53 protein-coding genes are annotated in these 57,671 nt (G+C 39.9%); 30 read left to right on the forward strand and 23 right to left on the reverse strand.

Annotated elements, in window-relative coordinates:
• The first annotated feature begins 42 nt into the window (after positions 1 to 42).
• Genes CDOM15925_RS03135 through CDOM15925_RS03170 form a run of 8 tightly spaced genes read left to right on the forward strand, consistent with a single transcriptional unit; the run spans position 43 to position 7,429 of the window.
• Complete coding sequence (locus CDOM15925_RS03135) at positions 43 to 642, forward strand: CDP-alcohol phosphatidyltransferase family protein (protein WP_169941015.1); 600 nt, start codon at positions 43 to 45, stop codon at positions 640 to 642.
• 2 nt (positions 643 to 644) lie between these two features.
• The gene (locus tag CDOM15925_RS03140; protein WP_211436658.1) at positions 645 to 1,277 is read left to right on the forward strand and encodes a lysophospholipid acyltransferase family protein; all 633 of its coding nucleotides are present in this window, start codon (positions 645 to 647) and stop codon (positions 1,275 to 1,277) included.
• A complete protein-coding gene (locus CDOM15925_RS03145) occupies positions 1,274 to 2,215 on the forward strand; it encodes a phosphatidate cytidylyltransferase (protein ID WP_169941017.1) in 942 nt (313 codons plus the stop codon). The genes CDOM15925_RS03140 and CDOM15925_RS03145 overlap by 4 nt, the downstream gene beginning before the upstream one ends.
• A 14-nt stretch (positions 2,216 to 2,229) precedes the next feature.
• Entirely contained in the window at positions 2,230 to 2,799 is a 570-nt protein-coding gene (locus CDOM15925_RS03150) for a DUF1287 domain-containing protein (protein ID WP_169941019.1), read from the forward strand.
• Between the two features lie 10 nt (positions 2,800 to 2,809).
• Positions 2,810 to 4,585, forward strand: a complete 1,776-nt coding sequence (locus tag CDOM15925_RS03155; RefSeq protein WP_169941021.1) for a bifunctional alpha/beta hydrolase/class I SAM-dependent methyltransferase — start codon at positions 2,810 to 2,812, stop codon at positions 4,583 to 4,585.
• 25 nt (positions 4,586 to 4,610) lie between these two features.
• Complete coding sequence (locus CDOM15925_RS03160; RefSeq protein ID WP_169941023.1) at positions 4,611 to 5,900, forward strand: phosphatase PAP2/dual specificity phosphatase family protein; 1,290 nt, start codon at positions 4,611 to 4,613, stop codon at positions 5,898 to 5,900.
• The gene (locus CDOM15925_RS03165) at positions 5,897 to 6,307 is read left to right on the forward strand and encodes a hypothetical protein (RefSeq protein ID WP_169941025.1); all 411 of its coding nucleotides are present in this window, start codon (positions 5,897 to 5,899) and stop codon (positions 6,305 to 6,307) included. Before CDOM15925_RS03160 ends, CDOM15925_RS03165 begins: the two co-directional genes overlap by 4 nt.
• A 24-nt stretch (positions 6,308 to 6,331) precedes the next feature.
• Positions 6,332 to 7,429, forward strand: a complete 1,098-nt coding sequence (locus CDOM15925_RS03170) for a nicotinate phosphoribosyltransferase (RefSeq protein ID WP_169941027.1) — start codon at positions 6,332 to 6,334, stop codon at positions 7,427 to 7,429.
• Positions 7,430 to 7,553: 124 nt separating this feature from the next.
• Here CDOM15925_RS03170 and CDOM15925_RS03175 read toward each other — a convergent pair whose 3' ends face one another.
• The 5 genes from CDOM15925_RS03175 to CDOM15925_RS03195 form a co-directional block, all read right to left on the reverse strand.
• Positions 7,554 to 8,600: an isoaspartyl peptidase/L-asparaginase family protein gene (locus CDOM15925_RS03175; protein ID WP_169941029.1), complete on the reverse strand. Its 1,047-nt coding sequence runs from the start codon at positions 8,598 to 8,600 to the stop codon at positions 7,554 to 7,556.
• A 289-nt stretch (positions 8,601 to 8,889) separates the two neighbouring features.
• Entirely contained in the window at positions 8,890 to 9,954 is a 1,065-nt protein-coding gene (locus CDOM15925_RS09975; RefSeq protein ID WP_211436659.1) for a tetratricopeptide repeat protein, read from the reverse strand.
• Positions 9,955 to 10,012: 58 nt separating this feature from the next.
• Positions 10,013 to 10,786 (reverse strand): UDP-N-acetylmuramate dehydrogenase, encoded by a 774-nt coding sequence (locus CDOM15925_RS03185; protein ID WP_169941031.1) that lies wholly within the window; start codon positions 10,784 to 10,786, stop codon positions 10,013 to 10,015.
• Positions 10,783 to 11,049 (reverse strand): flagellar biosynthesis protein FliQ, encoded by a 267-nt coding sequence (gene fliQ / locus CDOM15925_RS03190; protein WP_169941033.1) that lies wholly within the window; start codon positions 11,047 to 11,049, stop codon positions 10,783 to 10,785. Before fliQ ends, CDOM15925_RS03185 begins: the two co-directional genes overlap by 4 nt.
• On the reverse strand, positions 11,050 to 11,922 hold the full coding sequence (locus tag CDOM15925_RS03195) for a menaquinone biosynthesis family protein (protein ID WP_169941035.1): 873 nt from the start codon (positions 11,920 to 11,922) through the stop codon (positions 11,050 to 11,052).
• Between the two features lie 148 nt (positions 11,923 to 12,070).
• Between CDOM15925_RS03195 and CDOM15925_RS03200 the strand changes: the two genes are divergently transcribed.
• The 11 genes from CDOM15925_RS03200 (at position 12,071) to CDOM15925_RS03250 (ending at position 26,310) form a co-directional block, all read left to right on the forward strand.
• The gene (locus CDOM15925_RS03200) at positions 12,071 to 12,472 is read left to right on the forward strand and encodes a hypothetical protein (RefSeq protein WP_169941037.1); all 402 of its coding nucleotides are present in this window, start codon (positions 12,071 to 12,073) and stop codon (positions 12,470 to 12,472) included.
• Between the two features lie 13 nt (positions 12,473 to 12,485).
• Entirely contained in the window at positions 12,486 to 13,100 is a 615-nt protein-coding gene (locus tag CDOM15925_RS03205; RefSeq protein WP_169941039.1) for a tetratricopeptide repeat protein, read from the forward strand.
• Positions 13,101 to 13,339: 239 nt separating this feature from the next.
• Positions 13,340 to 14,434, forward strand: coding sequence for a recombinase RecA (gene recA / locus CDOM15925_RS03210; protein WP_169941041.1), 1,095 nt, complete (start codon positions 13,340 to 13,342; stop codon positions 14,432 to 14,434).
• Complete coding sequence (gene eno / locus CDOM15925_RS03215; protein WP_169941330.1) at positions 14,434 to 15,684, forward strand: phosphopyruvate hydratase; 1,251 nt, start codon at positions 14,434 to 14,436, stop codon at positions 15,682 to 15,684. Before recA ends, eno begins: the two co-directional genes overlap by 1 nt.
• On the forward strand, positions 15,681 to 15,959 hold the full coding sequence (locus CDOM15925_RS03220; RefSeq protein ID WP_169941043.1) for a septum formation initiator: 279 nt from the start codon (positions 15,681 to 15,683) through the stop codon (positions 15,957 to 15,959). The genes eno and CDOM15925_RS03220 overlap by 4 nt, the downstream gene beginning before the upstream one ends.
• Before the next feature lie 11 nt (positions 15,960 to 15,970).
• The gene (locus CDOM15925_RS03225; RefSeq protein ID WP_169941045.1) at positions 15,971 to 16,747 is read left to right on the forward strand and encodes an AMIN domain-containing protein; all 777 of its coding nucleotides are present in this window, start codon (positions 15,971 to 15,973) and stop codon (positions 16,745 to 16,747) included.
• A 1,138-nt stretch (positions 16,748 to 17,885) separates the two neighbouring features.
• A complete protein-coding gene (locus tag CDOM15925_RS03230) occupies positions 17,886 to 19,832 on the forward strand; it encodes a multiheme c-type cytochrome (protein WP_407063368.1) in 1,947 nt (648 codons plus the stop codon).
• A 75-nt stretch (positions 19,833 to 19,907) separates the two neighbouring features.
• Entirely contained in the window at positions 19,908 to 21,917 is a 2,010-nt protein-coding gene (locus CDOM15925_RS03235; protein WP_169941049.1) for a rhodanese-like domain-containing protein, read from the forward strand.
• 100 nt (positions 21,918 to 22,017) lie between these two features.
• A complete protein-coding gene (locus tag CDOM15925_RS03240) occupies positions 22,018 to 23,289 on the forward strand; it encodes a DUF2254 domain-containing protein (protein WP_169941051.1) in 1,272 nt (423 codons plus the stop codon).
• Positions 23,290 to 23,706: 417 nt separating this feature from the next.
• Positions 23,707 to 25,077: a GntP family permease gene (locus tag CDOM15925_RS03245; RefSeq protein ID WP_169941053.1), complete on the forward strand. Its 1,371-nt coding sequence runs from the start codon at positions 23,707 to 23,709 to the stop codon at positions 25,075 to 25,077.
• Between the two features lie 111 nt (positions 25,078 to 25,188).
• Complete coding sequence (locus CDOM15925_RS03250; RefSeq protein WP_169941055.1) at positions 25,189 to 26,310, forward strand: glycerate kinase family protein; 1,122 nt, start codon at positions 25,189 to 25,191, stop codon at positions 26,308 to 26,310.
• A gap of 154 nt (positions 26,311 to 26,464) precedes the next feature.
• On the opposite strand, the gene CDOM15925_RS03255 is transcribed toward CDOM15925_RS03250, so the two are convergent.
• From CDOM15925_RS03255 to leuC, 4 genes are all read right to left on the reverse strand, one after another.
• Entirely contained in the window at positions 26,465 to 27,034 is a 570-nt protein-coding gene (locus tag CDOM15925_RS03255) for a YceI family protein (RefSeq protein WP_169941057.1), read from the reverse strand.
• Between the two features lie 19 nt (positions 27,035 to 27,053).
• Entirely contained in the window at positions 27,054 to 28,055 is a 1,002-nt protein-coding gene (locus tag CDOM15925_RS03260; RefSeq protein WP_169941059.1) for a phospholipase A, read from the reverse strand.
• Positions 28,052 to 28,612 (reverse strand): molybdenum cofactor guanylyltransferase, encoded by a 561-nt coding sequence (gene mobA / locus CDOM15925_RS03265; RefSeq protein WP_169941061.1) that lies wholly within the window; start codon positions 28,610 to 28,612, stop codon positions 28,052 to 28,054. The genes CDOM15925_RS03260 and mobA overlap by 4 nt, the downstream gene beginning before the upstream one ends.
• A 410-nt stretch (positions 28,613 to 29,022) precedes the next feature.
• Complete coding sequence (leuC, locus tag CDOM15925_RS03270) at positions 29,023 to 30,288, reverse strand: 3-isopropylmalate dehydratase large subunit (RefSeq protein ID WP_169941063.1); 1,266 nt, start codon at positions 30,286 to 30,288, stop codon at positions 29,023 to 29,025.
• Positions 30,289 to 30,412: 124 nt separating this feature from the next.
• Here leuC and CDOM15925_RS03275 point away from each other — a divergent pair, with 124 nt between their 5' ends.
• Genes CDOM15925_RS03275 through tsaD form a run of 6 tightly spaced genes read left to right on the forward strand, consistent with a single transcriptional unit; the run spans position 30,413 to position 36,218 of the window.
• Positions 30,413 to 31,741, forward strand: a complete 1,329-nt coding sequence (locus tag CDOM15925_RS03275) for an NFACT RNA binding domain-containing protein (RefSeq protein WP_169941065.1) — start codon at positions 30,413 to 30,415, stop codon at positions 31,739 to 31,741.
• Position 31,742: 1 nt separating this feature from the next.
• Complete coding sequence (locus tag CDOM15925_RS09980) at positions 31,743 to 32,075, forward strand: hypothetical protein (protein ID WP_211436660.1); 333 nt, start codon at positions 31,743 to 31,745, stop codon at positions 32,073 to 32,075.
• Positions 32,076 to 32,116: 41 nt separating this feature from the next.
• A complete protein-coding gene (locus CDOM15925_RS03285; RefSeq protein WP_169941067.1) occupies positions 32,117 to 32,848 on the forward strand; it encodes a phosphatidate cytidylyltransferase in 732 nt (243 codons plus the stop codon).
• Positions 32,842 to 33,966, forward strand: a complete 1,125-nt coding sequence (gene dxr, locus CDOM15925_RS03290; protein WP_169941069.1) for a 1-deoxy-D-xylulose-5-phosphate reductoisomerase — start codon at positions 32,842 to 32,844, stop codon at positions 33,964 to 33,966. The genes CDOM15925_RS03285 and dxr overlap by 7 nt, the downstream gene beginning before the upstream one ends.
• The gene (locus CDOM15925_RS03295; protein WP_169941071.1) at positions 33,967 to 35,208 is read left to right on the forward strand and encodes a uracil-xanthine permease family protein; all 1,242 of its coding nucleotides are present in this window, start codon (positions 33,967 to 33,969) and stop codon (positions 35,206 to 35,208) included.
• Between the two features lie 2 nt (positions 35,209 to 35,210).
• A complete protein-coding gene (gene tsaD / locus CDOM15925_RS03300) occupies positions 35,211 to 36,218 on the forward strand; it encodes a tRNA (adenosine(37)-N6)-threonylcarbamoyltransferase complex transferase subunit TsaD (RefSeq protein ID WP_169941073.1) in 1,008 nt (335 codons plus the stop codon).
• A gap of 126 nt (positions 36,219 to 36,344) precedes the next feature.
• Here the strand turns inward: tsaD and CDOM15925_RS03305 are convergent, their stop codons facing one another.
• From CDOM15925_RS03305 to topA, 5 genes are all read right to left on the reverse strand, one after another.
• A complete protein-coding gene (locus CDOM15925_RS03305; protein WP_169941076.1) occupies positions 36,345 to 37,283 on the reverse strand; it encodes a 3'(2'),5'-bisphosphate nucleotidase CysQ family protein in 939 nt (312 codons plus the stop codon).
• Between the two features lie 174 nt (positions 37,284 to 37,457).
• A complete protein-coding gene (locus CDOM15925_RS03310; protein ID WP_169941078.1) occupies positions 37,458 to 38,732 on the reverse strand; it encodes a citrate synthase in 1,275 nt (424 codons plus the stop codon).
• 2 nt (positions 38,733 to 38,734) lie between these two features.
• Positions 38,735 to 39,919 carry a cation:proton antiporter gene (locus tag CDOM15925_RS03315; RefSeq protein WP_169941080.1) on the reverse strand — a complete coding sequence of 395 codons (1,185 nt, stop codon included), beginning with the start codon at positions 39,917 to 39,919 and terminating at the stop codon, positions 38,735 to 38,737.
• Positions 39,900 to 40,739, reverse strand: a complete 840-nt coding sequence (locus CDOM15925_RS03320; RefSeq protein WP_169941082.1) for a biotin synthase — start codon at positions 40,737 to 40,739, stop codon at positions 39,900 to 39,902. The genes CDOM15925_RS03315 and CDOM15925_RS03320 overlap by 20 nt, the downstream gene beginning before the upstream one ends.
• Before the next feature lie 343 nt (positions 40,740 to 41,082).
• Positions 41,083 to 43,185 carry a type I DNA topoisomerase gene (gene topA, locus CDOM15925_RS03325; protein ID WP_502707278.1) on the reverse strand — a complete coding sequence of 701 codons (2,103 nt, stop codon included), beginning with the start codon at positions 43,183 to 43,185 and terminating at the stop codon, positions 41,083 to 41,085.
• A gap of 158 nt (positions 43,186 to 43,343) precedes the next feature.
• Between topA and CDOM15925_RS03330 the strand changes: the two genes are divergently transcribed.
• Positions 43,344 to 44,885 carry a flagellin B gene (locus CDOM15925_RS03330; protein WP_169941086.1) on the forward strand — a complete coding sequence of 514 codons (1,542 nt, stop codon included), beginning with the start codon at positions 43,344 to 43,346 and terminating at the stop codon, positions 44,883 to 44,885.
• Between the two features lie 242 nt (positions 44,886 to 45,127).
• Here the strand turns inward: CDOM15925_RS03330 and CDOM15925_RS03335 are convergent, their stop codons facing one another.
• The 8 genes from CDOM15925_RS03335 to dcd all read right to left on the reverse strand — a co-directional run bounded on the left by CDOM15925_RS03335 (position 45,128) and on the right by dcd (position 52,991).
• Positions 45,128 to 47,167, reverse strand: coding sequence for a motility associated factor glycosyltransferase family protein (locus tag CDOM15925_RS03335; RefSeq protein ID WP_169941088.1), 2,040 nt, complete (start codon positions 47,165 to 47,167; stop codon positions 45,128 to 45,130).
• A gap of 11 nt (positions 47,168 to 47,178) precedes the next feature.
• Positions 47,179 to 48,198, reverse strand: coding sequence for a pseudaminic acid synthase (gene pseI, locus CDOM15925_RS03340; protein ID WP_169941090.1), 1,020 nt, complete (start codon positions 48,196 to 48,198; stop codon positions 47,179 to 47,181).
• Complete coding sequence (pseH, locus tag CDOM15925_RS03345; protein WP_169941092.1) at positions 48,195 to 48,668, reverse strand: UDP-4-amino-4,6-dideoxy-N-acetyl-beta-L-altrosamine N-acetyltransferase; 474 nt, start codon at positions 48,666 to 48,668, stop codon at positions 48,195 to 48,197. The genes pseI and pseH overlap by 4 nt, the downstream gene beginning before the upstream one ends.
• The gene (gene pseG / locus CDOM15925_RS03350) at positions 48,665 to 49,522 is read right to left on the reverse strand and encodes a UDP-2,4-diacetamido-2,4,6-trideoxy-beta-L-altropyranose hydrolase (RefSeq protein WP_169941332.1); all 858 of its coding nucleotides are present in this window, start codon (positions 49,520 to 49,522) and stop codon (positions 48,665 to 48,667) included. The genes pseH and pseG overlap by 4 nt, the downstream gene beginning before the upstream one ends.
• The gene (gene pseF, locus CDOM15925_RS03355) at positions 49,512 to 50,192 is read right to left on the reverse strand and encodes a pseudaminic acid cytidylyltransferase (protein ID WP_169941094.1); all 681 of its coding nucleotides are present in this window, start codon (positions 50,190 to 50,192) and stop codon (positions 49,512 to 49,514) included. Before pseF ends, pseG begins: the two co-directional genes overlap by 11 nt.
• Positions 50,189 to 51,316: a UDP-4-amino-4,6-dideoxy-N-acetyl-beta-L-altrosamine transaminase gene (pseC, locus tag CDOM15925_RS03360; RefSeq protein ID WP_169941096.1), complete on the reverse strand. Its 1,128-nt coding sequence runs from the start codon at positions 51,314 to 51,316 to the stop codon at positions 50,189 to 50,191. The genes pseF and pseC overlap by 4 nt, the downstream gene beginning before the upstream one ends.
• Complete coding sequence (pseB, locus tag CDOM15925_RS03365; RefSeq protein ID WP_169941098.1) at positions 51,303 to 52,298, reverse strand: UDP-N-acetylglucosamine 4,6-dehydratase (inverting); 996 nt, start codon at positions 52,296 to 52,298, stop codon at positions 51,303 to 51,305. The genes pseC and pseB overlap by 14 nt, the downstream gene beginning before the upstream one ends.
• A 132-nt stretch (positions 52,299 to 52,430) precedes the next feature.
• Positions 52,431 to 52,991 (reverse strand): dCTP deaminase, encoded by a 561-nt coding sequence (gene dcd, locus CDOM15925_RS03370; RefSeq protein WP_169941100.1) that lies wholly within the window; start codon positions 52,989 to 52,991, stop codon positions 52,431 to 52,433.
• A gap of 169 nt (positions 52,992 to 53,160) precedes the next feature.
• On the opposite strand from dcd, the gene modA reads away from it, so the two are divergent.
• Together modA and CDOM15925_RS03380 are read left to right on the forward strand one after the other, a co-directional pair.
• The gene (modA, locus tag CDOM15925_RS03375; RefSeq protein WP_169941102.1) at positions 53,161 to 53,862 is read left to right on the forward strand and encodes a molybdate ABC transporter substrate-binding protein; all 702 of its coding nucleotides are present in this window, start codon (positions 53,161 to 53,163) and stop codon (positions 53,860 to 53,862) included.
• Positions 53,863 to 54,105: 243 nt separating this feature from the next.
• Positions 54,106 to 54,771, forward strand: a complete 666-nt coding sequence (locus tag CDOM15925_RS03380; protein WP_169941104.1) for a molybdate ABC transporter permease subunit — start codon at positions 54,106 to 54,108, stop codon at positions 54,769 to 54,771.
• Positions 54,772 to 54,782: 11 nt separating this feature from the next.
• On the opposite strand, the gene CDOM15925_RS03385 is transcribed toward CDOM15925_RS03380, so the two are convergent.
• Complete coding sequence (locus CDOM15925_RS03385) at positions 54,783 to 55,631, reverse strand: TIGR01777 family oxidoreductase (RefSeq protein WP_169941106.1); 849 nt, start codon at positions 55,629 to 55,631, stop codon at positions 54,783 to 54,785.
• A gap of 235 nt (positions 55,632 to 55,866) precedes the next feature.
• On the opposite strand from CDOM15925_RS03385, the gene accB reads away from it, so the two are divergent.
• Together accB and CDOM15925_RS03395 are read left to right on the forward strand one after the other, a co-directional pair.
• Positions 55,867 to 56,319 carry an acetyl-CoA carboxylase biotin carboxyl carrier protein gene (gene accB / locus CDOM15925_RS03390; RefSeq protein ID WP_169941109.1) on the forward strand — a complete coding sequence of 151 codons (453 nt, stop codon included), beginning with the start codon at positions 55,867 to 55,869 and terminating at the stop codon, positions 56,317 to 56,319.
• A complete protein-coding gene (locus CDOM15925_RS03395) occupies positions 56,319 to 57,650 on the forward strand; it encodes an acetyl-CoA carboxylase biotin carboxylase subunit (protein ID WP_169941111.1) in 1,332 nt (443 codons plus the stop codon). The genes accB and CDOM15925_RS03395 overlap by 1 nt, the downstream gene beginning before the upstream one ends.
• Positions 57,651 to 57,671 lie beyond the last annotated feature (21 nt).

Consider the following 57,671-nt stretch of genomic DNA (forward strand, 5'->3'; position numbering starts at 1 on the left):
TTTATACAATAATACTATCTATTAATATTTTTTGGAGCTTTTATGACTATTTATGAGCTAAAGCCAAAATTCCAAAATCTCCTGCGTCCACTTACAACTAAGCTTTTTAATCTCGGTATCACGGCAAATCAAGTTACCATTTTTGCCTGCATTGTATCGGTATTCATAGGATTTTTGCTGGTTAAATTCTCTCATGTTTCAGCGCTGTTTTTTATCTTGCCTATTTGGCTTTTTGTTAGAATGGCGCTTAATGCCATTGACGGAATGCTTGCTCGCGAATTTAACCAAAAATCAGCCCTCGGAGGCTATCTAAATGAAGCTACGGACGTGATCTCAGATAGCGCTCTTTATCTGTCTTTTGCCTTTATCGCACCGTTTGATTGGGGCACTATTATGCTTATAATTTTTTTATCGCAACTTAGTGAATTTCTAGGCGTTTTGGGGCAGGTTTTAGGCAGGAGCCGTAGATATGACGGCCCTATGGGTAAAAGTGACAGAGCCTTTGCTTTTGGGCTTTTTGGGATGCTATACGCTTGTTTCGGCGAGCTTTGGCAGTGGGTTTATTATCTTGGCGTTTTGATAATAGTATTGCTTGTGATAACCTGCATAAATCGCGTCAAGTCAGGACTTAAGGAGGCGTAATTATGATAAAAGATATGGCGGCTAGAGTGGTTGATTTTACATTGTGTAAAATAGCGGTTTTTATCACGGGTATTCGCCCTAGCGAGCAGCTAAAGCAGATGAGTGATCTTACGCCTAAAATTTACTACGCCAACCACACTAGCCACGGCGATTTTTTGCTGATTTTCGTATCGATGCCCTATAAGTTGCGCAAGCAAATTCGTCCCGTAGCGGGGGCTGATTATTGGACTAAGGGCAAAATTCGCCCGTTTTTAGCAAAACACGTTTTTAATATGTTTTTGATAGATCGCAAGTCTAAAAATCCCCTTGAATTTATAGAAAAGATGAGCGAGGCGCTAAAGACTCATTCTCTTATCATCTTTCCCGAGGGCACGCGCAAGGTCGATGATGACATTGAAATCGGAAATTTCAAAAGCGGAATTTACCGCCTGGCCAAAGCTAATCCAAATGTAAATTTAGTCCCTCTTTGGATAAGTAATATCCAAAACGTTCTTCCCAAGGGTTTTTGCCTGCCGATTCCGCTTATTTGCGATATTTGCGTAGGAGATGAATTTAGATACGAAAACGAAGACAAATTTGAGTTTCTAGCAAAAGCCAAAGAGGCTTTATTAAGCCTAAAAAAGGATGAGAAATGAGTAGCGGCGAGGCGATTTTAAAGCTATTTTTGGGGCTTTTAATTATGCTGGCGCTATCTTCAACCATAGCTTTTATACTTAAAAAATTTGTCGCTAAAGACGTGCCAAACGCTACGATCGATAACCTAACCGCGCGCATAAACGCTTGGTGGGTGATGATTTTAGTCATATTTGGCTTTGTTTATGTAGGCACAAAGGCGCTTATATTTTTGTTTTTTGTTATATCCTTTGCCGCTTTGCGAGAATTTCTATCCCTCATTTACATAAGGCGCGGCGATCACATCGCTCTTGTGGCTTGCTTTTATGTCATCTTGCCGCTTCAGTATCTCTTTATCCTTATGGATTGGTACTCTATGGCGATGATATTTATCCCTGTTTATGCGTTTTTGTTTTTGCCGATTTTGTCCGCCCTTCTTGGCGATCCTGCGCACTTTTTGGAGCGCTCAACCACCATTCAATGGGCGATTATGATAAGTGTTTTTTGTATCTCTCACATCCCTGCGCTTCTTATTCTTGATGTGCATGAATTTGAAGGCAAATCGGTTCTTTTAATGCTCTTTTTGATCCTTGTAACGCAAGCTAGCGACGTGCTTCAGTATATCTGGGGCAAGCTATTTGGCAAGACAAAGATAGCTCCAAATATCTCTCCTTCCAAAACTGTCGTAGGCTTTACGGGTGGAGTGATGAGCGCCAGCTTGCTTGGGGCGTTTTTGCACTGCCTAACGCCTTTTAGCTTTATTCAGGCGTTTTTTATCAGCCTTGTTATTTGCCTTATGGGCTTTTTGGGCGGACTTGTGATGTCTGCCATTAAACGGGATTTGCGCGTGAAGGATTGGGGCAATATTATAAGCGGGCACGGCGGAATGCTTGATAGGATGGATTCGCTATGCTTTTCTGCGCCGATATTTTTTCATATAGTGCGCTATTTTTGGGCGTAAATTTAAGGAGTAAGATGAGAAATTTTAAAAATTTAGTCAAATTTGCTTTGCTCTTGGCGGGTTTAAATTTATTAGCCTTTTCGCCAAGCGACCTTGTAAAGGACGCAAGAAGCCAGATCGGCGTAACGATTTATTATGATGCGAGCTACGAAAGGCTTGCCTATCCGATGGGCGATGTGGATATCTCAAAGGGGGTTTGTACCGATGTCGTCGTGCGTGCTTTAAGAGAGCAAAATATCGACTTGCAAGAGCTAATCCATAAAGATATGAGCGCAAATTTTAGCTCCTATCCTAAAAATTGGGGCTTAAAAAACACCGATAAAAACATAGACCACAGAAGAGTGCCAAATATCGCTACATATCTTAAGCGCAAAGGCTACAGCGTAAGCGATAAAATTTATAAACCGGGCGATATAGTTACTTGGACGCTTGATAACGGCAGACCGCATATCGGCATAGTATCCGATAAGAAATCCCTCTTTGGCAACACTCCGCTTATTATTCACAATATCGGGCTTGGCGTGCAGGAAGAAGACGTGCTAAATGATTTTAAGATAACCGGGCATTTTAGGATTACGAATTAAAGGAATTAATATGCAAGAAAAAACTTTTCTCACAAGCGACGGAATCGAGCTTTTTTATCGCCACAAGCCGCCAAGCGATCAGGGGCAAAATGGAAATTTAAACAGCGCGCAAAGCTCAAATTTAAGCCCCCAAAAAGCTATCGTGCTTTTTCACAGAGGTCATGAGCACTCCGGGCGCATGATGTTTATGAGCGAGGAGTTAAATTTAGGCGATTTTCATTTCTTTGCGTGGGATGCGCGCGGACACGGCAAGAGCCCCGGAGAACGCGGAGATGCGCCTAGTATCGCTAGGCTTGTGGCCGATGTGGACGAATTTATAGAACATATAAGCAAGCAGTACGATATAACCAAGGAAAATATTGCCGTAATCGCTCAAAGCGTGGGTGCGGTGCTGGTTGCTACTTGGCTGCATGATTATGCGCCTAAAATTCGCTGCGCGGTGCTTGCAAGTCCGGCGTTTGACGTGAAGCTTTACGTGCCTTTTGCCAAAGAGGGCTTAGCGCTACTTTATAAATTAAAAGGAAATTTTTTCGTAAACAGCTACGTCAAGGCGCACTACCTCACGCACAACAAGGAGCGCATAAACTCTTATAATGAAGATAGCCTCATAGCGCGCGCCATATCGGTTAGGATTTTGCTTGGGCTTTATGAGGCAAGCAAGCGGGTTGTGGGCGATGCCGCGGCTATTACTACGCCTTTGCAGCTGCTTATTTCAGGCGATGACTGGGTGGTAAATCACGCGCCTCAACATGAATTTTATAACTCGCTTGGCTCGCATATCAAAGAGCGCCACGTCATGCAGGGCTTTTATCATGATACGCTTGGCGAGCAGGATAGACATCTGGCTTTTAAGAAGATTGAGAACTTTATAAACGAGCGATTTAGCGAGCCTTTAAACGAGGTTGATTGCACGCAAGCGGATAAATTCGGCTTTAGTAGAGAAGAGGCTGATAGGCTTGCTACTCCGCTTTGTAAATTTCATCCTAAAAACATCTGCTTTAGTGTGCAAAGATTTGGCATGAAGTTGCTTTCGCCTTGGGTTAAAGGGCTTAAAATTGGCGAAGATAGGGGTTATGATAGCGGAAGTACGCTTGATTACGTCTATCAAAACCAGCCGCAAGGCTCAAACGCTTTTGTAAAGTGGGTTGATAAAATTTATCTAAATTCAATCGGTTGGAGAGGCATAAGAAAGCGCAAAGAAAATATCGCCCATGCGTTAAATTTCGTGATGAGCGAGCTAAAGCAAAAAGGCGAGCGTATAGAAATTCTCGATATCGCTTCAGGGCACGGCAGATATATACTTGACGCGTTAAGCGGTGAAATTCGCCCCGAAAAGATACTTTTAAGAGATTACGACAAAGTAAACGTAAAAGCGGGGCAGGAACTCATAAGAGAGCGAAATTTAGAAGATATCGCGACATTTGAAGAGGCAAACGCCTTTCATAAAGCAAGCTATGAAAATTTAGAAAATTTCGCAAGTGTCGGTGTGGTTTCGGGGCTTTTTGAGCTATTTAGCGATAATGCGCTTATAAGAGTAGCGCTTGAAGGCTTTGGGCGTAGCGTGCGCAAGGGCGGATATCTCATCTATACGAATCAGCCGTATCATCCGCAGCTTGAGATGATCGCAAGGGCGCTTTCAAGTCATAGAGACGGCGAAGCGTGGATTATGCGCAGACGAAGCGTAGTCGAGATGGATCAGCTTGTTAGTAGAGCGGGATTTAAAAAGATCCGCCAATGGATAGACGAGGACGGGATATTTACCGTTAGCGTTGCGGTAAAGGAGTGAAATTTGTCCCATTTAAAGATGAGAAGTGAAATTTAGCCCTAAGCTTAGCCGGTTTTTAACCAGACTTGGTTATCTGCTTTGTGTAGCTAGCGCATTTTACGCAAGCTACGGCTTTGCAAACTACTTTGCCTCAAAGCAAAGCTTCGTGCCCGAAATCATCTTTGAATGGGAGTATGATATCCCCTTTATCTCTTGGACGATACTGCCTTATTGGTCGTTAAATTTGCTTTACGGGCTTGGATTTTTGCTGTGTAAAAATTCTCGCGAGCTAAATCGCTACACGGCTCAGCTGCTTCTTTCTCAGCTTATCGCGGTGATATTTTTTATACTTTTTCCTCTTCAAATTTCTTGGAGTAAGCCTGAGAGTTTTGGGTTGTCCAAATTTCTCTTTGATAGCCTTGCGACCTTTGATATGCCGTTTAATCAAGCTCCATCGCTTCACATCATCTTGTGCGTGGTCGTGGGTTCGCTTTATATCTCAAAAACGAGCAAAATTTGGCTTAAGGCTATCGTTTTGGCGTGGTTTGCCCTGATAGCTCTTAGCGTGCTTACTACTTATCAGCACCATTTTATCGATATACCTACAGGGTTTTTAGTGGGCTTTTTAGTGCTTGTTATAGTGCCGATTGAGGGCAAAATTTTAAAATTTAACCCTGCTCATACGACATCTCATATTAAATGGGCGAGCTTTTACGCTCTGCTTGCCACTATCTTTGCAGTTTTGGCTTTTTATGCGGGTGGAGCCTTTCTTTGGTTGTTTTATTTTAGCGTTAGCTTTGCTCTTGTCGGTTTTGGTTACGCTTTGTTCGGCGTGCAAATTTTTCGCAAAGAGCAAAACGGCAAAATTTCATCGTTTTGGCTGCTCTTGCCATATCTTATAATAGCTCGGTTAAACATCATCTACTGGCTAAATTTCAAGCGTGCTCCTAGAAGCAGTGAAATTTTGCCAAATCTCCATCTTGGCTCGATCACCGAGGCGCATAAATTTGAAGCCGTTTTTGACCTTACGGCGGAGTGCGAATTTCATCCCAAAGTAGAGCAAATTTACTTAAATTTCGCCATGCTTGACATGGTAAAGCCAAAATTTGATGAGCTCAAAGCCGCCGTAAAGGCAATGGATAGTATAATTAACAAAAATAAAAGAACACTCGTTTGTTGCGCGCTAGGATACGGCAGAAGCGCTCTTGTGCTGCTTGGTTGGCTGGTTTGGTGCAATAAAATGAACGTAGATGATGCGATTTTACTGATTAAAAATTCGCGCCCCAAAGTTGTCATAGATGATAGCGTGAGAAAATTTTTTATGGAGTTTGGATGAGCAAATCATCGCTGGCACTTACTACTTCGCAGCTCATAAACACCCATAAGATAATATTGCTTGTAAATTTGATTCACGCCTTTATATTTTGGCAGTATCCGCACAAAATTTGGCAGGAATTTATCTTCGCCGCGCTTTATATTTTTATATTTTATCTTCATATCAGGCTTTATTTTGACGCGAAAATTTTTAAGGAATTTGCTGACGGCATGCTTAGTCTTGAGAGGTTTGACGAGAGCCTTAGGACGCTTGGGCTTGTTAAGCAGATATCTTTTAAAGATAAAAAATCCTTCATCCAAAGAGATATGACCTCAAGGTGCAAAGGCGCTATGAAGCTTTGGTTTATGCTGATTGGCGTTAGCTTTGCAGCTGTTATTTATACGCTTTGCCTTAAGTGGATAGCGTGAAGCAAATTTATATAAAGAGGTGTGATGAGTAACGAGATAGAGCTAAAAAAACAAGGTGTTATCAAGCGTCTTACGAACAAGACTTTTAAATTTGACCCAAGGATAGCCGAGGGATTTTATACCGCAAGATATTTTTTAAAGATAAATCAGGTCATAAAGCAAAATTTACCCGATCAGCACGTAACTATGCAGTTTTTTCAAAGGGCGGATAACATCACTTTATGCGGTATCGATGAAGCCATAGCGATCGTGCATACCTTTGCTAAAGAGCCTGAAGAGCTTGAAATTTATGCGTTAAATGACGGTGATATCATAAATGCAAACGAGCCTGTTTTAAAGATAAGCGGCAAGTATGAAAATTTCGGCTTTTTAGAAAATATCATAGATGCCACGCTAGCTCGCAGAAGCTCCGTAGCTACGAATGTCGCTAGAGCCTTAAAGGCTGCAAACGGCAAGGTAGTCTTTTCTATGGCGGATAGGCAAGATGACATCTCAACGCAGATAGGCGACGGATACGCCACTTATATTGCGGGCATAGATCGCGTTTCAACCGACGCTCAGGGCTTTTGGTGGGGCGGCAAGGGTATGGGGACTATGCCGCACGCGCTTGTTCAGATGTGTAAGGGAGATATAGTAAAGGCGTGTGAAATTTACGCTAAAACCTTTCCCGGTGAGCTTGTAACGGCACTTGTTGATTACAATAACGACGTGATCACCGACGCACTTTTAGCCGCAAATGCGCTAAAATCAAGGCTTGGTGCCGTTAGGGTCGATACATCTCAAAGCCTCATAGACAAGTATTTTGAGGACAAAGACACAAGCGGATTTGATCCGCATGGAGTTTGTAAAGAGCTTATCTTTGCACTTCGTAAAGCTCTTGATGAAAATGGCTTTAATCACGTTAAGATAGTCGTTAGCTCGGGCTTTACTCCTGAAAAAATTGCCGAATTTGAAGCGCACGATACGCCTGTTGATATTTATGGTGTAGGAAGCTTTACCGTTAGAAACGATACTTGCGGATTTACGGGCGATCTTGTGGAGCTAAACGGCAAAGCAGAAGCCAAAGTTGGACGCCGAAATTTCATCTCCGAGAGATTGCAAAAAGTAGAATTTGAAAGATAAATTTAGGCGCAAACGAGCTAAATTTGCGCCTTTGATTTTAAATTTGCAAACGTTTTTACGCTACAAATTCTAATCCAATGCAGGCAAGCAGACAAATTTGCCGCCTGCATCGATCTTGTATGAATTATTTGCCGACAGGCCAATGCACGATAGGTTCAGACCCTACTTTTGCTTCACCGTGATACATTCCTAGCTTATGTTTTGTCCAAGCAAAGCCGATTTTGCCATTTTTGTCAATTGAGATTATGCCACCGCTTCCGCCTAGAGCATCTACTTGTTTTATAGCATTTTCGGCAGCTTTTTGCACATCGCCACCAGCGTATTTGTAGTGAGCTGAAACTTCGTGAGCCGCATTTACTCGCATATAGATATCTCCGGTACCTGTGCATGAAACTGCTACAGAATCGTTATCCGCATAAGTTCCTGAGCCTATGATAGGGCTATCTCCGATACGTCCTGTCATCTTGTTCGTCATGCCTCCTGTGCTTGTTGCTGCGGCAAGGTTGCCATTTTTATCAAGTGCGATCGCTCCTACCGTGCCAAGATAAGGCTCGGCTTTATCTTTTAACGCTGCGAGTTTATCGCTCTTATCGTCATCTTTCATAAGCATGAGTTGTTGTTTTTCTTTGGCTTTTTTGAGCTGATCGTATCTTTTTTGCGTGAAATAATACTCTTGCTCGACCATTTCAAGCCCGTTTGCTTTGGCTAGCTTGTCCGCTCCTTCGCCCGCTATAAGCGTGTGCCAAGTCTTTTCCATCACAAGGCGCGCGCCTAAAATAGGGTTTTTGATATGTCTTGACATAGCCACTCCGCCCGCTTTTTTAGTTGCACCGTCCATGATAGAAGCGTCAAGTTCGTTAAATCCATCTGAAGTAAAAACCGCTCCTTTGCCCGCATTTAAATTCGGATCATCTTCCAAGATGATTATAGCGGCCGTTACTGCATCCATCGCTGTTCCGCCTTTTTCAAGGACTGCTTGGCCTGCTTTAAGAGCCTTTTTCATCGGTTCTGCACGAAGCATAAATTCATCTTGGGATAGATCAAGTTTGCTTGTGCCCCCGTGAATTACAATTAGTGGAGTAAATTTTTCACCGGCATTAAGGCTTAAAAAGCTTAATGCAACAATACTAGCTGCAACCATTGCAGTTTTAGTTAAACTAAAAAATTTCATGCACTCTCCTTTGTAAGTAAATTTAAATAGTTATTGTAATTTTATTACTTAATATCAAATTTATAATTAATAAATTATATTTGAGGCTTTTAGTATCGGACAGGTTCTCAAATTGAGCTTATTCTTTTGGAGTGTAGTAAATTATCCTACTTAGTAATTTGCCTCCAAGAGTTAAATAACAAAGCAGAAGCCAAAGCAGGACGCCGAAATTTTATCTCCGAAAGATTGCAAAAAGTAGAGTTTGAAAGATAAATTTAGGCGCAAAAGAGCTAAATTTGCGCCTGTAATTTTATTTTATAGATTCAAGAGCGCTGCAACATTGAGCTGAGCCTATATCGCAGCCTTTTTTGAAGTAAGTCTTAGCCTTTTCAAGATCTTTTGCGACCCCGCTTTCAGCAGGCGGCATTTGGTATGTGTAGCCCGCAAAGAGGCATGATTCGACTAAGCCGTGTTCGCAGCCCTTGTTAAAATACTCCACCGCTTTGGTAAATTGCTTTTCTTGATAATATGCAGAGCCTGCGTATTCACATCCAATGGCGATCTTGGCTTCGCAAGCTTTTGCTGCGTTATCTTTATCTTTTACGTATTTTCCCGAAGCTTCATGATATTTTTTTGTAAAGGCTAAAAGATAATACTCAAACGCCTTTATCTCGTCTTTTTTGCCGTATTTGTCATCTTGGTAGATTTCACCAAGCTTTGCGCATCCGTCAAATCTATCGCCCCCGCAAATTTGGCTTAGAATTTCGATCGCTTTGTCTATGTTTTTCTCGACACCTTTGCCGTCTCTATAACCCATCGCTACAAATTTGCAACCGTCATCGTAGCCGCCGTTGCAAAGTTTTGAAAATATCTCAAAGCCTTTTTTAGGATCGTGCTGCGCGCCGTTTTTACCTTCGGTGTATGAGTATCCAGTCCATAAACATCCTAAATTTGAGCCCAAATCGCAAGCTTTTTGGTAGTATTTGACGTCTTGTTTTTCATAAGCGTAGTCTATACAAGCGGATGCATCGCCGTTTTCACAACCTTTTTCAGGGCTTACAGCTGTTTTGTCTTTGATTTTATTGCAGCAATCGGACCTTTTACCAAATGATATCTCGCAGCACTTTTCATAAGCCTGCTTTGCAAGCCCAGAATCTTTTTTGACATCAGAGCCCTTTCCGAACTCATAAAGCTGCCCAAGCTCTTTGCAAGAAGAATCAACCTTTTCTTTATAGCAACCTAGCTTGAAGTAGTGCTCCGCGTCTTTCCACTGACCTTTGGATTTTGCCGCTAGCCCGTTGTTGTGATTTGGTCCGGCTTGTGCTACCGACAAGCAACTAAATACTAAAAACAGGGTTAAAGCTAACTTTTTCATAGACTCCTCCTTGCGAGTAAATCTGTAAGAATTATAACCTTTTTAATATATTTTTAATCTAAATTATAACAACTTCCGTTTTTAGTTCTACGCCGAATTTTTCCAGCACTAGCTTTTGGGCTAAATTTATGAGATTTATTGCATCATCAAAGCTTGCATTATCAAAATTTATTAAGAAATTTGCGTGTTTTTCGCTAAATTTTGCTCCGCCGATAACGTGTCCTTTTAGCCCTACTGCTTCGATAAGTCTGCCTGCGTAATCGCCCGTTGGATTCACAAAACAGCTTCCAAAGCTGGCTCCCTTCGGTTGGTTTGAGCGTTTAAGCGCAAATTCGCTTGCAAGTGTGGCGTTAAAGCCTTTTGTCGCTTTAAATTTGGCTGCAAAAACAATTTCGTTTAGCTCGCAATATCTATAAGCAAATTTTATCTGGTCTTTTTTAACCCAGCCTCGTTTTAAAAGCACCTCAAACAGATTGTCACTCATGGAAATTCCACAAAGCCCCGCATTCATCTTAACCATACCGCCAAGAGTGCCCGGGATATTTTGCAAAAACTCAAAGCCCGCTAGATCGTGCTTTTTGGCAAAATTATAAATTTTACCGCTCTTTGTAGCAGCACCTATCTCTAAAATTTCGCCTTCAAGCTTTATATAGTCAAATTTATCGCTTAAAATCGCCATCGGTGCAGGGTTTGGCGAAACTAAAAGGTTATTTCCTCCGCCTATTATCACGCGACCTTGCGTATCATCTTGCGGACTATCTATGAGCAAAACCTCGTGCACGCCGCCGATTTTAACGGAAGTAAATTTAGAAAAGTCAATAAGCCTAGTCATTGCACGAAATGCGGGATAAACTCAATCATACGGATAGTAAAATCAACCATCATGCTTACCATCCAAGGCATGAGAAATATGATAACGACGACTACGAGGATGATTTTTGGCACGAAGCTTAGCGTCATCTCGTTTATCTGCGTGGTCGCTTGAAAGATGCTGATGATAAGACCCGCGCTAAGACCTGCTAAAAGCATAGGAAAGCTAAGATAAAGTGCGGTTTTAAAGGTCTCTATGCCCAGTTCGATTAGGGTTGATTGCATTTAGCTAAACCTTACGTCGTTGTATTCGGTTGGCACCAGATAGTCGCGCGCATCGATTAATTCATCGTAAAAGCCGTGCTTGTAACCTATCTCAAACAGCTTATTTACGGCGTTTAGTTGCGTTTCATTCATCGATACGGAGCTATCGTTTGCATATAAATTCAGATAAATTTTAAGCTTTTCTTTATCGACTCGGATCAAATTTCGCTCCATGAGCATATGAGATAAAAACGGCTTATGCTCGGTTGCGATTTTAACGGCTTTGGTAAGCACTCGCTCGCACTCTATCGCGTCAGTTATCGGCAGGCTTCTGCGAACTGCCATGCCGCCAAGCGGAAGAGGTAGATCCTCGCCTGAAAACTCCTGCCAGATATCCCAAATTTCACGCTCTACGCAAAGCTCTTCACTAAAAGTTAAGATGCTTTCGTGAATTAGCACCCCTGCATCAACTTCGCCGCTTAAAACGGCATTTTCTATATCTAAGAAATTTTTATAAACTATGCGCGCCTCAGGATATGCCACGCGAAACAAAAGCGCGTTTGTGGTGTGTTTGCCTGAGAGTGCGACCTTGAAATTTCGTTTTAGAATTTTATCTTTTTTCTTTACCAGTTTTGGTCCGTATCCCTCTCCAAAACTAACCGCACACCGAAGCAAAGCGTAGTTATCCCTTATAAGCGGATATAATCCAAAACTAATCGCAGTAGCGTCGTAAGTGCCTTTAAGTGCCTCAACGTTAAGCGTTTGGATGTCTAAAGCAAGGTTGCTAAAACGCAAATTTGCAGAATCAACCCAGCCGAATTTTATCGCCATATACATAAAAATATCGTCCGCATCGGGCGAATGCGCTACGCTAATATCTTTAAAATGTCTCAAATTTAATCCTTTTTAGGATTATAGGTTAAATTTTATGAATAGTTGATTAAATTTAAGTTTCAAACAAGCTTTTATATCTTGAATAATAAAATTTGCTCTATTATGATAAAATCCCTCAGTAAAATTAAATAAATTCATGGAGAGTTTTATGAAAAAAGGCGTTGTTTTACTATCTTTGATCATATCATTGTTTTTTAGCGGGTGTGCGAGTATTTTTGACGGCACGAGTAGTTATATAAACCCTAGTTTAAAGCAACTAAAAGGGCAGCATATATCGCTGGTGATAGATCGTATTAAGTATTTTCCTCATGTAGAGATCGGGATGCTTAGCAATAAGTATTATATATACAAAGAGTGCGAGTACAAGGGAGACAATATCACTTATAACGGATACGGAGTGATTTTAAGTCGCCAGCCGATTTACCACTGCGGAAATATGCACTTTGTTACCGATAAGGACGGCTTCATCAAAGACTACGTAGAAGAGGGCTACAGATATCATGACGACTATCAGAAGTATTTTAAAGATCTGATAATAATCAAGAGATAATTAAGGAGAGATAATGAAATTTAAAATTTTAACCGCGATACTTGCCGCTTTTGCCATTAACTGCTTTGCCGATGTTCCTCAAGATGTTGTGAATAGATATTTTGAGCTTACGAATAACGGCAAATTTAAAGAGGCGATTGATCTCATGATGCCTTATGCCGAGCAAAAGGATGATGACGCCGAGCTTAAAGTAGGCTATGCTTATGAAGCGGGGCTTAAAAACTACAAAGACGGCATGATGTGGTATAAAAGATCGGCAGATAGAGGAAATCCCGTGGCTAAGTCGAATTTGGCGAATATTTATTATCATATGTTTGATTATAAGCAGGCCTTTAAGCTATATGAACAAGCAGATAAGCAAAACTACGCACCTGCAGCTTATATGCTGGGTATTATCTACTACGACGAACAAGGCGATATAAAAATTGGAAGAGACTTGGTAAAGGCGGCGAATTATTTTAAAAAGGCGGCTGATTTAGGAGATGCGGGGGGTCAGTATATGCTTGGAATTTGTTACATGAACGCCCACGGTGTAGCTCAGGATCTAAAAGAGGCTAAAAGACTTTTTACTCTTGCGGCTAAAAATGGAAACAAGCGGGCTGAGGAGATGCTTAATAAAATTAATTGATCAAATTTGCGGCTTATATGAAATTCTTTATAAAATCGCAACTTTTATAAATTCAAATTTACAAAAGAGCTATGTTTTGGTAGCTCTTTTGGCTTTATCGTGATTATTTATTTTGGTTTTAGGGCTTTAAGCTTTTGTGCAAATCAAATATAAAATTTAAACTTCAAATTTCAAATAAACGAAAATTCATCTCAAATTTGATAAAATCAGACAATTTATTACAAATTTAAAGGCAGTAAATGGCAGCTGAAAAAGACGACAAGAAAAAGTTAACCCCGCTAGAATCAGAATCCGACAAGAAGAAGGCTCTTGATCTAGCGTTAAAGCAGATTGATAAAGCTTTTGGCAAGGGCACTATGGTGCGCCTTGGAGATAGGCAAGTAGAGCCTATAGACTCGATAGCTACGGGCTCGATCGGACTTGATCTGGCTCTTGGTATAGGCGGCGTTCCAAAGGGTAGGGTGATAGAAATTTACGGACCTGAAAGCTCGGGAAAGACGACTTTAACGCTTCATATCATCGCCGAAGCTCAAAAAGCGGGCGGAATTTGCGCATTTGTCGATGCGGAGCATGCTCTTGACGTGAAATACGCTTCAAATTTAGGCGTTGATACGGATAATCTTTACATATCTCAACCCGATTTTGGCGAGCAAGCTCTTGATATCGTAGAGACTCTTGCAAGAAGCGGAGCGATCGATCTTATCGTGGTTGATAGTGTCGCCGCACTTACGCCAAAAAGCGAGATAGAGGGCGATATGGGTGATCAGCACGTAGGACTTCAAGCAAGACTTATGAGCCAAGCCTTAAGAAAGCTAACCGGAATCGTGCATAAGATGAAAACCACCGTCATCTTCATCAACCAAATTCGCATGAAGATAGGCGCTATGGGGTATGGCACGCCTGAGACTACAACGGGTGGAAATGCGCTTAAATTTTACTCTTCCGTTCGTCTTGACGTTCGTAAAATCGCAACTCTTAAACAAAATGAAGAGCCTATCGGCAACCGAACGAAAGTAAAAGTAGTGAAAAACAAAGTTGCGCCTCCGTTTAAAACGGCCGAATTTGACATAATGTTTGGCGAAGGAATCAGCAAAGAAGGCGAGATAATCGACTACGGCGTTAAGCTTGATATAGTCGATAAAAGCGGCGCTTGGTTTAGTTATAATGCAAGCAAACTCGGTCAAGGCAGAGAAAATGCCAAGGCGTATTTAAAAGAAAATCCTGAAGTGGCCGATGAGATCGTAGCCGCGATAAAAGGATCTATGGGAATTGAGCACATCATAAGCGGCGGCGGCAAAGATGACGAAGATAGTCAAGAAACAGGAGATGAATGATGATTTTTGTAGATGATGTTACGGCGATAGAAGTTTTAGACAGTAGAGGAAATCCGACTGTACGCGCTACGGTTGCACTAAGTGACGGGACGGTTGCAAGCGCTGTCGTGCCAAGCGGAGCTAGTACCGGCAAGCGCGAGGCTTTAGAGCTTAGGGATAAGGATAGTAGATATTGCGGCAAGGGCGTGCTAAAGGCGGTTAGCAACGTAAATGAAGCTATAGCCGAAGCGATAATCGGGCTAAACGCTTACGATCAAAAATCAATCGATGATGAGATGAAGAGGCTTGACGGGACCGATAATTACTCAAATTTAGGCGCAAATGCCGTGCTTGGCGTATCTATGGCGGTTGCTAGAGCGGCTGCAAAAAGCTTAAATATATCTCTTTATCGTTATCTTGGCGGAGCGAATGCAAGCGTGCTTCCCGTGCCGATGTTTAACATCATAAACGGCGGAGCGCACGCAAACAACAGCGTGGATTTTCAAGAATTTATGATTATGCCTTTCGGGTTTGAGAAATTTAGCGATGCCCTAAGAGCCGCGGCTGAAATTTATCAGGTTTTAAAAGGAATTTTAAACGAGCTTGGCCACAGCACCGCAGTTGGCGATGAGGGCGGATTTGCACCGAATTTAAAGGATAATGAAGAGCCTCTTAAGATCATAATGCAAGCCATTGAAAAAGCGGGATATAAGCCGGGCGAGCAGATAAAACTGGCTCTTGACGTGGCTGCAAGTGAGCTTTATAAAGCGGGCTCTTACGAGCTTGAAGGCAAGAAATTTAGCTCCGAAGAGCTTATAGAGTACTACGCAAAACTTTGCGATAAGTATCCGATATTTTCTATCGAAGACGGACTTAGCGAGGATGATTGGGATGGTTGGGCGAAGCTCACGGCTAGACTTGGAAGCAAGGTTCAGCTCGTAGGAGATGATCTTTTCGTAACTAATGAGAAAATTTTAAGAGAGGGCATTAAAAAAGGTGTTGCAAACGCGATTTTAATCAAGCCAAATCAGATAGGAAGCGTAAGCGAAACGATGCAAACTATCCGCTTAGCGCAACGCAAGGGCTATCGCTGCGTCATGAGTCATAGAAGCGGCGAGAGTGAAGATAGCTTTATAGCTGATTTTGCCGTAGCGATGAATACGGGTCAGATAAAAACGGGCGCAACCTCAAGAAGCGAAAGAAACGCCAAATACAACCGCCTTCTTGAGATCGAGCTTGAGACAGATGAATTTTTAGGAAATGAAATTTGAGTGAAATTTTAAAGGAGTATGACGAGAATGAGATAAAGAGATCATACTCTTTTAAAACTATTGTTAAGATTATCGGATTGCTTCTTTGTGTGGCTCTTTTTGGCATATATGTGGGAAATATAATGTTTGGTAAGAGGTCTTTAGACGTAATGTTAGGGCTTCAGGATCAAAAAGAGCAGCTTAAAAAAGATGTGGAAATTTTAAAAAAGCGCAATGCCGAGCTTCAAAAGTCGTTTTTTGAGCTAAAAGAGCTTGAACCGCAAGATAGTAAATAATTGGAGTTGATATGGATAAAATTTGGTTTTTTGTATTGGTTTTTTTAAGTGCTAGCTTTGGCAGAGAGAATCCGTTTGTACCGACGGGCGATTTAAATACAAGCGTAACTACGACAAATTCGGTTGAAATTTTAGCTCCTTTTGAAAAGCAAAACATAAAATTCCCGAGCGATGCAAGGAATTTTATCTCTGTATCGGTTAAGTATAAGAGTGAAGACGGAAGTATCAAAGAAAAAGTTATCGATGTAAATAAGAGCATAAATTGGAATGATGAACTAACGCTAACAAAGACTCTGTCGCCTGCAGTAGTGCTAAAGCCTGATGTGTCGGTTACGATGAATGAGCCTGTGGTTGATGTTTCGGTTAAAGCCTCTTCCAAACCTATGGGCGCTGATATAAATTTAACCAGACAAGACACTATGAAACAAGAGCCGATGCAAGAAGTGGTTATCAAGCCTGCTCCTGTCGAAGAAAAAAAACAAGAGCCGCTTAAAAAAATAAGCTTTCATAAAGCGGATTTTGAATTTAGCCCTATGAGCCTTAAAATTCTCACAAAAGATATCAAAAAAAGAGATTTTGCCGTGCTTAAAGACAAAAAGATCGTAATTGACTTCAAAAATCCAAAAGGATTTCTTACTAAGACTTTTAAGCTTGACTGCGGTGCTTTTGAATCAATTACTTTTGGAGCTCACGATGGATTTTACCGAGCTTCCATAACTCTTGATAAGAGATATAAATACACAATTACTAGTGACGAGGAGGGATATTTCTTAACTTTAAAGAGATAGCCTTTGCTCTATTTGACTTTTGATATTGTTAAGATATATTGGTTTAAGCGTTTTTGTAAAATTTTTATATCTGCATGATAATAAATTTGATTGGTTAAATTTAAATCTATAGGCTATGTTTGATTAGCTTCACTGTATAGTTGCTTGATTCATATCTCTACTAAAATTTTCTTGATGTTTTCTTGATATCATATTTAAATCTTATCTTGTTTTGGTTGGTGTTAACTAAGTGTTCTTAAATATTATTCTGTTTGGAATTAGAGTAGATGCTATTAAAAAATAATCTTCTACAGCTTCTTTTTAAGATTAGTTTTAATTCTGCTTTTTATAATGTTATTATTAATGCAATTATGTTTTATTACTCTATAATACAAATTTGAACTGCTAACAACAGGAGTTTTTGAAATAAGACCTAATAACTCTTAATTTTAATTAGAAAAATTAAATTTTAAATTTTAAAGAATATTAAAAAATGTTTCAAATAGTTACATGGTGCAGGCATGGTATTTTGAATAAACGAAAAATATTATTTTATGCACAATTCTAATGTATTTTTAACAAATTATAAATTTGACAAATTATAATTTGTAACGATTTGGTTACTATTTTTATTATTTAAGGTTATGTATATCTAAATTTTATATTGAGAATTATATGTAATAGTAATATATTATCTTTTTAATATTGAATATCAAATAGTGAATTTACAATATTTATAGATATTAAATTTATAATTTATATATAAGAAGATTATGATACTAAAAAAACATCAAAAAAAACTCAAAAATAATATTTCGCTTACACTTAAATTTAGAATAGTTTAAAAAAATATGTATTAATATTTTATTTAAAATAGGATTAATACATTAGTTCTTGTATTTCTCTTGTCATGAAAGGAGGGTATAAAGACGAGAGCTAGATTTGATCTTTTCTCGGTATAAAAAGATCAGATTTAAGGTTAAATAGCCAGAACCTTAATAAATTTGGCTTTAATTTTTTAAATCTAAAGATTAAATTTTAATATTTAGATTTGTACCGATAACATAATTTTTGAAAAATGTTGTTTATAAAATTTATGAAGGAGAATGAGATGAAACGAGGTTGGTTAAAATTTATAACCTGTAGTTGTTTTCTTGCTATGTGCGCTATATCTCCTCTAAGCGCGGACGACAGATATGAGGAGCCTTTTGAGCAAGGAGAAACGTTTCAAAACGACGGCGTTGCCCCAAGAACTTTGGAAGATTATGTTGGGCATGAAAAAGAGTACTGGGAGTATTTAAAGAAAAATCACCCGGTTTTTCACTATGAAAAAGAAGGTAGGCTTGTAGGTAAATACGGCTTAAGCGATCGTGTGGAGGAATTTATTGAGATAAACCATGGTCCTGATTATGCTAAAGAGAACAATATGGAGCATACCGCAGTTACTTATCGTCTTGGTATGGAGTCATTCCTTGACTTTCCAAACAAATTCGTAGGGCATAAAAAATGCGGCGAGTGCCACCCTGCTCAATATATGCAATGGGAGCGCTCACGTCACGCTAAAACCATAAGATGGCCAGAAGAGCTTGAAGAGGTAGGTGGAGATGTTAAAAAAGGACTTCCGGGAGCTATCGAGACAACTCCTATCCTTACTACAGGTATTCAGCCTGATGATGTATACGGTATCATAGGAACCCCAAGAACAAAATACGGCTTCCTTGATAAATGGTTGGTTCGCGGAACATACCACGTTGAAGACGGAAATTTAAGCGATCTTAGCGGTAAACTAGTAGCGGGTGGTAACCAATACTCAGTTTTATGGGCTAAATTCCTAACTCCTGAAATGACTAAAAAGATAGCAGAATTCTCTCCGGGATTCCCTACTAAAATGGAAGATTTCGGCAAGAGCGGTTCTCATATGTGGGGTATGAACTCATACGGCGCATCAAATAGAAAAAATTTCAAATTCCAACCTGCAAGTGCGTATTGCGAAATTTGTCATACATTTAAATTCGACTTTAAATCTAAAGATGAATTCTACGCGGCTCTTGGCGATTCTAAGAAATTAAGAGAGCATACTATAACAAAAGGTATTAGCTGCGAGGAGTGCCACGGTGCGGGAGCTCACTTGTACGGTGCTAGAGGTGCGGGTATGCCAAGTAACTGCGAAAGATGTCACCAAAGATTTGCTTGGCATAAAGCAGACTCTGAAAAGAACCCAAGAAAACAGTTTAACGCATACTTTAAATCATCTTGTCCATCTTGCGGAACCGAAGGTGCTCAACTGTTCAACTCTGCTCACTATGATGAAGGTATGAGATGTAACACTTGCCACGATCCGCACGAAGTTACAGCTAACGACTGGAAAGACGGCTATACATTAACAGGACTTAAAAAGACTTGCGAAGACTGCCACGAAGTTCAAAAAAGCTTCTTTAAACAAGGCGGAATTCACGCTAAAGACAATTGTACAGGATGTCACATGCCAAATATGATGAGTTGTGAGAACTTCGCAGCTGTTCAAAACCCTGATAAAGGTGGATTTGACAACGTTCGTGCTTCACACATCTGGAACATCATGGTTGATAAAGATAGAAAATCAATCAACCCACCTGAAGGCAAACCAAGAGATCCTATGACTGTAAAAGGCTGGACACTTGATAGAGATGAAAATGGAAGATTCTTCGTTGACTTAATGTGGTCTTGCGGTAGAACAAGCTTTAGCGATCCTAACCTAATGGCTCCTGGAGCTAGCGGTTGCCATAGCCCTGTTCAATCAACATTGCCTGATAAGCTTAAATTTACAGATCAAGCTATGATTTATGACCTAGTTATGGAATGGCAACTTCCTGTTAAAGATGGCTACTCAAAAGTAGAAATCGCTCTTAGAAAGATTGATCGCGGTATGAGTAACAACAAAAAACTTACAACAGATCAAAAAGCTAGAGTTATATCTTATGCAAGACAAGCCGAGGATATCTTAGAAAAACTCAAAAAAGACGGTTCTTGGGGTGTTCACGGACCTAAATATTCTTTGAAACTAGTTGATGAAGCTTTGGTTTACGTTGAGCAAGCAACAAACATCTTAGAAGGTAAATCAAAATAAGCTAAACACGGCTGCGGGGCAAAATCGCCCCGCTATACCTAGTGACGGTTCATTAGGATATATGGAGGAAAGAATATGTATGGATTATGTATAAGATTGATGATATTTTTTGCTTTAACGATATCGCATAATCTTTTTGCTAGTATGGATTCGCCTTTAAATTTTGGTATTGAAGGGGCAAAATCGCTTAGTATCAATCAAGCTGAGAAGATGCTAGGTCAAAAAGATACATATTTTATAGATATGAGTTCGCCTGCGGGTCGTCTGTTCGGACATATTCCCGGAGCGATTTTAAACAATGCGGACGAGTTGAATGCATCGTTATTGCCAAAAGATAAAGAGGCTCATTTAGTATTTTACTCTGACAATAGAATGAGCTTTGACAGCAGCGTTGCAGCAAAGGCTGCTAAAGATTTGGGCTATAAAAATCTCTACATCTTAACCGATGGCGTAGAGGGATGGTCAATAGCCGGAAATAAGATAGAAAAAGTAGGTAAATCAAAAAGAAAGCTAACCGAAGAGAAGATAGAAGATTTTGAAGATATGGTTCACGGAGGAAGACTATTTGGTCAAATTCCTTCTTGTAGAGATTGCCATAGCTCGGAAAAAATTCTATTTGCTTCAAAAGAGCAACGCGAAGAGCTTTTTAAAGATAAAGATTTCGTAAACGACAACTGTGCAAGCTGTCACAAAGATGTGAAAAAAGATTTTATGGGAAGCGTTCACGATGAAGCGTCTCATAAGAATTTAGATCCGAACAAAGAGCTTCCTAACTGCTCTGATTGTCACGGTATCCACACGGCGAAAGCTAGGATGACGCTTGATCTTAAGCAACTTAGCGAGCAAAAATGTGGCTCTTGTCACGAAGAGCAACAAAAGCACTATCACGATACCTTCCACGGTAAAGCGCTCTTGCTTAACAAGCCGGGCGATGCACCAAGGGTTGCGGCGTGCTTTGATTGTCACGGAACGCACAACGTATTTAAGATCGATGATCCAAGATCAACTTTGGCTATGACGGAAAATCGTATCAAAACATGTGCGGAGTGTCACCCTGGATCAAATGAGAATTTCGTTAGCTTTGTAGCTCACGCGGATCATACCGACGGTGAGAAATTCCCTCTTTTATATACGGCGTATATATTTATGACGGGACTTGTTATAGCGGTATTTAGCTTCTTTGGCTTCCATACATTGTTGTGGTCAATTAAGCTTATTAAAACTAGACTTGAAAATCCGGTTGCTTGGAAAAAAGCAAGAGAGGCGGCTCATCACGATAGAGTTAAGGTTAGACGCTTTAGCGCATTCCATATGTGGCAGCACTTCTTTATGGCGGCTTCATTCCTTGGACTTGCGTTCTCGGGCTTACCGCAAAAATTCTATACGGCTCCTTGGGCTCAAGATATGATGAATTTAATGGGCGGACCTATCATGGCTACTCAAATTCACCATATTTCAGCGGTTATTATGTTTGCCGTGTTCTTTAGCCATATAGCCGAAATAATCGCTAAATGGGGTAAATATGAAGGCGGTGTCTTTGGCGTAAACAGCTTGATGCCAAATATGCAAGACTTAAGAGATATGAGAGACCACTTCAGATGGTTTATGGGTAAAGGCGAAAGACCTCAGTTTGACCGCTGGACATACTGGGAGAAATTCGACTACCTTGCGGTGTTCTGGGGTATGTTTATCATCGGATTTTCCGGTCTTGTGTTGTGGTTCCCTACTTGGTTTTCAAATTTCTTACCGGGTTGGGCGCTAAACCTTTCGACTCTAGTACACTCAGACGAGGCGTTGCTAGCGACAGGATTTATCTTTGCGATCCACTTCTTTAACACTCACTTTAGAGCGGACCGCTTCCCTATGGATACGGTAATCTTCTCAGGAAGCTTAACTGCCGAAGAGATGAGACAAGAAAGAAGCAAGTGGTATGACCGCTTGATGAAAAACGGAATGTTTGATAAATTAGTCGAGAAAGAAGATAACTTCAAATCATACAGCTTCCTAGCTAAATTCGCAGGATATGCGATGCTAGTAACCGGTATGGTGTTCTTATTTATGATGATCTACGCGTTTATAGCGTAACACTTATCCCTGCCGGCTTTTGGCGGGGATTTTTCTTTTTATCCTTTTTAAATTTCATAATCCCGCCCTTAAAATTGTATAATCTCTCAAAGGATTAAATTTGTGGTATAAAATTTTCATCTGGCTAAAAAAGCCAAGTAATACTCTTTGGGTTATGCCTGCTCTTGGCGCGGTCATCGCTATAGTATTTGCCTTTATGGCGTTTTTAGGGACTTTTTATCTTCCATCCGAGCTTTTGCCCGATATTAAGCGAGATATATTACAAGGACTTCTTGACATCATAGCTTCAAGTATGCTTGCGGTTATTACTTTTTCGCTTTCCATTATGGTTTCTGCTTTTTCTAGCGCTTCTGCAAACGCTACTCCAAGGGCTACCGAGCTAATAATGGCCGATGACAATACCCGCATAACGATAGCTAGTTTCATATCGGCGTTTATCTATGCGGTGATCGCTAAGATAGCTCTTGGGCTTGAATACTACGGTCAAAACGGCAGATTTATACTATTTATAAGTACGGCTACCGTGCTTGTGTATCTTATCTATACGCTTATAAAGTGGGTTCATACGCTCTCGCATCTTGGTAGGCTTGGAAATACTCTTGATAAAATTTATAATGCTACCGCAAAAGCCATGAAGAATCATGCCTTAAGCCCAAATTTAGGAGCTTGCTGGAATCCAAACGATAAAGAGCCCGATATAGCGCTTTACTCTAAAGGCACGGGTTATCTAACTCATATGAATTTAAACTATCTTTATAATCTATCTAAAAAATTGGGCTTTAAAATTTTTATTGATGTAAGATCGGGCGATTATGTATTTAAAGGCGATGAGCTTGCATTTTTGTATTTTGATGAAGATACCGACTTAAGTGCAAAAGAAAAAGAGAGCATGCTTGCTCAAATTTATGAAAGCTTTGTTATAGAAACTCAAAGAAGCTTTGAACAAGATCCAAGATTTGGACTTATCGTGCTTAGTGAAGTTGCACAAAGAGCTCTATCTCCTGCCGTAAATGACCCCGGAACTGCATTTAGCGTGCTAAATTTGATAGCCAGACTTTTGCTTGACGAGAGCGTCTTGCAGGATAAGGACAAAGCATATATTTATGACCGAATAGGCGTTAAAGACCTTGATATAGGCGACTTTATAACTCAAAGCATAGATGCCATAGCTCGCGACGGAGCTTCAAACGTAGAGGTAGCACTTAGGATTCAAAAGACGCTTTTTGCCGTATACAAAAACAGCGAGGATGAAATTTTAAAATCCGCTTCCAAAGCTCAAGCCAAAACAGCTCTTGATAGAAGCTTAAGCGTGCTTGTAAGTGATTTTGACAAAGCAAGATTAAGTAAGAAGTATGGTGAATTTTTTGGTTAAGATGTCTTAAAATTTTAGCAACTTGATACTTATTTACAAGCGCCAAAAGACTTGTTTAAATTTTTAAATTTAGCAATCGATTCGCTTTTGCCATTAAGTGTGCCAGCTAAATTGCCGTTTAAGAAGCCTTTGGTTTAGCCTATATCCTTGATAAAGCGGTCTTTGTTTAAAATTTTGTGACATGTTTTAGTACTCAAGGCTTATTGAGGTGCTATTTGATGTTTATGGTTTAAACTCAATTTACTTATCCCAAAACTCTTTTAAGGTTAAAATTTTGCCTAAAATTTGGCAAATCCGTAAAATAATAAATTTAAATATTTTGATAATAAATATAAAACAAATCCGCCTAGCATTTAAGATTTTAAAAACTAACTTTTGGTAAGATGTTTTAGACAAATTTATTTCAAAGGAGCTTTTATGAGCGGCGTTGCGTTAATCGTGTGTTTCGTTATAGCTATAATTTTGATGATTTGGCTTATATCAAAGGTCGGAGTGCATCCGTTTTTGGCTATCATGCTTATATCTTTAGTGCTTGCGATCGTTGCGGGCATTGATCTGGTTAAGATACCTGGAATTATCGGCGACGGATTTAGCGGAATATTTAAAAGTATCGGTATAGTCATCATCTTTGGCGCGCTTATTGGCATGGCGCTTGAAAAGACCGGTGCTGCTTTAAAATTAGCCGATATGGTCGTAAAATGCGTAGGCGAAAAGCATCCTGAAATGGCTATGCTTATCATGGGTTGGATAGTAGGAATTCCCGTGTTTTGCGATAGCGGTTTTGTCGTGCTTGATCCGATTCGCAGAGCCATAAGAGAAAAGATCGGCGCAAGCCCTGTTGGCATGGCGGTAGCTCTCTCGGGCGGTCTTTACACCTCTCACGTGTTCGTTCCTCCTACTCCAGGACCTATAGCCGCAGCCGGATTTGTGGGTATAGGCGGAAATTTGCTTCTTGTGATTATGGTTGGTATCGTAGTTTCTATCCCTGTGCTTATATCAGCTTACCTTTATTCTAAATACATAGGCAGTAAAATAACCATCAAAGAGGATTTAAACGAAGTAGGCAAGAGCTATGACGAGCTTATCAAAGAATACGGCAAGCTTCCGTGCGCATTTTTAAGTTTGGCTCCGATTTTAGCTCCTATCGTTTTGATGGCTCTTGGCTCGATAGTAAAAATCGCAGGTATGAAAGGTGCGATTGCAAATTTCTTTTTATTCTTAGGAAGTCCTGTTATAGCGCTTGGCGTAGGCGTTGTGTTTGCAGTTATCTTACTTGTAAATACGGGCAAGATTAAAGAATTTAACCTAATGACAAACGACACGCTTAAGATAGTAGGACCGATTTTGTTTATAACGGCAGCCGGCGGCGTGCTTGGTAAGGTTATAACCGCAGCGGGATTTGTTGAATTTATGAAAGCGAACGCTCACGTTATAGGCTCGGTTGGAATATTCTTCCCGTTTCTTATATCTGCTATCATCAAGACGGCTCAAGGAAGCTCGACCGTCGCGCTTACTACTACGGCGGCGATTATGGGGTTATTTACCGACAGCACATCAATGATGACGGCTCTTGGGCTTACTACGGAAATGGGTGCTGCTCTTACCGTTATGGCTATCGCAGCGGGAGCCATGACCGTATCTCACGCTAACGACAGCTATTTTTGGGTTGTTACGAATTTCAGTAAGATGACGCCTGAACAAGGCTATAAGACCCAAACTACTTTAACTCTTATTATGGGAGTTGTGGGTATGGCAACCGTTTGGTTAGCTTCGCTTATATTGCTATAATTAGCAAGTGATTTCTCGGCTAAATTTGAACTTGTTTTAGAGTCAAATTTAGCCCAAATTTTAATTTATATGCGGCGATGCGAGCCGTGAAAGATCATGTAAGGAGAGTTTATGAGAGTTTTAGTAGCTATTGATTCTTTTAAGGGTTCGCTAAGCTCGTTTGAGGCGGGCAATGCCGTAAAAGAGGGTATTAAAGCGTTTTGCGACGAGGTTATCGTTAAGCCCATAGCAGACGGCGGCGAGGGTAGCGTGGAGGCTTTAGCCGATGCTCTTGGCGGCGAATTTATAGAAGCTATCGTGCAAAATCCGCTTGGCGAAAAAATCCCCGCAAGATACGCTATCGCAGGCGAGCTTGGAATTTTGGAGATGGCAAGCGCTAGCGGGCTAACTCTCATAGAAAAAGAGCGCAGAAATCCTAATAAAACAAGCACCTACGGCTTTGGTCAGATGATAGTGCATGCGATAAACAAGGGTGCGAGAAAATTCATCATAGGTATCGGCGGAAGCGCTACAAATGACGCAGGTACGGGTATGCTAAGCGCGCTTGGATATGAATTTTATGACGAATTTGGAAATTTACTTGAAGGCATAGGCGAAAATTTGATTAAAATAACTAAAATTTCCGAAAAAAACGTTATGCCGGAGCTTAAGGAGTGTGAATTCCTAATAGCCTGTGACGTGGATAATCCTTTATTTGGTAAAAACGGAGCGGCTTATGTTTACGGACCTCAAAAGGGGGCTGATGAGAAGATGGTAAAGGAGCTTGACGCGGGACTTATCAGCTTTGCAAGCGCTACGAGCGAGCATTTTTCAAGCGAATTTTGGAATTTTAAAGGTGCTGGAGCGGCAGGCGGACTTGGGTTTGGGTTCGTAAGCTACTTAAATGCCAAATTAAAGCCGGGAATTGACATCATAACGGAAGAAATTCGCCTTGAAGATGAGATTAGAAAGGCTGATTTGGTTATAACAGGCGAGGGTAGGCTTGATTTTCAAAGTTCGATGGGCAAGACACCTACAGGGGTTGCAAAGATAGCAAAAAAATACAACAAACCTGTAGTAGCACTTGCAGGATGCGTTACGGATTGCGCTAGAAATTGCAACGAAAGTGGCATCGATGCGTTTTTTAGTATATTAAATGAGCCCCTAAGTCTTGAAGAGGCTATGGATAAAGAGACCGCAACAAAAAACATAACGCGAGTTAGCGAGCAGGTTATGAGGCTTTATAGGCTTTAAAATTAAAGCCTATAAAATTGATATTTGATATAAAATTTTTATTTTAATTGGTTAGGTATTTTAGGAATTTAAATCCGAAATTTTCGTTATGGTTTAAATTTAGCCAATATCAAAAAGGACTAGCATTTAGCCCGTTTTTATAAGCGACAACAGGCTATTTAAGCATAGCCTCTATGTCGATTTTTATCTCTATTTTGTTTGATATGAGCGAGTCGGGGTATTTTTCGCCTATATTAAAATCGCTTCTAAGTAAGCTTCCTTCTATGTTAAGACCGATTTTCTCTACACCTTGCTTATCTCTGTTTTCGCCGCCGTATTCAAAGTCAAGCTCTATAGGCTTTGTGATATCTCTTATGGTGATATTGCCGTAAATTTTGCCCTTGGTTTCGCTTTTCTTCTCAAATCTTATCATTTTAAATTTCATCTTGGGGAATTTCTCCGCATAAAAGAAAACCTCCTCTACAAGATGCGCATCGCGCTTTTGGTTTTGCGTATTTACAGACTTTGCTTCGATATCTGCTTCAAGCTTGGTTAAGCGGTTTGTAAATTTGTCGTAACTAATTTTACTTTGATATGTTGTGAAATTTCCGTGAACTTTTGTTATCTTAAGGTGTTTTGCCGAAAATCCTATATTGCTATGAGCGGGATCTATCTCATAATCCGCCGCATTTAAAAGCCCCGCTAAAATTGCAAAAGGCAACAAAAATTTTATTATTTTTCCCATTTCTCCTCCTAAATTTCTATCATTTTAGTAATGCAAATCCTATTCCGATTTTATTTGTGTGTCTGTTATAATCAATCAAGCTCTCGCCGTATCCGCTGAAGTATTTCACATATCCATAAACTCCGCTGTTTCCAAACGGAAATAGCCAGCCAGCTTCGGCAGCGCCTTTGTTTGTGCTGTCAAGACGCAGGTTGTTACGAAGCATAAGAGTTAGTATGTGCCCGCGGTAAGGAAACGCTATATTTACATCCGCCACGCCTATATATTTTGTTATGCCGGGATTATCGTCTTTGCCGTCAGGGTCGGGCAGTCTCACCCAGCCTCGCGGTATGATTATAAATTTGCCTGCGTAAAATTTGGCGCTTGCGTAAATTCTATTCCATGAGCGTGATTTTTCGCCGCCTTGTCCGTTACTCTCGTGTAAAAGCCCCGCCCTTATGTAGTCAAGCTGAGGTAAAACTTCAAATTTCGTAGGAAACGTTACGAAAATTTCAGGTCGGTAGTTGGTCTCTCTAAACGGCGTTGAGCTCTTTGCCGTCTGCCACCACGAGCTTTGCGAGTAGCCAAACGAGATGGTTTCGTTCATATCAAAAACATCATGAAAGAGCGGCTTTTGGATACTAAGCTGGAAATTTGTCTCAAATTTCTTCCTGCCTTCTATATTTTTAAACGCCGTAGTTGCAGGCAAAAGGTAGTTAAGATGGTGCATTTTGATACCTAAAATTTCATCTATGTCATAAGGCGCTTCGCTCTCGTATATCTTAAGAGGCTCGTTGGTTGCCGCAATCTTTCTTTCTTCTGTAGTAGCGTCCGCGATCGTTTGAGATGGCGCTATGATGCTTTTTTCAAGCTGTTCGCCGTTAGCCTTGATAAAGGAACGCTCGGCTGAGAGTTTGTAAAATTTCATCGCATTTGCGGTGTCGCCCTTGCTTTCAAATTCCTGAGCCATGTCGTAAAGTTCTTGTGCGCTTTGAGCAAACAGGCTTGCGGACATAAGCGCTATGATTAAAATTTTTCTCATAATTTCACCTTTCTAGCTTCCTCGTAGTCGCTAAAATAGTTTATATTAAAAAACTCTTTTTTATCTTCAAATTTTACTTTTTTGCATTTGCAAACCGAGTGTAAAAGCCCGATCTTATGCTCGCCTTTTTCGTAAAATTCTTTTGCTTTATCTGCCAAATTTGAGTTAAAAAATCCGCACAGCGAGTGTGTGTGATTGTCATCTTGCGGGATAACTATATCAAATTCTTTCGTAAATTTAAAAAGCTCTTCTATCGTTTTTACTCTAACGAAGGGCATATCCGCAGGCATGATAAAAACGCTCTCGTCTTTGAAATTTGACAAAATGCTCGCTAACGCTAACATCGGTGAAAAATCGTCCGTGACTTTGTCTTTGATGAGTTTTAACGGCGGATCAAATTTCTCAAATTTCGAGCTTACAAAGACGTTATCAAAAATTTGGCTAAATTTATCCACTTGAAAGTGCGTAAGCGTGGCAAAATTTCCAAACGGCATGAGAGTCTTATCCTGCCCCATGCGCGAGCTTTTGCCTCCTGCCAAGATAACGCAATTTTTCATTATTTTCCTTTGAGTCCTTTTTGCTCTTTGTAAAGTGCATTTAAGGAAGTTTTCAACGCTTTGTCGTCTAAAATTTTAAAAACTATCTTAAATTTAGTCGATTATTGTGCCGTTTTATAAGTTAAATCTTATTAAATATCTAACTTATCGCCATTTTTGTGCTAAATTTAATCGTAAAAGCACAAATATTTATTAAATTTAAGCCGTTTTTCTTGGCGTAACCCTTTTTGGAACGGCATGCACAACCGGCTGGGTTATAGCGGTTTTAGTGGGGATAGCCGTTGCAAGCTTGATAATTATCTTTATCGCAAAAGCTTTAAAAATTCTCTAGCTTGCTCGTGTTTGTGAAATCTTAAAATTTACTCCATTTTTACAGCAAAATCGCCGCCATGAGAAAATAAATCTAAAATTTACAAATCCCTAGGGTCGGCTATCTTGCCCGCTATTGCGCTTGCTACTGCAACAGCTGAGTTGGCAAGGTAAATTTCGCTTGTTCTATCGCCCATTCGCCCTACGAAATTTCTGTTCGTAGTTGCTACGCACCTTTCACCCGCGCCTAAAATTCCCATATATCCGCCAAGACAGGCTCCACAAGTCGGGTTGCTTACAACCGCACCCGCTTCCACAAATATATCCATGAGCCCCTCTTTTTGCGCGGCAAGGGCTATTTTTTGCGTTGCAGGAGTTATGATAAGGCGAGTTTTGCGAGCTACTTTTCTTCCTTTTAGAAGTTTTGCGGCGATTCTAAGATCGCTTAAGCGCCCGTTCGTACAAGATCCGATAAATACCTGATCGACCGCCAGATCGTCTTTGACCGCCTCTCTTACGCTCTTTCCGTTGCTTGGTAAAAACGGATAGGCTATGACGGGATCTAAATTCGTAACGTCTATTTCTAAAATTTGCTCATACTTTGCACCCTCGTCGGAGTAGAAAAATTTCGGTTCGCAGCGTAAATTTTTATCTTTTAAAAATTCTTTTGTTATATCATCTACCGCGATGATTCCGCTTTTTCCACCTGCTTCTATCGCCATATTGCACATAGAAAATCTTGAGTCCATGTCAAGCGCTTCTATCGTCTCTCCGCTAAATTCAAGCGCTTTATAAAGAGCGCCGTCAACTCCGATTCGCCTTATGATCTCTAAGATCAAGTCCTTACCGTAAACATGCTCGCCAAGCTTGCCTTTAAATATAACTTTGATCGTAGGCGGTACCTTAAACCAGTTTTTGCCCGTTATCATCGCATACGCAAGATCGGTTGAGCCCATGCCGGTTGAGAATGCTCCAAGCGCGCCGTGAGTACAGGTATGAGAATCGGCACCTATTATCACGTCTCCCGGGACTACAAGCCCTTTTTCGGGCAAAAGCGCATGCTCGATACCCATGTCTTTTTCGTCAAAATAGTGCTTTAAATCGTGCTTGTAGGCAAAGTCGCGCGAAATTTTGGCTTGATTTGCGCTTAGGATGTCTTTAGCGGGGATGTAGTGATCCATGACGATTGAAAATCCGTCAGGATTTGCAAGTTTTGTCGCACCGCTTCGCTCAAACTGCTTTATAGAAATCGGAGTCGTGATGTCGTTGCCGATTACCATGTCTATATCGCACTCTATTATCTCGTTTGCAAAAACTTCGCGTCCTACGTGGCTTGAGAATATCTTTTCGGTTATTGTCTGTTTCATGTTAAATTTCCTTTTTGAATTTAGTCTCTTTGCCTAGTCAAATAGATCTGATTGCGAGTTGCAAGAGCGCATAAATTTACCTGATTTTATCAAAAATTTGTTAATTTTTCATATAATAAGCCTCATGAAATACGCAGTTTTAAAGCAGATACAAAAGTTTTTATCCGAATTTAGAAAAATCACATCCGTTAAACGCGTCCAAGATATGGTGATCTTGATTTGCTTTGATGGTAAATTTGAGCTGTTTTTTGATCTTTCAAAATCAGCTTCATCCATCTACACAAACGATGAATTTATAGCGATTAAGGAGTATAAAGCTCCTTTTGACGTGGCGTTAAAAAAGCGGTTTAACAACTCTAAAATTTTAAGCGCTGAGGTTCTTAACGGCAATAGAATTTTAAAATTTTGCTGTGTTCAGGAGGGTTCTTATAAAAGCAGCAAAAGTAACCTCTATCTTGAATTTACAGGTAGATTTACAAACGCCGTTATAACCGATGAAAACGATGTGATAATCGAAGCTTTAAGGCATATCGAAAATAGTTTTAGAAGGATTAAACCGTCTAAAAAATTAATCCGGCTTGAGCCCATAGAGATAAAAGAAAAGCCCGTCGGCGAAATTTCGGATTTTAAGAAGTTTTTTAAAGAGGAATTTTTAAAGTTAAATGAGAAAAATTTAAGTGACTTAAAAGAGGTAAAAACAAATCAAATTTTAAAAAAATTACACTCGCTTGAAGAGAATTTAAACTCTCTTGAGAAAGAGGACGAGCTAAGCAGACAAAGTGAAATTTTAAGCGCAAACGCAACCGTTTTGCTTGCAAATTTGCATAGCTTGAAAGAATTTCAACGAGATATAAAACTAAGCGGTTTTAATGGCGAAATTTTAAATTTAAAGCTTGAGGATAGCCCTAAAAATAGTGCAAATTTATTTTTCGCTAAAGCAAAAAGACTCAAGCAAAAAGCAATCGGCGTCATAAACGAAAGAGCAAATTTGAATGAAAAAAAGGAGTTTTATCTAAATTTGCTAAATTTGATTAAAAACGCAAAGAGCACAAGCGAGCTTGAAATTTTATACCCTAAACGAGCTAAAAATGTAAAGCAAAAAGAGCAGATAAGCGACAATATCGATATTTTTTATATAAACGATTATAAAATTTTAGTCGGCAGAAACGAAAAAGGTAACGTAAATTTGCTCAAAAACTCAAAAAAAGATGATATTTGGATGCATTTAAAAGATATTGCATCATCTCATGTTATTATTAAAACGTCTAAGAATTCGCCCAGCGAAGATGTGCTTAAGTTTGCCGCCAAACTTTGCGTGGAATTTAGCGTAAAGGGTGCGGGCAGATATGAGGTTCATTACACAAAGCGCGCAAATGTCAGAGTAAATGACGGAGCGCATGTAAATTATACGGATCATAAGACGATAATAATACAAAAGGAGCAAGGGGGATAAGATGCCCGTAACGCCGCTTGGAAATACGATTTATATAAATCAAAATATGAATGTCGTTGCAAATAAGCAAGCAGATATGCAAAATAGATTTGACCTGCAAAGTCTAGCCGCCATGACTCTTAAAGAAGACGAAGACAAAGAAGTCGTGCAAGTAAGACCTACCGAAGAGACTTATAAAATCGATCCTCAGCATCAACACGAAAAATCGCAAAGCGATCAGCGTGAGAGTATTTTTGAGGGTGAAGAGGAGCCAAACGGCGAAGGTGGTGTGGCGCAAGATGACGATGAGAGCGAGATAATTAGCCAAGATAGAATTTTAGATATTAAAATCTAAGCAAAATTTTTATAATATTTCCAAATCAAAAAGGAAATTTTATGAAAACACGAGTAATTACCGGCGTTATAATGTTTTTGGCTATTTTGATAGTATTTCTTATCGATAGTCATCTGCTAAATTTCGCTGTTTTGGGCGCTGTTTTATTTATCTCGTTCATAGAAAGCGAGAGATTATACGGAATTCACGAGAAGTCATTAGTGCTTATCGCTATGATTTTTTATCTGCTAACACCTTTTTCAAATCCTGTTTTTATAGCGCTTTTGGCGGTATTGCTCGTTTTAAGCGTGCTTGTTCATTTTAAAAGCGAAAATTTAAAATCCGTCTTGCCGTTTTTATACCCGATGACTCCGATATTTCTTATCTGGATGCTTTATGATACTTACGGCATAGGATATCTTGCGTGGATGATATTTATAGTTATAGCTTGCGATAGCGGGGCGTATTTTATCGGAAAGCGCTTTGGCAAGCACTCCTTTAGCCCGACTTCGCCTAATAAAACCTGGCAAGGAGTAATCGGCGGCATATGCGCTGCAAGCGTTGCCGGAAGCGTGTTTGGTTACATAATAACCGAGGCCTTTTTCCATAGCTTGCTTACGAGTTTCTTTGTGGGCGCTTTTGGCGTTTGGGGTGATCTGTTTGAGAGCTATTTAAAGCGCAAAGCGGGAGTTAAAGATAGCGGCGATCTGTTTCCGGGTCACGGAGGCATGCTTGATAGGATAGACGGGTATCTGTTTGGCGTAGTTGCGATGCTTTGGATGCTTTCGTGGTAGTTCTAGGCTCAACCGGCTCCATAGGCAAAACCAGCTTAAATTTAGCTCATAAATTTAATATCGGCATTGAGGCTATTAGCTGCAACTCAAACTACGAGCTTTTAAACGAGCAAATTTTAAAATTTAATCCCAAATTTGTCTGTATAAACGATGAAAATTTGGCTAAATTCGTTAAGCATAAGCAGGTTTTTACAGGAGAGCAGGGTATTTTGGATATGCTTGAAGCCTGCAAGTCTAAGCTTGTGATAAACTCCCTTGTGGGTTTTGCGGGGCTTGCTCCAAGCGTGAAAATCCAAAATTTAGGCAAAAAGCTAGCATTAGCCAATAAAGAAAGCCTTGTAGTGGGCGGTAAATTTCTAAATGCAAAAGAGATAAATCCGATAGATAGCGAGCATTTTGGACTGAAATTTCTGCTTGAAAACAAAACGCCCGCGGGTAGCCTCATTATAACTGCAAGCGGCGGAGCTTTTTATAAAACTCCTATCAAAGCGCTAAAAAACGTAACGGCAAAAGATGCTCTAAAGCACCCAAACTGGGATATGGGCGCTAAGATAACCATAGATAGCGCGACGATGGCAAACAAGCTTTTTGAGGTTTTAGAAGCGTTTTGGCTCTTTGGCACAGATAGGATAGATGCCCTAATAGAGCCTACGTCGATGATTCATGCGCTTGTAGCCTTTAAAGACGGCTCAACTACGGCTCATCTTTCAAGAACCGATATGAGTTTAGCGATTGCGCATGCTGTTTTGGGTGATTTAAACGCGTCAAATGCAGATCAAAAAAATAAAAAATTCAGTCAAAACATAACTGCGAATTTAGATCTGCTCGCGCTTAAAAACATCAAATTTCATAAGATAAATTTAAACAAATACCCGATTTTTTCGCTTAAAGACGAGCTTTTGGCAAATCCTGATTTAGGAGTTATCGTAAATGCGGCAAATGAGATCGGAGTGTTTAAATTTCTAAAAAACGAGTGCGAATTTTTAGAAATTTCAAGAGTGGTTTTAAAAAGCGTTAAGGAGTTTGGAAATACTAAGATTACGAGCCTTAACGAGCTTTTTGAGATAGATAAAGAAGTAAGAATTTGGGCTAGCAAAGAGATAAAAGAAAGGGTGTGAATGCAAAAATACGAAGGGTATAAATTTAGATTAAAAGATAGCCTTATAGGCGTTCAGTTTTTATTCGTGGCGTTTGGTGCGCTGGTTTTAGTGCCGATTTTGACGGGGCTTGATACGAGCGTGGCGCTATTTACGGCTGGTATCGGAACTCTTTTGTTTCAGGTTGTTACTCGCAAAAACGTTCCGCCGATATTTTTGGCAAGCAGCTTTGCCTTTATAGCTCCTATAACTTTTAGTATCGAGAAGTGGGGGCTCTCTGCTACGATGGGCGGACTTTTTGCTGCGGGAATTTTTTATGTGGTGCTTAGCTTTATCGTTCGCTACCGAGGCGAGGGCTTTTTGCACAAATTACTTCCGCCTGTGGTTGTTGGGCCTGTGATAGTTACTATCGGACTTATTTTGGCTCCCGCTGCGGTAAATATGGCTATGGGCAAAGGAAATGAGGCTCTTTACAGCCAAAACACGGCGATGAGCATAGCCTTTTTGTCCTTGCTTACTACGATTTTGGTTATGATGTTTGGCAAGGGAATGATGCGACTTATACCAATTCTTTGCGGTATAGTAGTCGGTTACGCGGCTTCTTATTTTGCAGGCATTGTTGATTTTGCACCGATCGCAAAGGCGAGTTGGTTTGCGGTGCCAAATTTTACTTCGCCTAGCTTTAACTTTGACGCTATCATCTATATGGTGCCTATCGCTATCGCGCCTGCTATCGAGCACATCGGCGATATGCTAGCCATCAGTAACGTTACTAAAGAGAATTTCTTAAAAAATCCGGGGCTTAAAAACACCCTTTTGGGAGACGGGCTTGCCACCTCTGCGGCTTCACTTTTCGGCGGTCCGCCAAATACGACTTACTCCGAGGTTACGGGTGCGGTAAGTATAACCAAGGCTTATAACCCTGCCATTATGACTTTTGCTGCGATCACGGCTATCTTGCTTGCATTTATCGGTAAACTTGGAGCCGTGCTTGCTACGATTCCGACTCCTGTTGTGGGCGGTATCATGCTGCTTTTATTTGGTATCATCGCTTCTGTCGGTATAGAAACGCTTATAAAGCACGAAGTTGATCTTGCCGAGCCAAGAAATATGATCATCGTAGCGCTTATCTTTGTTTGCGCGATAGGCGGTATGGTGCTTGACTTTGGCGTGGTTAGCTTTTCGGGTGTGGGTCTTGGTGCGCTAGTTGGTATCGTGCTAAATTTACTACTACCAAAAACCAAGCATTACGAGGGCTTTTAGAGGTGATTTTAGGGATAGAAAGTAGCTGTGATGACAGCTCTGTCGCGCTTTTTGATATCAAAAATTTAAAGCTCATACATCATAAAAAGATATCTCAAGACGAAGAGCACTCCAAATTTGGCGGAGTGGTGCCCGAGCTTGCCGCAAGGCTTCACACTGCCGCTTTGCCAAAGCTGCTTGAAGAGATAAAGCCAAATTTTAAGGATATCAAGGCAATTGCCGTTACAAATGAGCCCGGGCTTACCGTAAGCTTGGTGGGCGGAGTAAGTATGGCAAAGGCGCTTAGTATCTCGCTAAATGTGCCGTTAATCGCAGTAAATCATCTCATAGGACATATTTATTCGCTTTTTTTAGAAGAAGAGGCGCGCTTTCCGCTTGGTGTGATGCTCGTTAGCGGCGGTCATACGATGATACTTGACATCGATGAAAAGGGCGGCATCAAGCTACTTGCTTCGACGATGGACGATAGCTTCGGCGAGAGCTTTGATAAGGTTGCCAAGATGCTTGATCTTGGCTATCCGGGCGGGGTTGAAGTCCAAAGCGCAGCGCAGCGATGTGTGCAAAAAGACAGGTTTAAATTCACGGTTCCTCTTTTGTTTGATCCTCGCACGGCTTATAGCTTTTCAGGGCTTAAAAATCAGGTCAGGGTCGAGATAGAAAAGCTAAAAGAAATCGGAAATTTAAGCAAGCAAGATATCAGCGACATCTGCTACGCTTTTGAAAATGTAGCCTGCGAGCATATTTTAAATAAGCTTGAAAAAGTATTTAACGAGCGAAAATTTAGGCGTTTTGGCGTAGTGGGCGGAGCAAGCGCGAATTTAAATTTACGCTCGCGAATTGAGAATTTATGCTCTAAATTTGATTGCGAGCTTTTGCTTGCACCACTTAAATTTTGTTCTGACAATGCGGCCATGATAGCTAGAGCAGGGCGTGAAAAATACCTTAAAAAAGAGTTTGTAAAATTTGATGAGCTAAAGATAAATCCGCGTGTTAAATTTGATGAGGCTTGAATTTCAGTTTTTATACTTTTTATTGACTTAAAGTCTGCGCTAATCTAAAAACGAAAAACTTTGCGCGCAAGTGGCAAAGACAATATTAAAAGGCGTTAAAAGTGCTATGAAATTTAAATTTGCTTGCTATTTGCTACTTTTTATAAATTCTAAAATTTCATCTTTTTTATCTAGGAATTTGTTTGAAATCACTATAAATTCGTTGCTTTTTAGATTTTGCACGGTATAAAGCGGCGAATTTTTAGTTTTTAGATCTATCATCACGGCACCCGCTTCGCTAGCTATAATTTCACCTGCGGCGTTATCCCAGATACAGCTTGGACTAAACCTTGCATAAATTTCAGCCATGCCCTCGGCTATTTTACAAAATTTGATAGCCGAGCTTAAGCGAAGAGGCTCTAAATTTAGCTTTTGGCTGAGTAGAAGCGGAATTTTGTTTTTGCCGTATCTGCTTATAGCTATTCGTTTTTGGGATTTGTTTGCTAAATTTTGCTTTGAAAATGAAGCGATCTGATCTTGAATAGAGCTAAAATTCTTAAGCTTTTCATAATGTGTGCCAAGACCTTTTGCGGCAAAATAAATTTCATTTGAGATAGGCACGTAAATCACTCCAAGAATTGGGCGGGAGTTTTGAATAAGCGCGATACATACGCAAAATTCACCAACTCCGCTTATAAAGTCATTTGTGCCGTCAAGTGGATCGATGAGCCAAAATTCGCTTGCGTTTTCATCTAAAATTTTCTCTTCCGAGCAAATAGGCAAGCCACTTTTGCTTAAAATTTCAAAAATTTTATCGTTTGAGGCCAAGTCCGCTTGGGTTACAGGCGATTTGTCGGGCTTTATGTAAATTTCATAGCCTATTTTTTCTTTCGAGTCGTTTTGCTCTGGGCTGTTTGAAATTTTGCTTTTCTTAAAGGGCAAATTATCTTTATCAATCGGTATATTTTGCATTAGCGCTTGTTTTAGCTCTTCATCTAAGTCGCTTTTGTAGAATTTTAAAATTTCTTTTCCGCCCTCAAAGGCGGCATTTTTGGCTAGTTCAAGTAAAAAATTCAGGTCTTTCATTTTAATCCAAATTTATAGATATAGCATAAGGCAATCAGCTTAAAAAATTAAACTTTGCCCACTTTTATTTTTATCAAGGGGGCGGTTGCTCAGAGTTGCGAGACCCGCTCCGCCCCCTTTAACCCCCACCTAGGGCGACGTTATAAGTTGCTGTGCTTTGCACAGGTTTAAAAATCACTTCGGTGTTCGGTTTGTTTCTCCGACATAAAGCTGTCTAGGACGAACGATCTTGATCGTATCTTGCTCTTTTAGCTCTATCCACTGGCTTATCCAGCCCGGTGTGCGCCCGATCACAAAGATAACGGCAAACATGTCATTTGGAATCGATAGCGCCTTTAATATAAGTCCCGAATAAAAATCCACGTTCGGATAAAGATTGCGCGAGATGAAATAATCATCGCTAAGTGCGATCTCTTCGATCTTTTTGGCGATTTTTAAAAGCTCGGTATTTATGCCGATCTCGTCAAAGAGCTGATCGCACATCTTTTTAAGCACTCTTGCGCGCGGGTCGAAATTCTTATATACTCGGTGCCCAAAGCCCATGAGTCTAAACGGATCGTTTTTATCCTTTGCGCGTGCGATGTATTTTTCTACGTTTGCTACCGAGCCTATCTCTTCAAGCTGGCGTATGACGCCTTCGTTCGCTCCGCCATGCGCCCATCCCCAAAGAGCTCCGATGCCTGCCGATATACACGCATACGGATGAGCGTGTGTTGAGCCTACGGTGCGAACTGTCGTGGTTGAGGCGTTTTGCTCGTGGTCGGCGTGAAGCATGAAAACCGTATCAAGAGCCTTTACTTCGATAGGTTTTAAATTCACGTGCTCATAAGGATAACTTCTCATCATATAAAGAAAATTTTCGGTAAATCCGCGGTCCAAATTCGGATAAATAATAGGAAGCCCTCTTGAGTAGCGATAGCTAAACGCGGCTATGGTAGGGATTTTGGCAATTATTCGCATAGCCATTTCGTGATACTCTTCGGGTTTGTCCATATTAAGATGATCGAAATAAAACGCACTAAGCGCAGAAACGCTAGCTTGCAAGATCGCCATAGGGTGAGCTTTATCCGGAAAAGCGTCGAAAATTTTCATCATGCCTTCGTGTATAAAGGAGCGCTTTTTAAGCTCAAGTCTAAAATCATCATACTCTTTTGCGTTAGGCAACTCTTTGTTTAAAAGCAGATACGCGACATCAAGGAAGGTTTTGTTGTCGGCTAGATATGCTATATCGTATCCGCGGTGCATAAGCTCGCCTTTAAGTCCGTCTATATAGGTGATAGACGAGCGGCACATCGCGGTTGAAGTGTATCCGCGGTCAAAGGTAAACATACCCGTTTGGCTGAAAAATGTCGATATATCTATGACATCAGGACCCATAGTTCCTTGTAAAATCGGGAATTCGTAACTCTTGCCGTTTCTGTTGTCCGTAAGTGTGACAGTGTTTGACATCTTTACTCCTTTGAGATTGCTCTAAAATTTTTCTTTTGGGAATTCATCAAAATTTTTATACTTATCATCACTATTATAGCCTGAGTTAGACTTGCAAGGATACAAGAGAAGTAAAATTCCTCGCTTATGTCGCCTGATTTGTGAGCTATGGTAGCAACGGCTATCAAAAGAGTAAGTGGCATAGAGTGAGATAGTGCGTAAAGCATGGTTTTTTTAAAGCCGAGCAAATTTAAAAATACAAGGCTTGCTATCATCCTAAAGCCTATCATTATCGATACTATCAGCATCGCGTTTTTGATGATTCCGTCCATAAATAAAGCGTCAATCTTAAAAGTAGAGCCGATATATATGAAAAATGTAGGTACCAAAAAGCCAAATCCAAAGCTTGCAAGCTTATGCGGAAGGTCTTTTTTGTGATCAAAAAATGTCGCTATAAAAGTGCCTGCTACAAAAGCTCCAAAGGCTATCTCAAGATCAAGATAAAGCATAAGTGCGATAATGCCGAAAAATAGCGCCATAGAAAGCCTTATATCTTTTTCGGCGTTATCATAATGAGGCATAAGCATGACTTTTAGTTGAGGATACCACCAAAAAAGCACATTTAGCATCTTAAAGCCAAATGCGCTAAGCAGTAAAAATCCTCCAAGGTAAATGATAGAAAGCGCCAGCTCGCTTCCGGCACCAAATTTCAGGTATGCCCCGACAAATGTCAAAAGAACTATACTTACAACTTCGCCTATGGAGCCGACAAGCATGCCTAAATTTAGCCATTTTTCTTCTCTCCCATACTCTTTAAACAGCGTAAATATCATACCCACGCTCATAAGCGGTATGATGAGGATAAAAAGCGGTGTTAGATCAAAGCTAAACGTAATTATAGATGAGAGCAGATAGAGGAGTGCGATGTATATGAGCCCTGATTTTAGGATTTTTTTATCGGTTGTAAAAAATATCTTTAGATCAACCTCGGTTCCCGCTAAAAACATCAGGTAGAAAAACCCTACTTCGCTAACTATGTGAAATATGTCGTTGTGCCCTATAAGTCCGAAATACCCCGCAGCCGCACCCAAAATAATCTCAACCGGAGCGATTGGGATACGCAAAATTTTAGAAAAATACGGCGAGGTAAATACTATAAAAGCAAGTGCTATTAGTATGCTAAGACCGCTAGTGGCAGAGTGTGGCAAAGCTATATCCCCTTTTTGTAAGCTCTTTTATATCGCTGCTTGCAACTTCGCCTTTAGCCGTAAGATAATCTCCTATCACGATAGCCTCCGCGCCGTAGTCAAAAACTTCATATTGACGCTCTTTAAGCACCGCTTCGCGGCCGCCTGCTATCATGACTCTTGCGTTTGGCAAAGCCTCTTTCGTATCTTTTATGATTCTTAGCGCCTCATCTTGGCTTAGCTTTTCTTGTTTTATAGGAAGTGCCGCGTGCGGGATAAAGAAATTTATAGGCGTGGAAAACGGATCAAGCTCTTTTAGACTATTTCTAAAGCTAACTCTATCTTCATTACTCTCGCCAAGTCCGTATATACCCCCGCAACAAAGCGCCAGTCCTGCCCTTTTGGCATTTAAATTCGTCTCAAATCTCTCATCCCAAGTGTGCGTAGTGCAAATTTTAGCAAAGTATTCGCGGCTGGTTTCAAGATTGTGGTTGTAGCTAAAAACTCCCTCACTCTTAAGCTCTTTAAGCGCTTCGTAGCTTGCCATTCCGTTGCATGCGATCAGCATTAAATTCGGAAGCTCTTTTGAAATTTCTTTTGCCGCGCGGCAGATAAGTTCAAGCTTTGTGTCGTTTAAATTTTTACCCGAAGTTACTAGGCAAAAGCCAAGTGCGTGGTTATTTGAGGCTATTTTAGCCTCATAGATGATCTCTTCGATTGTTTTTAATTTGTATTTTTCTATTCTGGCGTCTACTTTTGCGCTTTGCGTGCAGTAACCGCAGTCTTCCGAGCAGTTGCCGACATTTAGCGAACAGATCGCACATAGCATAATTTGTTTCATTAGTTCTCTTTGCATTGATTTTATAAAAATTAACATTATACAAAATCAAAGCTTTTATCTGTTTAAACGTGCCTTGTTTTGGCTTTTTGGTTGTAAAATTGAGTTAAATTTCTACTTTGGATAGGGCCAAAATTTAGTCATTTGAATTTTGATTAATTCTAAGCGTAAAAAGAGATACTAGTTTGGTTTTGGATTTATTAAAATTCTTAAATCGTGTCGGCAAAGGCGGAGATTTTGGCGGAGGCGGCTCAAGCGGTAAAGTGGCTTAAGATATCAGGCAAAGTATCTAATACTCACTCGTTTTGCTCGTTCCAAATTCTTTGTATAGAGGGACGAGCCAGTATTATCCCTCTATCTGCTTTTTATTTTTGCACTTTACGCACTCTAGGAAAATGCCTTTTTTAAGCTCTTTTCTTGCCATCATACCGCCACACTCGTCGCATTTTTCGGTTGTCGGCTCGTATTTGCTGATAAAATTGCACTTCGGATAGCCTGAACATCCGTAAAATTTACCTCGCTTGCTTATGCGCTCAACCAGATCGCTTCCGCACTCAGGACAAGGCACGTCAAGCTTTTTAAGCTCTTTTTTCGGCTTTGCTTGGTCGCTTGACTCGCTTGTTTCTTGTTTTTTGATATTGCGCGAGTATTTGCATTTTGGGAAATTTCCGCAAGCTATAAATTCACCAAATCGCCCTTTTCTAAGAAGTAAATCGCCTCCGCATTCAGGGCATTTTTCGCCGATCGGAGTTGCTACTTTTTGGCTTTTTATATTTGTTTTGCCGCTTGAGATCTTCTCCATAAACGGATAGTAAAATTCGCTTAAAAGCTTTTGCCAATCAACCTTATCTTCAGCTACGCTATCAAGCTTTTCTTCCATAACAGACGTAAATTCGCTATCGACGATATCGCTAAAGTGTTCTTCAAGCACACCCATCATCGTAAATGCTATCTCGTTTGGTATGAGCTGCTTTTTTTCCACTCTTACGTAATCGCGCGAAGTTAGTAGCGATATGGTCGGTGCGTATGTGCTTGGGCGACCGATCCCTAGGCTTTCAAGCTTTTTAACAAGCCCCGCTTCCGAGTAGCGACTAGGCGGTTCGGTAAAGTGCTGGCTACTTGATATGTTTTGTAAGCTCATCTCGTCGCCTATATTTAAATTCGGTAAAATTTTATCCTTATCCAAATCCCCGTAAGCCTTATAAAAGCCGTCAAATAGCACCTTGCGTCCACTTATCTTAAACTCGCCCTTATCGCCTGACACAAAGACGTTTTGCGTTTGACTTATGCTTGCGCTCATTTGGCATGCTAAAAAGCGGTTGTATATAAGCGTATAAAGCTTAAGCGCGTCTTTTTCTAAAAATTTAGCCGCTATTTCAGGAGTGAAGCTTAAATTTGTAGGGCGTATCGCCTCGTGAGCTTCTTGTGCGCCTTTGCTTTTGGTAGCGTAAATTTTAGCCTTGCTTGGTAGGTATTTCTCTCCGTATTCGCTTTTAATGATCTCTCGTGCGGCTTCAACCGCCTCTTTGGCTAAATTTAAGCTATCGGTTCTCATGTATGTTATCGCGCCCATGAAGCCTTGATGGGTTTGCACGCCTTCATATAGGCTTTGAGCTATCATCATCGTTTTTCTGGGGCTAAATCCAAGTCTATTGCTCGCACTTTGTTGAAGTGTTGAGGTCATAAACGGCGGACTTGGTTCGGTTTTGCGCTCTTTGCTTTCGATCTCGCGAATTTTAAATTTGTCGTTTTTTAAATTTTCTACGATAAATTTTGCACGATCCGGGTTTGTTATGGTTAGCTTTTCTATCTTTTGGTTTTCAAATTTAACAAGCTCGGCTTCTAAATCTTTTTTAAATTTCGTATCGATTGTGTAGTATTCTATAGGTTTAAATGCCTGAATTTCACGCTCGCGATCCACTATTATCTTTAAAGCCGCACTTTGCACTCTGCCCGCGCTTAGTCCTTTTTGGATTTTTAAATTTAAAAGCGGAGAGAGCTTATATCCCACTATACGGTCAAGCAAACGGCGGGCTTGTTGGGCATTTACGCTTGACATATTTATAGTTCTCGGGCTGTTTAAGGCGTTGTTTATCGCGGTTTTGGTTATCTCGTGAAATACGATTCTTGGCAGGCTTTCGGGTTTTTTGCCTATCGCCATTGCGATATGATAGGCTATAGCTTCTCCCTCTCTATCCTCGTCGGTTGCCAGATAGACGTTATCAGCGCTTTTAGCAAGCTCTTTTATCTCTTTTACGACTTTGGAGTGATCGCTGCTTACTTTGTATTCGGGAGTGAATTTGTCATCTTCTATCTTTATACCAAAAGTCGTCTTAGGAAGATCCCTGATATGCCCTTTGGAGGCTATCACATCGTAGTCTTTGCCTAAGAAATTCTTGATAGTTTTTGCTTTGGCGGGTGATTCTACGATGATTAAATTTTTCATTATTATAACCTTATTAAAAATTTATCGGCTAATTGTAGCAAAAATTTTATGATAAAAATAAAAATTTAATTTTTTTCATTTTGGCTATAAACTTTTTTTTAAAACTCACGATATAGTTTTTGTGCGACATGAAGTCGTAACTAAACTTAAAAGGATTTAAAATGAGTTTTCGCATTAACACTAACATAAATGCACTTAACACACACGCAAACGCAGTCAGCAATAATAGAGAGCTTTCTATGTCTCTTGGCAAATTAAGTTCAGGTTTGAGAATTCAAACTGCAGCTGACGACGCTTCAGGTTTGGCTATTGCAGATAGCCTTAGAGCACAAGCTAACGCTTTAGGTCAAGCTATAGCAAACGGTAACGATGCTATCGGTATCATCCAAGTTGCAGATAAAGCAATGGATGAGCAGCTAAAAATTCTTGATACTATCAAGGTTAAAGCTACTCAATCAGCTCAAGACGGACAAACAACTCAGTCTCGCCAAGCGCTTCAAGCTGATATCGTTCGCCTTATGGAAGAGCTTGATAACATCGGCAACACAACTTCATTCAACGGTCAGCAACTACTTAACGGAACATTCTCTAACAAAGAGTTTCAAATCGGTGCTTACTCAAACCAAACTGTTAAAGCTTCTATCGGTGCTACTACATCAGATAAAATTGGCTTAACAAGATTTGAGAGTTCTAAGATTTTAACAAAAGCTATTGCACTTACAGTTACATTTAAAAATGTTGATGGTGTAAATGATGTTAAAGTTGCTGCAGCTAAGATAGGCACAGACATAGGTGAAGGTGTCGGTGCTTTAGCTGAAAACATTAACAAAGTAGCTGATAAAACAGGTGTAAGGGCTACATTTGATGTAACTGCTATTGCCGAGAACACAATTGCCGCTGGTAATTTAAAAGGTCTTACTGTAAATGGTGTCATAATAGGCGATTTGACGGTTAAAGATAGGGATAGTAACGGTGCTTTGGTAAATGCTATAAATGCTGTAAAGGACCAAACGGGAGTTGAAGCTTCTGTCAATACGGCTGGTAAGCTTGTATTGACAAGTCGTGATGGTAGAGCTATCAAACTTGGTGGCAAAAATGGTCAAGATCAAAATAAGATAGGTCAAGCATTAGGAATGTCGGAAAAAGTAGGTGCTATGCTAAGTACAGGCGTATTTGCAGGAAGAATTAACTTGGTTCGCCTTGATGGTAGAGATATTAAAGTTGAAGCTGGTGGCGCCAATGGAGATAAATTCTCTTTAGCTTTCAGTGCCGATAATAATGCCAATGGAGGATCTCAGGCATCTGTTTCTTTGAGAGAGATTAGAGGTCAGATAGATAAAACCGTTGCTGCCGCTATGGGCTTTCAAAGAATGAGTAAAGCAACTATGTCATCTGCTCAGTCAGCTGGTGTTATAACACTAAGAGGGGCAATGGCTGTTATGGATATAGCAGAGTCCGCTCAGCGCACACTTGACTTTATCCGCTCTGACCTAGGTTCTGTTCAAAACCAACTTGTAGCAACAGTTAATAACATAACAGTTACTCAAGTAAACGTAAAATCAGCTGAATCTCAAATAAGAGATGTTGATTTCGCTAAAGAATCAGCAAACTTCTCTAAATTTAACATCCTAGCTCAATCAGGAAGTTATGCAATGAGTCAAGCTAACGCTGTTCAACAAAACGTTCTTAGGTTACTTCAGTAATCTAAGATAAGTTTCCTTGAAAACGTTTTAAGACTACTTCAGTAGTATTAAAACGTTTCTACGCGAAGCAGGATTTTAATAAAATCCTGCGAAGCTGGAAAAATGTTCTTGGATTTATTCAGTAATCTAAAATATCCATCCTTAAGCTTTCAGGCTTAAGGCTTCCTCAAAATGTGTTAAGTTGCTTAGTTGTTAAAACTCAAATTTCAAGTCTGATTATCCGACTTGAAATTTTAATATACTTAAAATCTAAAATTATCTTTGATTTTACCTAAATTTGATTTTTCTATAAGACCTCTTTTTTTAAGTTCTTTTATCAAATTTCTTGAAGCTTTTTTGGTGGTTTCTATATCGGCATTTAGTCCGCCTGCAACTGAAAATAGCCAGTATTTATGAATTTCAACCCACTCTATAAGCTTATTTACTTTTTCTAGCTGTGTTTCACTTGGCGCAACTGAAATTTTAGCAAGTTCTAGCTCTTGATAATAGATGGACATAGAAACTATGTTGTCTACATATTTTTGGTAGTTTTTGTTCATTATTACATTTTTTGCTTTGTCTATTTGGTTTGAAATTTTAACTAGTTTATCAAAAAGCTTTTCGCTTACTTTTCCTTCGTCTCTAATTTTTAGTATATTGTCTATTTGAGGAACCACTTTTAAGAACACCTCTTCTACTTTAGACTTAGCAAGTTCTTGAATTTTTATTTTTTCTTTTATAGTCTTATATGATTGTAAAAGATATCTGTTTGCGGTTTTGTCTTTTACTTCGTTGATGTTTGGTAAATTTTTTACTTTTTTGTCTTTACAAAGCTTATTTATTACCTCTAAAAATGGCTTTTCGATAGCGCCTTCTATCCTGGCTCCGCCCTCAGTGCAGTTATATGTCGCGATATCTTCTTTTTTGGATTCCTCTATATCTTTCTCAAATTGATTTTTAAACTTATCCCAAACGTAAGTAGTTCTTACTTCACCTTCTCCGCCGTAAGCTTTAGTATAGAGGTGTTCTTCTGCTTGAGCGAATGCATGACCGGTCGCATGGCTTTTGCCGTCAGGAGCAAAGGCTAAATCCTGCCCTATCAAAACGATATTTTTATGCCCTAGCACTCTTGCCAGCTGATATGCTTGATTTGCCGTGGAGTGTCCTATGCCAAGATAGCCGTATTTTTTTAGATTAAAGATAAATTCGCTAGGCTGAGGTCTTATTGTTAGCACAAGTCTTCTAGGCAAGATATTTTTGATAGTTTGTTTGTGGGTTAGAGAAGCTACGATGAAGTATATGTCTTTATCGAATTCTTTGTTTTTATGCTTAAAAAAGCTTGAAGTAGCAACTACTCTTTCGATAGATGTTACGTAATCGGGCTTTATGCCGTGCTTTAATAGTATAGGATAAGAGGCATCAAGACTGATAACTGTAGCATATGGAGCGAATTTTTTAAGCGTATCAAGTTGCTTGTCAAGACTAGGTCCTGTGGCAACTATTATAGCAGTATCCATTAGATTATGGCGCTTTTTAACAAGATCTACATAAGAGTATCCTGTGATCATAGTTGGTAAATTCTCTATATGATTTTTTATGCCTATTAGCATATCGTCTATGCTATTTCCGCTACTTGCGACCATTTGAGAGATGGCTTTAGTGAATTCATAGTTGATTCTTTGGTAATCATCGGCAAAGTTGTCATAAAAAGCTGTATGTATATGCAGATCGTAAAGCTTTGCATATCTGTTAAATTCAACCTTTGCGATAAGATAATAAAACTGCGAATAATTGGCAAACTCTGAGTAAAAAAGTGTCAGTCGCTCGCTTGCAAGTTCGTTTGAAAGATCGATTAAATTTAACACTATATAAATTATCTCAAGCTCGGGCTCGACGACCACTATTCTTTGATGTGTCTCATTGCAAAGTAGTGCTTTGTATAAAATTCCGTTGCCAAGTCCGTAAAAGTACATAATCGGATAGCGCTTATACTGTTTTTCAAGACTTTCAAGCATATCGTGCGTGTCTTTTACGGGATTTTCATATATGTATTTAAAGCTTTTGCGATCAATTATGTTTATATCAAGAGGATCTTTTCCTGTAAAAACTTCGTATTTGTCTTGAGCACCCATAGCAAAGAGTCTGGCAGCTAGAATTTCATCTTGTTGAAATAACGCTTGAAGGTTTCTTTCAAAGATAGGGTTTTGTATCTGCCCTGCTTGACTGTCGGCTTTATGCTTAGCCTCTTTTGTGCTTATACTACTTTTGCCTATTTGCTCTTTTTTATCTATTTTTTTGCTCATTTTATCTCCTTTTATAGATCCTCTTGTATGATTTTTTCACCAAATTTTATATCTCTTTTTGCCGTTTTTCCTATCAACTCTTTTTTAAATTTAGGATGAAGCCCGTAACTTGGACGCACACTTTTTACGTTATCATCGCTAAAAATTTCTCCCGCTTTTATATCTTTACTTGCATAGAGCGAGCGAGCGAATTTTCTATTTTCTCCACCTGAAGTAAATTTGCTTTTACCAAGCAAGGCTTCGGCGTCTCGCACCGCTTTTACCATCTGTGCAAATTCGGCCTCATCGAGAGAAAATGCATCATCTACGCTTTTTACGTCTTTATTTAGTATGAAATGCTTTTCAACTATGCGCGCACCTAAACTCACCGCTACAACGGGCGCAACGATACCTAAAGTATGATCGCTAAAGCCGACTTCCACACCAAATTCATCCTTCATAGTAGGTATATTTAGCAAATTCATCTCGTTTAACGGCGCAGGATAGCTTGAAGTGCATTTTAAAAGAGCGATTTGGCTATTGCCGACATTTTTACAAATTTGCACTATATCCGCGATCTCTTCGTGAGTTGCGATGCCTGTTGATATGATGATTGGCCTGTTTTTCTTCGCGACATACTCTACAAAATCATAATCAACCGCTTCAAAGCTGGCGATTTTATAAGCGGGCGGGTTAAATTGCTCTAAAAAATCCACATCCTCTTTGCAAAATGGGCTTGAAAAGCAGATTAAGCCCTCCTTATGCGCAGTGTTAAAAAGCTGCTCGTGCCACTCTCTGGGAGTCATGGCTTGCTCGTAAAGCTCGTATAAATTTCGTCCGTCCCAAAGCCCGCCTCGTATCATAAAGTCTTCTTTTTGAGAATTTAGCGTAAGACTATCGGCAGTATATGTTTGTAATTTTATCGCATCGGCTCCGGCGCGTTTAGCCGCTTTTATGGTTTCAATCGCCGTTTCCAAGCTTCCTGAGTGGTTGGCTGAGAGTTCGGCGATGATAAATACTCTTTTATCCGTATCAAAATTTCCTATTTTCATATTGTTTTGCCTTGTAAATTTGCTTTTGTAAGCCTTAGATAGCTCATTTGATCATCTTTATCATAAATTTCAAAGCCAAATTTTTCATAAAGCGCAATGGCTTTTTCGTTGAAATTATAAGCGCATGAATTGAGCCTAAAAACCTTTAGCTCGCTAAACGCATAGTTAATTATAATTTGCATTAATTTTGCGCCTTGATTTTTTAAATTCGGATTTGCATAAAGTCCGAATTCGCAATTCTCATCACTTATGTTTATAAAGTCGATCACACCGATAAACTCGCCATTTTCTTCGACCAAAAAGTAAAGTCTATCAGAAGCGCTTTTTAATCCGTCGATAAATTTAAGATGCTCTTTTAAGTTTATATTTCTTGAGCGCATAAATTTCGCTACTCGCTCATCGTTTCGCCAATCAAAAACCATCATCTTTTGCTCTTTTGTAAGCTCGGTAAAATTTATAAGACGGATCATATCTCCTCGCTTGTATAGGCTTTATATCCGTTTTCAATAAGCCATTTATACATCTGTTTTTGATTGTTTGCAACCATAACCGCGCTGAAATTTGCGCCTAAAACAAGCGCTTCGTTTACAAGAGAGCTTGCCGAAATGATAAGCTCTTTACTCTCGTTCATTAGCCTTGCGATTTGATTTGAGTCGATAAAAAGAGTTAGGTTTTTATAGCTTTTCTCAAGCTTTTTAAGCGCATTTAAATTTGCATTGGCACTTGTTGTAACAAGGGCTATTTTTAAATTTTTTTCAAGTAGTTTAAGCGCTAAATTTGCACTCAAATTTTTGCTGTCAGTTCCGCCAAGTGCGATAAAAACATCATAAATTTTCTCTCTTTTTATCTTTTTTTCTTGATAAAATTCATCTCTTACCAGCATAAATTCTTGCCCGCACCAAATTTCACAAGCGGGAGGCAGTAAATTTTCATATTTTTTAGCATTGGCAAATATATTTACGTTTAATAAAATATCGCAAAAATGGGGCTTATACTCATCGTCAAAGCTTAAAATTTTAACTCCCGTAGCCTCTTTTATCGTCTTTTCATCTTCGTAATTAATGCCGTAGTGATCAACGACAAGAAGTTCAAATTTATGAGTGTTTATAAGACTTATTAGCTCATCTAAATCGTTTGTTTTAAGAGTAAAAACAGGGGAATTTATCTCGTTTATGAGCGAGCCTTCAAAATTTATGCAAGCAAAGCTGATGTCTTTGAATTTTTTTGCAAGAACAAGATCTCGCCTAATGTGTCCGTGTCCGATAGTTACGGAGCTATCGGCTCTAATTAAGGTTTTTAAATTTGCAAGTTTTTCAAAGCTCATGATTGATTTTATAAAGTTTTTGCGCGAACTCAAAATCTGCAAGCGTGTCTATATCGCACACCAAGTGTCTTGGCAGGATAAATGCCCTAGAGTGTGCCGCAAATATCGGCTTTTGCTCAAGCCAAGCCTCGCGTTTTGCGAAATAAAACTGCCCTGCGTCGTGATAAGCTCTTTCTAAATCTTGCGAGCGAGTGCTTAGATGTTGCGGATAAAACATGCTTACCGCGCCTTTTTCATCAAGCTTGATTGCACGCTGGATAGGAAAGCTAAATTCGCAAGCGGAAAATAAAAACTCACACTTATTATCTTGAAATTTATCGTAAGCCTCACGCAAAATTTCAGCCGTTAAAAGCGGAGCCGTAGCATAAAGGCAACAGACGTTTTTAAAATTTTCGCCCATTTTAAGGCAGGCGTCTTTCATGACATCGCTTGTAGTCGCAAAGTCATCACTTAAATTCGCTTCTCGCATGAACGGCACTTTTGCGCCGAATTTAAGCGAAATCCTTGCGATATCTTCATCGTCTGTACTTACTATTACTTCGTCAAAAATGCCCGAATTTAGCGCACTTTTTATACTGTGAGCAATGAGCGGCAAGCCCGCAAAGTCTTTGATGTTTTTATGCGGTATCCGCTTGCTTCCACCTCTTGCGGGTATGACGCAAAGATTCATATATCGCGCCTTTGGTTTGCAAATTCGCTAAGCACCTCAAGTAGAGTATCGGCTACGAATTTTGCGTCATCCATGCTCATGCTTTGGTGGCACGGCAAACTAAGTTCGGCTTTGTAAAAATCCTCCGCCGTCTTTAGCTCGATCTCTCCGTAAAGCTTGGTATAAAAGCTAAACTGATAAGTCGGTTTATAATGCACCTGCACGCCGACACCTCTTAAATGAAGCTCTTTAAAAATTTCCTCTTTTGAATTCCAAAGATTGCTAAAAAGCAAGATCGGATAAAGATGACGCGAGCTTTTTTTGTTTTCAGGGATTTTTATGAGGCTAAAATATGGATTTTTATCAAATCTTTCATCGTAAAATTTAGCGATATTTTCACGAATTTCGATCATCTCGTCAAGTCTTTTAAGCTGGCTTAACCCTAGCGCGCAAGCTACGTCGCTTAGGCGGTAGTTGTATCCAAGCAGGCTCATATCGCTGTGCCAAAGTTCGGTTTTAGAAATTCCGTGACTTCTATACAGACGCGCTTTTTTGGCTATCTCGTCGTCGTTTGTTACAAGCGCACCGCCCTCAAAAGTAGTGATAGGCTTAATTGCATGGAAGCTAAACACGCTTGCGTCCGCATGGCAGCCTACTTTAACTCCTTCTATGGTGCTACCAAGCGCATGTGAGGCGTCATCAAGCACTTTTATGCCTTTTGCGCGAGCTATTTTCATGATCTCTATTATGTTTACGCTATTTCCGCCAAAATCAACGGGAGCTATGACCTTTGTTTTTGATGTGATTAGCTCAGAAAGCTTGTTTTCGTTTATATTTCCGTCAAATTTGATGTCGCAAAATTTAACTTTAGCTCCCGCCATTAAAGCTGCGTTTGCCGTTGCCGCAAAGGTTAAAGGCGTAGTTATGACCTCGTCGTTTTCTTTTACGCCAAGAGAAAGATATCCGACGTGAAGCGCAGAAGTTGCCGAATTCATTACTACTGCGTGTTTTACTCCGACATATTCGCAAATGGCCTCTTCAAATTTAGCCACCTTATTTCCGCCTGTTAAAATTTCCGCTTGCATAGCTTCGCAAACGGCTGCTATATCGCTATTTGTGATCTGTTGCTTGCTATAAGCTATCATTTATCATCTCCAAAAGACCCTCTTTATCAAGCCAAATTTTATTAGTATTTGAGCTGTATTCAAACCCGTCTTCTACAAGCTTGCCTCTTTCGCCAAGCGCATTTGTCGAAAAGTCTTGTATAGTCGCAAACTGAATGGACGGGCTTATCACGTAGTGGTCGCTAAATTCGTAAGTTAGGTGCGCATCGTCTTTTCCAACCATCACTTCGTGCATTTTCTCTCCCGGTCTTATGCCTATGATTTTGACTTTAAGCTCTGGAGCAAGAGCCTTGGCAAGATCAAGCATAGTCATTGAGGGAATTTTAGGTATGAAAATTTCTCCACCCTTCATGCGCTCGAAATTTTTAAGAACGAAATTTACTCCTTGCTCAAGAGTGATCCAAAATCTCGTCATCTGCTCATGCGTTATAGGAAGCTCTTTTGCGCCTTCTTGAATGAGTCTTTTAAATAATGGCACTACCGAGCCTCGAGAGCCGACGACATTGCCGTATCTTACGACGCTAAAGCGAGTTTTTTTACTGCCTGCTATGTTGTTTGCCGCGACAAATAGCTTATCGCTAGCAAGCTTTGTGGCTCCGTATAAATTTACAGGATTGCAAGCTTTATCCGTTGATAGTGCGATCACTTTATTTACTCCGCAAGCAAAGGCTGCATCAATGACGTTTTGAGCGCCGTTGATGTTTGTTTTGATGCACTCCATCGGGTTATATTCGGCTATGGGAACGTGTTTCATCGCGGCTGCGTGAATGACAAAATCAACCCCGTCCATCGCGGTTTTTAGCCTCTTTTCATCTCGCACGTCGCCGATAAAATATCTCATTGCGGGATTTTTAAAAACTTGAGCCATTTCGTATTGCTTAAGCTCGTCTCTTGAGTATATAATTAGCCTTTTTGGCTTAAAATTTTTAAGCAAAATTTCGGTGTATTTCTTGCCGAAGCTTCCCGTTCCGCCGGTGATTAAAATATTTTTTCCGTTAAACATCTTTATTTCCTAAAAAGTTTATTTTATAAAGCTTAAGCAAAATATATACCAAAATTTAGCTTATCTCGCGGTTTTTATCAGCTAAACTACACGTTTAACTTAAAATTTAAAACCTGCTTTTAAAGCCAAAATTTATTTCAAAATTCTAGGCAGTGTTATACCTTCTTGAGCTTGATATTTACCCTTTTTATCGGCGTATGTCACTTCGCATGGCTCATCGCCTTCTAAAAATAAAACTTGCGCTATGCCTTCGTTTGCGTAAATTTTAGCCGGAAGCGGGGTCGTGTTTGAAATTTCAATCGTGATATGTCCCTTAAATCCCGGCTCAAACGGCGTTACGTTTACGATGATACCGCAGCGTGCGTAGGTGCTTTTGCCAAGGCAGATGGCTAGCACGTTATCAGGCATATTAAAATACTCGACCGTGCGAGCAAGCGCAAAGGAATTTGGTGGCACTATACATACATCGCCAACAAAATCAACCACGTTTTTCTCGTCGAAATTCTTTGGATCTACGACCGTGCCGCCCACATTTGTAAAAATTTTAAACTCATTTCCGACTCTTATGTCATATCCGTAGCTGCTAACTCCGTAGCTTACGACACCTTTGCCTACTTGCTCCTCGCAAAAAGGCACTATCATGCGCTCTTCTAAGCTTTTTTTTCGTATCCATCTATCGCTTTTTAGACCCATCTTTTTTCCTTATTTTAAATTTGTTAATTATATCATATTCGCGCCGCATGAAGTATTTTGTAAATTTAAAATATAAAATTTAAATTAATATCGATATAAAGCCTATTTTATTAGTATATAAGTATATATTTTATATTATTTGCGAAATTTTAAAACTAAAAGGATCAGCATGAAAAAATTTTTATTTTTAGCGGCTACTGTCTGTTTTGCACTTGCTTCGGATGCTTTACTTGTGGGTGCGGGCGGCGGATACAAAAAGCCCGTAACGGCAGTTATCGAAAACCTTAAAAAAGACGGCGTAAATGTTGAAGCTGCCTTTGCAAACATCAAGCAAATCACTATCCAAGCAGCAGAAGGCAAGATGGCGGTGATAGTAGGCGATGAGGCATTTTTAAACAAAAGCGGGCTTGAGATAAAGGGCTACGAACGTCTTGGAAAAGGCACTTTGTCTCTTGTAACTCCCAAAGAAAAAATGATAAATGATATCAAGGATATCTTGAAATTTGAGCGTATCGCGATGCCTGATGCTAAAAAAGCTATTTACGGAATTCGCACTACCGAGTTTCTTAAAAATTCGAACTTAGAAAAAGAGGTGGGCTCAAAGATGCTTGCCGTAGCAGGCGTTCCTCAAGTAGTGGCTTACGTGCTTAACGGTGAAGTTGATGCGGGATTTATAAATTCGACCGAAGCTGAGGCTAGAAGAGATGAATTCGGTTCGGTGATTTATGTAGATGAGAGTCTTTATAGTCCTGTTTTTATAAGTGCGGCCAAGCTTGCGGCATGTGAAAAACACGTAGATTGCTCTAAATTTATAGATGAGCTTAAAAGCGAGCGTTCAAAAGAAATTTTTGCAAAATTCGGTTTAAAGTGAGTGCTTGATCTTTTGATTTGTCGCTTATAAAGGCAAAATTTATATAGCATTTAAGGCTTTAAGATTTGCTAGTTGAGCGAAATTTGCAAATTTGATTAATTTAAAATCAAAAGAGAGTTTAAAAATAGATTTACGCGGCTTGGTAAATTTAAATTAATTTGCGTTACAAATAAAGGATTTAAGATAAAATTTCTAGCTTTTGTTAAGCTAAATTTATGCATGAAAACTAAAAAGGTTTAAAATTTGAGCGAGTTTTCTTGGTTAGTTCACCCTTTGATTTTAAGTGCCAAAACGCTTTGCATAACCTTTGTCTGTCTTGTTTTGATCGGACTTCCGATAGCCTATTTTCTAGCATTTTATAAGGGCAAATTTAAGCCGGCTCTTGAGGCTTTGGTTATGTTTCCTTTGATATTTCCGCCGATTGCGACGGGATTTTTGTTGCTTTATCTGCTGGGGCGCAACTCGTTTTTGGGAGAGGCTTTAAATTTACAGATAGTTTTTAGTTTCAGCGCTCTTGTTATAGCTTCGTTTTTAGCAGGGCTTCCGCTTTTGGTTAAGCCCGTATCCGCAGCTCTTGAAAGTCTGCCTAAAAGTCTTATTGAAGCGGGGCAGAGCCTTGGCAAGAATAAATTTGAAATAGCAGTTTTCATAATAATGCCAAACGTCATTAAAAGCATCATTTCAGCCCTTGTTTTAGCGCTTGCAAGAGGTCTTGGCGAAGTGGGTATCACGCTCATGCTTGGCGGAAATATAGTAGGCAAGACAGACACCGTTTCGCTTGCGATTTTTAACGCTGTTTATGACGGAGAAAACGAACGCGCACTCATTTTAAGCCTTATTTTGGTTGTCTTAAGCCTAGCAATGTTTGGATTTATAAATTTGCTTGAAGCAAGAAAGACCGGCGTGTAAGTTAAATTTAGCTAGCTTAAGGCATGTTTTAAGCTATCTTCTATCTTTGCGTAGTCAAATTTAAATCCGTTTTGAAGTAGATTTTTAGGATATACTTTCTGCCCTTGGGTTAGTATCTTAGCTCCTTCGCCGAATTTAAGCTTAAGTGCGAATTCTGGCACCTTAAACCAAGCCGGTCGTTTTAGAGCGTTAGCAAGAGCGGCGGTAAATTCTTTGTTTGATACGGGATTTGGCGAAGAGAGGTTGTATATACCTTCAAGCTCGTTTGATAATACAAACTCATAAGCTCTTGCCAGATCGTTTATATCTATCCATGAAAATCCTTGTTTACCGTCGCCTAAAATTCCGCCAAGACCAAGTTTAAAAACTGGAAGCATCTTTTCTAGTGCACCGCCCTTGCCGATAACTACCGATATCCTAAAAATAGCCGTTTTGATGCCTAGATGCTTGGCTTTAAGCGCCTCTTCTTCCCATTTTTTAGAAAGTTCTCCTAAAAACCCGTCGTCAAATTCCTGCGAGCTTTCATCGTGTTCTTTGCCTGTTTTATATATGCCTACAGCCGAAGTACTGATAAAAATTTTTGGCTTATTTTGTAAATTCTGCATAGCTTTTACTAAATTTATCGTCGTATCTAGCCTGCTTGATACAAGCTCTTTTTTGTATGATTCGCTCCATTTTTTAGCTATGCTTGCACCTGCTAAATTTATTATGACATCACATCCTTCTATCTTGTCTTGCAGTTGTTTTATGTCGTTATAAATTCCTCTTGGTATGCGCACTATCTCGTGTTTTGACTTTAAAAAATCAGTCAAGTAGTTGCCCACAAAGCCGCTTGTACCGTTTATAGCTATCTTTGCCAAGAAATTTCCTTAAATTTAATATGAAATTTGATTATTCAATATTTAGGCTAAATTTTATTTTAAAATCAAAAATTAATATTGGTTTATAGCCGCATTTTGTATTAAATGTCACTATTTGTCACTCCTTGAGTATGCAACTAAAGCCCGTTGGTATGAATATAAGATTAAACAAATTGAAGTTTTAGATTTTTTTGATACAATACCCTAATTAGCTTAAAATTTTTAGGAGAGCTTTATGAAAAAAGAAGACATCAAAGAGTTGATCGAGTTTTTTAACGAAATGGATATGAATCGTATCAAAATTAAAAGTGGAGATTTTGAAGTCGAGCTTGAAAAATTCGCCGATTGTTGCGAGCTTCCTAAGCCCGCGCCCGCTCCAATGCCCGCTCCGGCTCCAACACCCGTAAATGTAGTAGTAAGCTCTGAAGTTAAGCAAACTACAAGTGCAAAAGAGAGTATCAAATCGCCTATGGTAGGGACATTTTATGTAGCTCCAAGTCCCGGTGCGGCGCCGTTTGTAAAAGTAGGACAAAGGGTGAGAAAAGGCGATGTAATAGGCATCATAGAAGCCATGAAGATAATGAATGAGATTGAAGCGGAATTTGACTGCACTATCACCGAGATGTTGGTTTCAGACGGACAGCCTGTTGAATTTGCGATGCCGCTATTTGGAGTGGAGAAAATTTAATGGAAATCAAAAGAGTCTTAATCGCAAATCGCGGTGAAATAGCACTGCGCGCACTAAGAACTATCAAAGAGATGGGCAAAGAGGCTATCGTGGTTTATTCTACCGCCGATGCTGATGCCCTTTATGTGAAATACGCAGACGCAGCTATCTGCATAGGCGGACCGCGTTCAAGCGACAGCTATATAAACATCCCTGCAGTCATCAGCGCTGCTGAGATAAGCGAAGCCGATGCGATATTTCCGGGATACGGTTTTTTAAGTGAAAATCAAAATTTCGTTGAAATTTGCGCTCATCACAATCTAAAATTTATAGGCCCTAGCGTAGAGGCTATGGCTTTAATGAGCGATAAGAGCAAAGCAAAACAGATGATGCAAAGAGCGGGAGTGCCTGTAATACCTGGCTCTGACGGAGCTATTTCGGATACGAAAGCTGCCAAAGAGCTAGCCAAAAAAATCGGCTATCCTGTTATCTTAAAGGCTGCCGCGGGCGGTGGCGGTCGCGGTATGCGAGTGGTTGAGAAAGAAGAAGATATCGAAAAGGCGTTTTGGTCGGCTGAAAGCGAGGCCATGAGCGCATTTGGCGACGGAACAATGTATATGGAAAAATACATCCTAAACCCACGTCATATCGAAGTTCAAATCATTGGCGATAAATTCGGCAATGTTATTCACGTCGGCGAACGTGATTGCTCTATGCAGCGCAGACATCAAAAGCTAATCGAAGAAAGCCCTGCTATTTTGCTTGATGAAAATACCCGTGCAAGACTTCACGAAACCGCAATCAAAGCGGCAAAGGCCATAGGCTATGAGGGTGCGGGGACGTTTGAATTTTTAGTTGATAAAAATTTGGACTTTTACTTTATCGAGATGAATACCCGCTTGCAGGTTGAGCACTGCGTAAGCGAAATGGTAAGCGGACTTGACATCATCGAGCTTATGATAAAAGTCGCAGAAGGCGAAAAGCTTCCTAGCCAAGAGAGTATCAGCCTAAAAGGACACGCGATAGAGTGCAGAATAACGGCTGAGGATCCAAACACTTTCGCGCCAAGTCCGGGAAAGATAACCAAATACGTCTGCCCGGGCGGTAGAAACGTGCGTATGGATAGCCATATCTATCAGGATTACTCTATACCGCCTTATTATGACAGCATGATCGGCAAGCTTATCGTGTGGGACGAGGATAGAAACAAAGCAATCCACAAGATGAAAGTGGCTCTTGAGCAGCTTGTCATACACGGTATAAAAACTACTAGAGATTTTCATATAGGAATGATGGAAAACAAAGATTTTATCAACAATAATTACGATACGAATTACTTATCTAAACACTAAAATTGCACTAATTCGGCTTTG

This window comes from Campylobacter sp. RM15925 (assembly GCF_012978775.1).
GTDB lineage: Bacteria > Campylobacterota > Campylobacteria > Campylobacterales > Campylobacteraceae > Campylobacter_A > Campylobacter_A canis.

Coding starts and splice junctions, on each gene's coding strand:
- pseG (WP_169941332.1), bottom strand. CDS start 49,522: ATGAGCTTTGAAAAACTTGCAAATTTAAAAACCTTAATTAGAGCCGAT.
- leuC (WP_169941063.1), bottom strand. CDS start 30,288: ATGAAACAGACAATAACCGAAAAGATATTCTCAAGCCACGTAGGACGC.
- CDOM15925_RS03185 (WP_169941031.1), bottom strand. CDS start 10,786: ATGACTAGGCTTATTGACTTTTCTAAATTTACTTCCGTTAAAATCGGC.
- CDOM15925_RS09980 (WP_211436660.1), top strand. CDS start 31,743: ATGCCCGTAACGCCGCTTGGAAATACGATTTATATAAATCAAAATATG.
- CDOM15925_RS03155 (WP_169941021.1), top strand. CDS start 2,810: ATGCAAGAAAAAACTTTTCTCACAAGCGACGGAATCGAGCTTTTTTAT.
- accB (WP_169941109.1), top strand. CDS start 55,867: ATGAAAAAAGAAGACATCAAAGAGTTGATCGAGTTTTTTAACGAAATG.
- CDOM15925_RS03260 (WP_169941059.1), bottom strand. CDS start 28,055: ATGAGAAAAATTTTAATCATAGCGCTTATGTCCGCAAGCCTGTTTGCT.
- dcd (WP_169941100.1), bottom strand. CDS start 52,991: ATGGGTCTAAAAAGCGATAGATGGATACGAAAAAAAAGCTTAGAAGAG.
- CDOM15925_RS03235 (WP_169941049.1), top strand. CDS start 19,908: ATGTATGGATTATGTATAAGATTGATGATATTTTTTGCTTTAACGATA.
- pseB (WP_169941098.1), bottom strand. CDS start 52,298: ATGTTTAACGGAAAAAATATTTTAATCACCGGCGGAACGGGAAGCTTC.
- CDOM15925_RS03175 (WP_169941029.1), bottom strand. CDS start 8,600: ATGAAATTTTTTAGTTTAACTAAAACTGCAATGGTTGCAGCTAGTATT.
- CDOM15925_RS03230 (WP_407063368.1), top strand. CDS start 17,886: ATGTGCGCTATATCTCCTCTAAGCGCGGACGACAGATATGAGGAGCCT.
- CDOM15925_RS03225 (WP_169941045.1), top strand. CDS start 15,971: ATGGATAAAATTTGGTTTTTTGTATTGGTTTTTTTAAGTGCTAGCTTT.
- CDOM15925_RS03170 (WP_169941027.1), top strand. CDS start 6,332: ATGAGTAACGAGATAGAGCTAAAAAAACAAGGTGTTATCAAGCGTCTT.
- CDOM15925_RS03250 (WP_169941055.1), top strand. CDS start 25,189: ATGAGAGTTTTAGTAGCTATTGATTCTTTTAAGGGTTCGCTAAGCTCG.
- CDOM15925_RS03285 (WP_169941067.1), top strand. CDS start 32,117: ATGAAAACACGAGTAATTACCGGCGTTATAATGTTTTTGGCTATTTTG.
- recA (WP_169941041.1), top strand. CDS start 13,340: ATGGCAGCTGAAAAAGACGACAAGAAAAAGTTAACCCCGCTAGAATCA.
- CDOM15925_RS03275 (WP_169941065.1), top strand. CDS start 30,413: ATGAAATACGCAGTTTTAAAGCAGATACAAAAGTTTTTATCCGAATTT.
- CDOM15925_RS03135 (WP_169941015.1), top strand. CDS start 43: ATGACTATTTATGAGCTAAAGCCAAAATTCCAAAATCTCCTGCGTCCA.
- CDOM15925_RS03140 (WP_211436658.1), top strand. CDS start 645: ATGATAAAAGATATGGCGGCTAGAGTGGTTGATTTTACATTGTGTAAA.
- pseH (WP_169941092.1), bottom strand. CDS start 48,668: ATGATCCGTCTTATAAATTTTACCGAGCTTACAAAAGAGCAAAAGATG.
- CDOM15925_RS03320 (WP_169941082.1), bottom strand. CDS start 40,739: ATGAAACAAATTATGCTATGTGCGATCTGTTCGCTAAATGTCGGCAAC.
- CDOM15925_RS03200 (WP_169941037.1), top strand. CDS start 12,071: ATGAAAAAAGGCGTTGTTTTACTATCTTTGATCATATCATTGTTTTTT.
- pseF (WP_169941094.1), bottom strand. CDS start 50,192: ATGAATCTTTGCGTCATACCCGCAAGAGGTGGAAGCAAGCGGATACCG.
- CDOM15925_RS03205 (WP_169941039.1), top strand. CDS start 12,486: ATGAAATTTAAAATTTTAACCGCGATACTTGCCGCTTTTGCCATTAAC.
- CDOM15925_RS03295 (WP_169941071.1), top strand. CDS start 33,967: ATGCAAAAATACGAAGGGTATAAATTTAGATTAAAAGATAGCCTTATA.
- CDOM15925_RS03165 (WP_169941025.1), top strand. CDS start 5,897: ATGAGCAAATCATCGCTGGCACTTACTACTTCGCAGCTCATAAACACC.
- CDOM15925_RS03150 (WP_169941019.1), top strand. CDS start 2,230: ATGAGAAATTTTAAAAATTTAGTCAAATTTGCTTTGCTCTTGGCGGGT.
- fliQ (WP_169941033.1), bottom strand. CDS start 11,049: ATGCAATCAACCCTAATCGAACTGGGCATAGAGACCTTTAAAACCGCA.
- eno (WP_169941330.1), top strand. CDS start 14,434: ATGATTTTTGTAGATGATGTTACGGCGATAGAAGTTTTAGACAGTAGA.
- pseI (WP_169941090.1), bottom strand. CDS start 48,198: ATGAAAATAGGAAATTTTGATACGGATAAAAGAGTATTTATCATCGCC.
- CDOM15925_RS03310 (WP_169941078.1), bottom strand. CDS start 38,732: ATGTCAAACACTGTCACACTTACGGACAACAGAAACGGCAAGAGTTAC.
- modA (WP_169941102.1), top strand. CDS start 53,161: ATGAAAAAATTTTTATTTTTAGCGGCTACTGTCTGTTTTGCACTTGCT.
- CDOM15925_RS03335 (WP_169941088.1), bottom strand. CDS start 47,167: ATGAGCAAAAAAATAGATAAAAAAGAGCAAATAGGCAAAAGTAGTATA.
- CDOM15925_RS09975 (WP_211436659.1), bottom strand. CDS start 9,954: ATGAAAAAGTTAGCTTTAACCCTGTTTTTAGTATTTAGTTGCTTGTCG.
- CDOM15925_RS03145 (WP_169941017.1), top strand. CDS start 1,274: ATGAGTAGCGGCGAGGCGATTTTAAAGCTATTTTTGGGGCTTTTAATT.
- CDOM15925_RS03395 (WP_169941111.1), top strand. CDS start 56,319: ATGGAAATCAAAAGAGTCTTAATCGCAAATCGCGGTGAAATAGCACTG.
- CDOM15925_RS03330 (WP_169941086.1), top strand. CDS start 43,344: ATGAGTTTTCGCATTAACACTAACATAAATGCACTTAACACACACGCA.
- CDOM15925_RS03255 (WP_169941057.1), bottom strand. CDS start 27,034: ATGGGAAAAATAATAAAATTTTTGTTGCCTTTTGCAATTTTAGCGGGG.
- mobA (WP_169941061.1), bottom strand. CDS start 28,612: ATGAAAAATTGCGTTATCTTGGCAGGAGGCAAAAGCTCGCGCATGGGG.
- pseC (WP_169941096.1), bottom strand. CDS start 51,316: ATGATAGCTTATAGCAAGCAACAGATCACAAATAGCGATATAGCAGCC.
- CDOM15925_RS03305 (WP_169941076.1), bottom strand. CDS start 37,283: ATGAAAGACCTGAATTTTTTACTTGAACTAGCCAAAAATGCCGCCTTT.
- CDOM15925_RS03245 (WP_169941053.1), top strand. CDS start 23,707: ATGAGCGGCGTTGCGTTAATCGTGTGTTTCGTTATAGCTATAATTTTG.